The 56976-nt window shown below is 70.1% G+C and carries 50 protein-coding genes and 1 tRNA gene (1 of these 51 only partly in view); 24 read left to right on the top strand and 27 right to left on the bottom strand.

The features are described from left to right. The 8 genes from CAP_RS55145 to CAP_RS25765 form a co-directional block, all read right to left on the bottom strand. A protein-coding gene (locus CAP_RS55145; RefSeq protein WP_081865254.1) for a response regulator crosses the window boundary here: on the bottom strand, positions 1-333 show its 5' end (the start). It extends 3366 nt beyond the left edge of the window; 333 of the gene's 3699 nt are visible here — the first part of the coding sequence; the start codon lies at positions 331-333; the stop codon falls past the left edge of the window. 196 nt (positions 334-529) lie between these two features. Continuing rightward, entirely contained in the window at positions 530-1627 is a 1098-nt protein-coding gene (locus CAP_RS25795) for an isocitrate/isopropylmalate dehydrogenase family protein (RefSeq protein ID WP_044245712.1), read from the bottom strand. A 15-nt stretch (positions 1628-1642) separates the two neighbouring features. Next, positions 1643-2755, bottom strand: coding sequence for an alanine dehydrogenase (ald, locus tag CAP_RS25790; RefSeq protein ID WP_044245710.1), 1113 nt, complete (start codon positions 2753-2755; stop codon positions 1643-1645). A 299-nt stretch (positions 2756-3054) separates the two neighbouring features. Then, on the bottom strand, positions 3055-4701 hold the full coding sequence (locus tag CAP_RS25785) for a DUF4388 domain-containing protein (protein WP_044245709.1): 1647 nt from the start codon (positions 4699-4701) through the stop codon (positions 3055-3057). A 26-nt stretch (positions 4702-4727) separates the two neighbouring features. Then, the gene (locus tag CAP_RS25780) at positions 4728-5978 is read right to left on the bottom strand and encodes a GGDEF domain-containing protein (RefSeq protein WP_052375941.1); all 1251 of its coding nucleotides are present in this window, start codon (positions 5976-5978) and stop codon (positions 4728-4730) included. After that, complete coding sequence (locus CAP_RS25775; protein WP_052375939.1) at positions 5909-6934, bottom strand: response regulator; 1026 nt, start codon at positions 6932-6934, stop codon at positions 5909-5911. The genes CAP_RS25780 and CAP_RS25775 overlap by 70 nt, the downstream gene beginning before the upstream one ends. Beyond that, a complete protein-coding gene (gene dapF, locus CAP_RS25770; RefSeq protein ID WP_044245707.1) occupies positions 6931-7749 on the bottom strand; it encodes a diaminopimelate epimerase in 819 nt (272 codons plus the stop codon). The genes CAP_RS25775 and dapF overlap by 4 nt, the downstream gene beginning before the upstream one ends. Next, positions 7746-8090 carry a DUF167 domain-containing protein gene (locus CAP_RS25765; protein ID WP_044245706.1) on the bottom strand — a complete coding sequence of 115 codons (345 nt, stop codon included), beginning with the start codon at positions 8088-8090 and terminating at the stop codon, positions 7746-7748. Before CAP_RS25765 ends, dapF begins: the two co-directional genes overlap by 4 nt. A gap of 148 nt (positions 8091-8238) precedes the next feature. On the opposite strand from CAP_RS25765, the gene CAP_RS25760 reads away from it, so the two are divergent. Beyond that, positions 8239-9063 (top strand): hypothetical protein, encoded by an 825-nt coding sequence (locus tag CAP_RS25760; protein WP_052375937.1) that lies wholly within the window; start codon positions 8239-8241, stop codon positions 9061-9063. Between the two features lie 75 nt (positions 9064-9138). Here the strand turns inward: CAP_RS25760 and CAP_RS25755 are convergent, their stop codons facing one another. Next, entirely contained in the window at positions 9139-9735 is a 597-nt protein-coding gene (locus CAP_RS25755; RefSeq protein WP_044245704.1) for a hypothetical protein, read from the bottom strand. Between the two features lie 114 nt (positions 9736-9849). Here CAP_RS25755 and CAP_RS25750 point away from each other — a divergent pair, with 114 nt between their 5' ends. From CAP_RS25750 to bioD, 4 genes are all read left to right on the top strand, one after another. Next, the gene (locus CAP_RS25750) at positions 9850-10185 is read left to right on the top strand and encodes a cell division protein ZapA (protein ID WP_044245804.1); all 336 of its coding nucleotides are present in this window, start codon (positions 9850-9852) and stop codon (positions 10183-10185) included. Continuing rightward, complete coding sequence (locus CAP_RS25745) at positions 10185-11297, top strand: aminotransferase class I/II-fold pyridoxal phosphate-dependent enzyme (protein ID WP_044245702.1); 1113 nt, start codon at positions 10185-10187, stop codon at positions 11295-11297. Before CAP_RS25750 ends, CAP_RS25745 begins: the two co-directional genes overlap by 1 nt. A gap of 985 nt (positions 11298-12282) precedes the next feature. Beyond that, positions 12283-12453 (top strand): hypothetical protein, encoded by a 171-nt coding sequence (locus tag CAP_RS50895; RefSeq protein WP_156041142.1) that lies wholly within the window; start codon positions 12283-12285, stop codon positions 12451-12453. Between the two features lie 676 nt (positions 12454-13129). Next, a complete protein-coding gene (gene bioD / locus CAP_RS25740) occupies positions 13130-13888 on the top strand; it encodes an ATP-dependent dethiobiotin synthetase BioD (protein ID WP_081865253.1) in 759 nt (252 codons plus the stop codon). Between the two features lie 170 nt (positions 13889-14058). On the opposite strand, the gene CAP_RS25735 is transcribed toward bioD, so the two are convergent. Both CAP_RS25735 and CAP_RS55140 read right to left on the bottom strand, forming a co-directional pair. Continuing rightward, positions 14059-14745, bottom strand: a complete 687-nt coding sequence (locus CAP_RS25735; protein ID WP_044245701.1) for an ABC transporter ATP-binding protein — start codon at positions 14743-14745, stop codon at positions 14059-14061. Positions 14746-14751: 6 nt separating this feature from the next. Next, entirely contained in the window at positions 14752-16533 is a 1782-nt protein-coding gene (locus CAP_RS55140) for a serine/threonine-protein kinase (protein ID WP_269324618.1), read from the bottom strand. Between the two features lie 1249 nt (positions 16534-17782). Here CAP_RS55140 and dnaN point away from each other — a divergent pair. From dnaN to clpB, 4 genes are all read left to right on the top strand, one after another. Further along, positions 17783-18913, top strand: a complete 1131-nt coding sequence (gene dnaN, locus CAP_RS25725) for a DNA polymerase III subunit beta (protein WP_044245698.1) — start codon at positions 17783-17785, stop codon at positions 18911-18913. Further along, entirely contained in the window at positions 18910-20121 is a 1212-nt protein-coding gene (recF, locus tag CAP_RS25720) for a DNA replication/repair protein RecF (protein ID WP_231511694.1), read from the top strand. The genes dnaN and recF overlap by 4 nt, the downstream gene beginning before the upstream one ends. A 305-nt stretch (positions 20122-20426) precedes the next feature. Continuing rightward, positions 20427-22916, top strand: coding sequence for a DNA topoisomerase (ATP-hydrolyzing) subunit B (gyrB, locus tag CAP_RS25715; RefSeq protein ID WP_231511693.1), 2490 nt, complete (start codon positions 20427-20429; stop codon positions 22914-22916). A gap of 181 nt (positions 22917-23097) precedes the next feature. Next, a complete protein-coding gene (gene clpB, locus CAP_RS25710) occupies positions 23098-25707 on the top strand; it encodes an ATP-dependent chaperone ClpB (protein WP_044245695.1) in 2610 nt (869 codons plus the stop codon). A 3-nt stretch (positions 25708-25710) separates the two neighbouring features. On the opposite strand, the gene CAP_RS25705 is transcribed toward clpB, so the two are convergent. The 6 genes from CAP_RS25705 to CAP_RS25680 are packed head-to-tail and all read right to left on the bottom strand — an operon-like array spanning position 25711 to position 33223. After that, the gene (locus CAP_RS25705) at positions 25711-26979 is read right to left on the bottom strand and encodes a CinA family nicotinamide mononucleotide deamidase-related protein (RefSeq protein ID WP_044245693.1); all 1269 of its coding nucleotides are present in this window, start codon (positions 26977-26979) and stop codon (positions 25711-25713) included. Between the two features lie 46 nt (positions 26980-27025). Beyond that, complete coding sequence (locus CAP_RS25700; RefSeq protein ID WP_044245692.1) at positions 27026-27889, bottom strand: formylglycine-generating enzyme family protein; 864 nt, start codon at positions 27887-27889, stop codon at positions 27026-27028. Between the two features lie 36 nt (positions 27890-27925). Next, positions 27926-29503 (bottom strand): carboxypeptidase-like regulatory domain-containing protein, encoded by a 1578-nt coding sequence (locus tag CAP_RS25695; protein ID WP_156041141.1) that lies wholly within the window; start codon positions 29501-29503, stop codon positions 27926-27928. Beyond that, the gene (locus CAP_RS25690) at positions 29500-30405 is read right to left on the bottom strand and encodes a zinc ribbon domain-containing protein (RefSeq protein WP_044245687.1); all 906 of its coding nucleotides are present in this window, start codon (positions 30403-30405) and stop codon (positions 29500-29502) included. Before CAP_RS25690 ends, CAP_RS25695 begins: the two co-directional genes overlap by 4 nt. After that, on the bottom strand, positions 30402-30956 hold the full coding sequence (locus CAP_RS25685) for a cytochrome c-type biogenesis protein (protein WP_044245686.1): 555 nt from the start codon (positions 30954-30956) through the stop codon (positions 30402-30404). The genes CAP_RS25690 and CAP_RS25685 overlap by 4 nt, the downstream gene beginning before the upstream one ends. After that, positions 30953-33223: a heme lyase CcmF/NrfE family subunit gene (locus CAP_RS25680; protein ID WP_044245684.1), complete on the bottom strand. Its 2271-nt coding sequence runs from the start codon at positions 33221-33223 to the stop codon at positions 30953-30955. Before CAP_RS25680 ends, CAP_RS25685 begins: the two co-directional genes overlap by 4 nt. Positions 33224-33511: 288 nt before the next feature. On the opposite strand from CAP_RS25680, the gene CAP_RS25675 reads away from it, so the two are divergent. The 3 genes from CAP_RS25675 (at position 33512) to CAP_RS25665 (ending at position 39221) form a co-directional block, all read left to right on the top strand. After that, the gene (locus tag CAP_RS25675; RefSeq protein WP_081865252.1) at positions 33512-34768 is read left to right on the top strand and encodes a LeuA family protein; all 1257 of its coding nucleotides are present in this window, start codon (positions 33512-33514) and stop codon (positions 34766-34768) included. Between the two features lie 95 nt (positions 34769-34863). After that, positions 34864-36063: an acetyl-CoA C-acetyltransferase gene (locus CAP_RS25670; protein ID WP_044245682.1), complete on the top strand. Its 1200-nt coding sequence runs from the start codon at positions 34864-34866 to the stop codon at positions 36061-36063. 167 nt (positions 36064-36230) lie between these two features. Further along, positions 36231-39221 (top strand): carboxypeptidase regulatory-like domain-containing protein, encoded by a 2991-nt coding sequence (locus CAP_RS25665; protein WP_044245680.1) that lies wholly within the window; start codon positions 36231-36233, stop codon positions 39219-39221. An 88-nt stretch (positions 39222-39309) separates the two neighbouring features. Here CAP_RS25665 and CAP_RS25660 read toward each other — a convergent pair whose 3' ends face one another. Beyond that, a complete protein-coding gene (locus CAP_RS25660; RefSeq protein ID WP_044245676.1) occupies positions 39310-39705 on the bottom strand; it encodes a hypothetical protein in 396 nt (131 codons plus the stop codon). Between the two features lie 180 nt (positions 39706-39885). Between CAP_RS25660 and CAP_RS25655 the strand changes: the two genes are divergently transcribed. Together CAP_RS25655 and CAP_RS25650 are read left to right on the top strand one after the other, a co-directional pair. After that, positions 39886-40641 (top strand): HAD family hydrolase, encoded by a 756-nt coding sequence (locus tag CAP_RS25655; protein ID WP_044245675.1) that lies wholly within the window; start codon positions 39886-39888, stop codon positions 40639-40641. Then, positions 40638-42008: a nucleotide exchange factor GrpE gene (locus CAP_RS25650; protein WP_231511692.1), complete on the top strand. Its 1371-nt coding sequence runs from the start codon at positions 40638-40640 to the stop codon at positions 42006-42008. The genes CAP_RS25655 and CAP_RS25650 overlap by 4 nt, the downstream gene beginning before the upstream one ends. An 83-nt stretch (positions 42009-42091) precedes the next feature. On the opposite strand, the gene CAP_RS25645 is transcribed toward CAP_RS25650, so the two are convergent. After that, complete coding sequence (locus CAP_RS25645; protein ID WP_052375934.1) at positions 42092-42535, bottom strand: acyl-CoA thioesterase; 444 nt, start codon at positions 42533-42535, stop codon at positions 42092-42094. A 224-nt stretch (positions 42536-42759) separates the two neighbouring features. Here CAP_RS25645 and hpt point away from each other — a divergent pair, with 224 nt between their 5' ends. Both hpt and CAP_RS25635 read left to right on the top strand, forming a co-directional pair. Next, positions 42760-43287, top strand: coding sequence for a hypoxanthine phosphoribosyltransferase (gene hpt, locus CAP_RS25640; RefSeq protein WP_044245672.1), 528 nt, complete (start codon positions 42760-42762; stop codon positions 43285-43287). Further along, on the top strand, positions 43284-43610 hold the full coding sequence (locus CAP_RS25635) for a tetratricopeptide repeat protein (RefSeq protein ID WP_044245671.1): 327 nt from the start codon (positions 43284-43286) through the stop codon (positions 43608-43610). The genes hpt and CAP_RS25635 overlap by 4 nt, the downstream gene beginning before the upstream one ends. Positions 43611-43834: 224 nt before the next feature. Here CAP_RS25635 and CAP_RS25630 read toward each other — a convergent pair whose 3' ends face one another. The 3 genes from CAP_RS25630 to CAP_RS25620 are packed head-to-tail and all read right to left on the bottom strand — an operon-like array spanning position 43835 to position 46482. Beyond that, positions 43835-45211, bottom strand: coding sequence for a replication-associated recombination protein A (locus CAP_RS25630; protein ID WP_044245669.1), 1377 nt, complete (start codon positions 45209-45211; stop codon positions 43835-43837). Next, positions 45208-45747 carry a peroxiredoxin family protein gene (locus tag CAP_RS25625; RefSeq protein ID WP_052375933.1) on the bottom strand — a complete coding sequence of 180 codons (540 nt, stop codon included), beginning with the start codon at positions 45745-45747 and terminating at the stop codon, positions 45208-45210. The genes CAP_RS25630 and CAP_RS25625 overlap by 4 nt, the downstream gene beginning before the upstream one ends. 9 nt (positions 45748-45756) lie before the next feature. After that, complete coding sequence (locus CAP_RS25620) at positions 45757-46482, bottom strand: YggS family pyridoxal phosphate-dependent enzyme (protein WP_044245667.1); 726 nt, start codon at positions 46480-46482, stop codon at positions 45757-45759. Between the two features lie 373 nt (positions 46483-46855). Between CAP_RS25620 and CAP_RS25615 the strand changes: the two genes are divergently transcribed. Together CAP_RS25615 and CAP_RS54000 are read left to right on the top strand one after the other, a co-directional pair. Next, on the top strand, positions 46856-47035 hold the full coding sequence (locus CAP_RS25615; RefSeq protein WP_044245666.1) for a hypothetical protein: 180 nt from the start codon (positions 46856-46858) through the stop codon (positions 47033-47035). A 13-nt stretch (positions 47036-47048) separates the two neighbouring features. Continuing rightward, positions 47049-47372, top strand: a complete 324-nt coding sequence (locus tag CAP_RS54000; protein ID WP_156041140.1) for a hypothetical protein — start codon at positions 47049-47051, stop codon at positions 47370-47372. Between the two features lie 109 nt (positions 47373-47481). Here CAP_RS54000 and CAP_RS25605 read toward each other — a convergent pair whose 3' ends face one another. Further along, positions 47482-47997 (bottom strand): cyclic nucleotide-binding domain-containing protein, encoded by a 516-nt coding sequence (locus CAP_RS25605; RefSeq protein WP_044245665.1) that lies wholly within the window; start codon positions 47995-47997, stop codon positions 47482-47484. Between the two features lie 10 nt (positions 47998-48007). After that, the gene (locus CAP_RS25600) at positions 48008-48466 is read right to left on the bottom strand and encodes a GNAT family N-acetyltransferase (protein WP_044245663.1); all 459 of its coding nucleotides are present in this window, start codon (positions 48464-48466) and stop codon (positions 48008-48010) included. A 76-nt stretch (positions 48467-48542) separates the two neighbouring features. Between CAP_RS25600 and rpe the strand changes: the two genes are divergently transcribed. The 4 genes from rpe (at position 48543) to CAP_RS25580 (ending at position 51346) form a co-directional block, all read left to right on the top strand. Beyond that, positions 48543-49250, top strand: a complete 708-nt coding sequence (rpe, locus tag CAP_RS25595) for a ribulose-phosphate 3-epimerase (protein ID WP_044245662.1) — start codon at positions 48543-48545, stop codon at positions 49248-49250. Next, positions 49247-50797, top strand: coding sequence for a hypothetical protein (locus CAP_RS25590; protein ID WP_052375929.1), 1551 nt, complete (start codon positions 49247-49249; stop codon positions 50795-50797). The genes rpe and CAP_RS25590 overlap by 4 nt, the downstream gene beginning before the upstream one ends. A gap of 123 nt (positions 50798-50920) precedes the next feature. Beyond that, a complete protein-coding gene (locus CAP_RS25585) occupies positions 50921-51148 on the top strand; it encodes an MbtH family protein (protein WP_044245661.1) in 228 nt (75 codons plus the stop codon). A gap of 108 nt (positions 51149-51256) precedes the next feature. Further along, positions 51257-51346: transfer RNA gene (locus CAP_RS25580), tRNA-Ser, on the top strand. Positions 51347-51404: 58 nt separating this feature from the next. Here CAP_RS25580 and CAP_RS25575 read toward each other — a convergent pair. The 3 genes from CAP_RS25575 to CAP_RS25565 form a co-directional block, all read right to left on the bottom strand. Then, complete coding sequence (locus tag CAP_RS25575) at positions 51405-52406, bottom strand: glycoside hydrolase family protein (RefSeq protein ID WP_156041139.1); 1002 nt, start codon at positions 52404-52406, stop codon at positions 51405-51407. 23 nt (positions 52407-52429) lie between these two features. After that, entirely contained in the window at positions 52430-53707 is a 1278-nt protein-coding gene (locus CAP_RS25570; protein ID WP_052375924.1) for a DUF2403 domain-containing lipoprotein, read from the bottom strand. A gap of 78 nt (positions 53708-53785) precedes the next feature. Then, the gene (locus CAP_RS25565; protein WP_044245660.1) at positions 53786-55063 is read right to left on the bottom strand and encodes a hypothetical protein; all 1278 of its coding nucleotides are present in this window, start codon (positions 55061-55063) and stop codon (positions 53786-53788) included. A gap of 133 nt (positions 55064-55196) precedes the next feature. Here CAP_RS25565 and CAP_RS25560 point away from each other — a divergent pair, with 133 nt between their 5' ends. Both CAP_RS25560 and CAP_RS25555 read left to right on the top strand, forming a co-directional pair. After that, positions 55197-55802, top strand: coding sequence for an AAC(3) family N-acetyltransferase (locus CAP_RS25560; RefSeq protein ID WP_044245657.1), 606 nt, complete (start codon positions 55197-55199; stop codon positions 55800-55802). A 375-nt stretch (positions 55803-56177) separates the two neighbouring features. Further along, positions 56178-56976: hypothetical protein (locus CAP_RS25555; protein ID WP_044245653.1), on the top strand; the 799-nt coding region annotated here is incomplete at its 3' end.

The following is a 56976-nucleotide window of genomic DNA, read 5'->3' as shown; positions in this document are numbered from 1 at the left end:
CCTGAGGGTAAGAAGCTCAGGCTCGGAGAGGGTGGCGCCCACGGCCACGGCATCGAGGAGGAGCTGAGCCTCGCCCACGCGGTCGGCAAGCTTGACGAAGCGGAGGAGGCGAGACGCCGCGCCCAAGGCATGGAGTCTGCGACCCAGCTCTTCGCGGAGAGAAGCCACCTCGGGCTCGGCCTCGACCCTGGCCAGGGAAGCGCGAAGCTCCGCTGCCCTGCGGCCGAGGTTGGCGACAAACTCAGCCCGTGCCCCGCCAAGGCGCTCATGCCGCGCCTCCGCCGGTGCGCCGTGCTGACTCTCCTTGGGATCCACCGCGGTCACTGCGCCCATTGACGGTGCCGTATCACAAGCCCCCCACCCGTCTGAATTTTCGGCGGTACTGCGGTACTGCGTACCCTGGATCAGGGCCCTGCGGGCCCTACGGTACTGCGTACCCTGGATCAGGGCCCTGCGGGCCCTACGCTCCCGTTGGTCGCTACCCCGGCACCAGAAGTTGGCCCGTCGCAGAGATCGCCGTAGGAAGTGCTTACAGCTCGGATGTGACGCGGTCGCGGAGCCAGGAGGAGGCGGCCTGGGTGCCGAGGGTGCCGCCGACATCGACGGTGCACTGACCCTCGTCGATGGCGCGGGTCACCCAGCGCTCGATGCGCTTCTCTTCGTCGGGCCAGCCGAGGTGGGCCAGCATCATGCCCACGGTGAGGAGGGCCGCGAAGGGGTTGGCGATGTCCTTGCCGGCCAGAGGTGGGGCAGAGCCGTGGACGGGCTCGAAGAGGGCGACGCGGCCTGGCTCGGAGGAGTGCACGTTGGCGCTCGCGGCCATGCCGAGGCCTCCCTGGAAGGCGGCGCCGAGGTCGGTCACGATGTCGCCGAAGAGGTTGTTCGTGACGATGACCTGGAACTTCGAAGGGTCCTGGATGAGGTAGAGGCAGAGGGCGTCGACGTAGACGTGATCGGAGCTGATCTCGCTGTACTGGGCGCGCACCTCGTGGAAGACACGGAGCCACAGCTCGTGTGCGTGGCGCATGGCGTTCGACTTGTCGGCCATGGTCACGCGCGTGTGGCCGTGGCTGCGCGCGTACTCGAAGGCGGCACGGATGATCCGCTCGACGCCCTTGCGGGTGTTGACGTCCTCGTTGATGGCCACCTCGTCGGGGGTGCCGCGCTTGAACTGGCCGCCCATACCCACGTAGATGCCTTCGGTGTTCTCGCGGAACACGACGAAGTCGACGTCCTTGGCGGCGCGGCCCTTGAGGGGCACGAGCTTGTCGCTGAGCGCCTTGACGGGCCTGACGTTCGCGTAGAGGTCGTAGCCGAAGCGCATCCCGAAGAGGATGTCGCGGGCGTGCTCCAGGCCGGGGACGCGCGGGTCACCGAGGGCGCCGAGCAGCACCGCGGAGCACTCGCGCTGGATGGCGATCTGGATCTCCTTGGGGAACGTCGTACCGTCGCGCAGGTAGCGGTCGGCACCGAGATCGAGCTCCCAGAGGTCGATGGGTAGTCCCGCCTTCTCGCGGTACACATCGAGCAGGAGCTTGGCTTCGCGGGTCACGGAGGGGCCGATGCCGTCCCCGCCGATGATCGCGATCTTCTTGCGCTTCTTACGGTCGCTCGCCTCGGGTGCCACGCGCGCCAGCTCCGCTCAGCCCAGGGCCTTGTCGACGGGGACGTGCTCGAGCCGGTGGGCCGTCGCCACCGGGCCGTAAGTCACGCCGCCACCGTAGGTGTTGATGCCGAGGAGCACCGCCCGGTCCGCCTTGGCGGCGGTCTCGAGGCCCTTGTTCGCGATGGCGATCGCGTAGGGGACGGTGACGTTGGTGAGCGCCCACGTGCTGGTGTGCGAGACCGCGCCGGGCATGTTGGCGACGCAGTAGTGAACGACGCCGTCGACCTCGTAGGTGGGGTTGTCGTGCGTGGTGGGGCGGCAGGTCTCGATGCAGCCACCCTGGTCGACGGCGACGTCGACGACGACGCTGCCCTTCTCCATGCGGCCGATGAGCTCGCGGGTGACGAGGCGCGGGGCCTTGGCGCCCGGGAGGAGCACGGCGCCGACGACGAGGTCGGCGCGCTCGACGGCGGCCTCGATGTTCGCGGCGTTCGAGTAGAGCGTCTCGATGGCGCCCCCGAAGACGTCCTCGAGATAGGCCATGGTCTCGGCGCGGACGTCGAGGACCGTGACCTGGGCGCCCATGCCGATGGCGATGGTGGCCGCGTTCCTGCCGACGACACCGCCGCCGAGGATGACGACGCGGCCGCGGCGGGTGCCAGGGACGCCGCCGAGGAGCACGCCCTTGCCGCCACGCTCCTTTTCGAGGCAGGAGGCGCCGACCTGCACGCTCATCTTGCCGGCGACCTCGCTCATGGGACGGAGGAGCGGGAGGGAGCCGTCGTCGAGCTGGATGGTCTCGTAGGCGACGCCGTGCACACCGGTGCGCGCAAGCTCGCGGGTCAGCTCCGGCTCGGCGGCGAGGTGAAGGTAGGTGTAGAGGACGAGGCCCTTGCGGAAGTACGGGTACTCCGCGGCAAGCGGCTCCTTGACCTTGACGACCATCTCCGCGCCCCAGGCGTCGGCGGCGCTGCCGACGATGGTGGCGCCAGCGCGCACGTAAACGTCATCCTGGAGGCCGCTGCCCTCTCCCGCTCCGGTCTCGACGAGCACGCGGTGGCCGTGGTCCACGAGCGCGCGCACGCCCGCAGGCGTCATGCCGACGCGGTATTCGCGAGTCTTGATCTCCCTGGGCACTCCGATGAGCACGTGTCGAACTCCTCTCTGCCAGTCTCCTGGCGGCGGCGCCCCCGCGCCGCGGGGCCGGACCATAGCAGAAGAGATGCACAGCAAATCTGCGGATTCCGACGACGCAGTGCGGCGACATGGACGACATGCGCGCTCCCGTGAGATGAAGCCGCGACCGCGTGGCGACGCGATGACATCGCGAGAGGATGGCGCGATGACATCGCGAGAAGATGGCGCGATGACTCAAGGCGAGGTGAGGGGACGCGAGTCTCCTCGTGAAGACGCAAGAGCTGACCGGAAAAGCGTCGCGAGCGCCCCGTTCAGACCCCGGCGGCGGTTTCGAGAGCGGCGCGCACCAGGGCGGCGATGTGGCCGGGGGCTGCGATGTCGAACGAGCCCATGAGGCTCTCGGCGTCGAGGAGGAGAAGTTCGAGGGCCTGACAGTGCGCGGCGAGGGCCTCGTCGCTGGCGTCGCTGAGGCGCACCACGGCGGCGGCGCCGTGCAGGGCGAGGGGCCAGGTGGGGGAGAAGGTGTCCTCGGCAGGGAGACCCATGAGCGACAGCTCGATGCCGTCTCCGAGGCGAAGGACGCCGAGGGGTCGGGGGAGCGAGGCGCGCGGCGGGGGCTCGGCAGGCACGGTGGCGTCGGCGATGCGGCGGACGGCGTGGGCCAGGGTGGGGATGCGCCGGGTGCTGGTGGCGATCATCAGGGTAGGGGGAGGGACGAAGCCAGGGCGGGTGAGGCGGGAGACAAGGGAGCGGAGGACGGGGAGCTGCTCGGGAGGGGCGAAGGGGGTGGTGAGGTCGGCGAGGGAGACGCGCCGGACCCGGCCCTCTTCGAGCAAGGAGCGGAGGACGTCGAGGATGGTGACGTCGGAGGCGTTGACCTCGTCGAGCAGCTCGTCGAGGTGGTGGGGCATCTGGAGGAGGGTGGTCACCTGGGCGGCGACGGCGTCGCGCTCCTCCTGGGAAGGGGCGGGGGGACTGGGGCTCGACCCGAAGCCGAAGCGGGCGAGGAGTTCGGGGTCGGCGGCGCGGAGGGTGGGGGGAACGGAGCTGGGACGCCGCGGGGGGATGTCTTCGAGGGTGGGGGGCGTGGGGGAGGCGAGCTGCGCGATGTGGAGGGCGGTGGCGCCCGAGTCGGGGCGGGCGGTGGGGAAGCTCGAGGGGCGGGAATCGACGCCGCGGCGGGTGGGGGCGCCGGCGGTGATGGAGGGGGCGCCGGTCTCGCCGCTCCAGCCTTCGTCGTCCTGGGGCTCGTCGAGGAAGAAGGCTTCGCCGGCAGGGGCGAGCTCGCTCCGGCGGCGGCGGGTCTCGTCGACCTGGCGCATGGCTTCGAGGAGGAGGCTCGAGGTCTGGCCGAGGATGCGGCGTACGGTGGAGGGCTCGCCAGGGGTGAAGGCGAAGTGGCCGTCGCGCTCGCCGAGGAGGCGGAAGAGGGCCTTCTCGCCTTCGAGGCGGCGGTAGACGGCGTCGATGATCTCGCCGGCCGCGAGGCGCACCTCTCCGGCGCCGCTCGGGGTGGTGAGGCTGAGCATGCCGCTGCGGCGGTTGATGGAGAGGAGCTGGAGGAGGTCGATGAGGGGGACCTGCTGCAGGTCGCCGCGCGTCTCCTGGGCGCTCGGGTTGCGGGAGGGGCGGGGGGAAACCTCGGCGAGGCGGGAGACGATGCGGTCGACGTCGCTGCGGGGGAGCTCGTCGGCGCTCGGCTCGGCGGCGCTGTCGACGAGGTAGAGGATGGGCATGTCCGCGAGTTCGGGGATCGCGGCGAAGGCGCCAGTCAGGGAGCCCTGGTCGTCGTCGCCCTTGAAGGCGAGGATGGCGTCGGGGCGGCGCTTGAAGGCCAGCTCGACGGCCTCGAAGGCGTCGTTGGCGTTGGCGACGGTGACGCCGCGCGCACGGAGGGCGGAGGCGAGCTCACCGAGCGCTTCCACGTCCGAGTCGACCAAGAGCACCCTGCGCGACATAGATCCTCGTTCGGTGAGCCAGTCGTTCAGCCAAAGACGCGGAGGCCAGCCGCGCGGCCGATGCGCTCGGCGAGGAAGTCGGCGAGCAGCGGGTCGGCGGCGTGGACACCCCGTACGAGGCCGCCCTGGCTGCGGCCGATGAAGGCGTAGGCGCCGTGCTCGGCGAGGATGCAGAGCGCTTCCACGTCGTCGCAGCCCGGGACGGTGCGGATGTCGAGGGCATGGAGGATGACGTCGTCGCGGGGGGTGCCGAGGGCTCCCCGCACGGCGGCGCCGAGGCTGAGGCCGGGGTGGTGGGCCACCACGACGAAGGCGTTACCCCCGCGCATGGCGCTGCGGAGGACGGAGACGGCGAGGGCGACGGCCTCGGGGAGGGCGAGCTCGAGCAAGCGGGGGGCGGAGAGCGCGAAGGGGCGGGTGGGGGCCGGGCCGGCCTGCGAGAGGCCGGCGGTGCTCGGAGGTGGCTCGGTCCTGCGGGCGTCGGCGGCGACGAGGTCGACGAGGGTGTCGACGACCTGGCCGAGGCTGCGGACGTCGTGGGGGAGCCGGTGGATGAGGGAGTCCTTGGTGGCCTCGGCGCGGCGGCGGGCGATGCGGAGGAGCTGGGCGAGGCCCTGGCCGTCGTGGGGGAAGGTGGTGATGCCCATGAGGAGGCCGCGGGGGAGGCGGCTCTCGTGCTTCTCGCTGGCGGCGAGGCGGGCGATGACGCGGCGGTAACAGGCGTGGGCGTCGAGGCCGGTGGTCTCCGGCATGAGCAGGTGGAACTCATTCTCGTCGACGCGGGCGAGGATGTCGGTGTCGCGCGCGGCGTCGAGGAGGATCTCGGCGAGCTCGGCGGGGTCCATGGCGAAGGGGCCATGCTTGGGGTGGTGGCCGTTGCTCGCGGGCGGGGGCTCGGCCCAGGGGGCGCGCTGTCCGGAGGCGGTGCCCCAGCCGGTGTCGACGTCGGCGCTGACAGGCAGATCGGTGGGGGGGAACCGAGGCTGGCGGGGAGGGATGTCGGGCGCGGCGGGCTCGATGAGGATGGTGGCGATGCTGAAGCGGCGGCCGTAACGGCGGGCCTTGTCGATCTCGCGGCCCGCCACGTCGACGTAGTAGGCGAAGGAGTAGGCGCTCGAGGTGGGGTCCTTCATGGCAGCGCCGCCCGAAGCGCGGTCGCGCTCGCCGAGGAGCGCGAGGGCGGTGGTCGACTGCATGGCGAGCAGCTTCAGAAGGCCGCCGAGGAGAGGGGCGCGCCCCGAGGCGGGGGCGGCGATATCCCCGGCGAGCGCGGGCATCCTGGAGGAGGGGCTGTCGCCGGCGGGAGGGGTGTCGGAGGGGGGTACGCGGGAGGGGGGATGCGGGAGGAGAGGTCGAGGTCTCCTGGAGGGGCGCCGCCGGAACCGTCGCCGCCTTCGCTCCCGGAAGAGGTCCAGGGGGAGCGGCCGCGCAGGTTGCTCAGGGCGCCACCCGACAGGCTCCTGGCAGGCGCCGAGGTCTGGAGCACGACGTGGCCGGCGGCGACCTTGCGCAGGGCGAGCGGCACCACGGCGAGGCGCTCGCGGCGGGCGTAGTCGAGGAGGTCCACCTCGGTGCCGAAGGAGGGCGCGCGCTCCAGGGAGCCGACGGCCGCGCTGCGCATCAGCTCCGTGGTGCGTTCTCCCACGACCAGGTAGACGGCCACGCCGAGGGCTCCCGTGGACTCGGAGAAGATCTCCGCCACCTGCTGCGCGGCCGCGCTCCTGTCGCGGGCGTCGGAGAGCTCGGCGAGGCGGGCGATCCAGCCTGCGGCGCGGGTGGTGATGGCGGAGTGCCGTTCGAGGCGGGCCCGCAAGCCACGCTCGGCGAGGCGGGTGCGCACGGAGCTGAGGGCGTTCAGGATCTCGTCGCCGCCGAGGGGTGTCAGGAACAGGCCGGCGCCGCCGAGGGCCAGCGCGTGCGCGCCCGCCTCCAGGGCGTCGTAGCCCGCGAGGGCGAAGATGGTGGCGTCGGGGACGAGGGCCTTGAGGTGGTGCACCATGGCGAGCCCGGCGCCGTCGTTGAGGCCGACGTCCACGAAGGCGATGTCGGGGATCTCGGTCTCCGCGAGCGCGATGCCTTCCGAGAGGTCGCTGGCGAGGACGAGGCGGTCGGCGGTGATCACCCGGGGCAGGAAGGCGCGCGTCGCCTCGTCGCCGACGACAGCGAGCACGGTCAGGCGCAGCTCGTCGGCGAGGCCCGCCCCGATGTTCCAGTCCGTCTCGGCAGCGATCACGCGGTCACCACCTCGCCCACGAAGACCCGGCGGGCCGGACCACGCATGGTCAGGGCCCTCGTCCCCGCCGCGACCTGGATGGTCAGCGCGCCTCCGGGGAGCACGACGTCGAGGGGCTCACCGTAGGGTGTGAGCCCCTGGTCGCAGGCAACGGCAGCCACAGCGCACGCGCCGGTACCGCAGGCGAGGGTGCGCCCCACCCCGCGCTCCCAGACCAGCACCTCGATGCGACGGGGACCCGTCATCCGGCACAGCTCCACGTTGGTGCCCTCCGGAGGCAGGGTCGCGACGCGGGGGGCCAGGGTATCGATGGCCTTGGGCGGGTGAGGGGCGAAGGTGACGGCGTGGGGGTTGCCCATGTCCACGCAGGTGAAGCGGTGTTCTTGCACCTCCGCACCCTTCGCACCCTCCGCAGGGATCACCAGGGGCCCGGTCAGGCGGGCGCGCCCCATGTCGACGGTGACCTGGTAGAGGTCGGGCCCGGCGGCCACGATGTCGCAGCGGCGCTCGCCCGCGTCGGTCTGGATGCGCAGGCCGTCCCCGGTGGCGACGCGGCCGTGGTCGACGAGCCATGCGGCCACACAGCGCAGGCCGTTGCCGCACATCTCGGGACGGCTGCCGTCCGCGTTCCATACCTGCATTCGCGGCGCTGCCTCGGGGTCGACGCGCACGACGAGCACGCCGTCCGCGCCGATGCCGAAGCGCCTGTCGCAGAGGGTACGCGCCAGCTCCACGCTCATCGGAAGGCCCTCGACGACGATGAAATCGTTGCCGAGCCCTTCCCATTTCTCGAAGGGCCAAGCCTTCCCGCTCATCGACGCGCCCTCCCCAGGCGGCTGCGCGCTTCTGCGGCGGAGAGGCCGTGCACGGCGATGACCTTGCTGCGGCTGCTCGCGCCCACGGCGATCTCCAGGTCACGCACCCGCACCGAGAGGGCGCGGGCAAGGAGTCGGATGAGCTCCGCGTTGGCGGCGCCGTCCGCGGGGGGGGCGGTGAGGGCCACCTCGAGGGCCTTGTCCCTTACCCCGAGGATGGCGGAGCGAGACGCTTTCGGGCGCACGTGAACCGACATCCGAAAGCCTTCCGGCCGATCGGTGATCGAGAGCTGTTCCCAGGCATCGATCCTGCCGCTGGCGTCCTCCTCCACCCTGCTCATGGCGTGGCGACATCATACCTACTTTCGACTCCGGGCGTGACGGTGGTGGTGTTCGTGCTGCACCTCCGTGAATTTGGCGCCCGCGGGGGAGACCCGGTACTCTCTCACGGTGCTGGCCGGGAGCCCGGTCTGTCTCGGAGGTCCACGGATGAGTTTCCAGGCGAACAGGCCTGCCAAGGCGACGCCCCATACCTTGATCCAGCGCGGCTTTGCGGCTGCAGTGATCGCCGCGTCTGCAGCGCTGCTGATGCCTGCCTGTGCCGACAATGAGAGTTCCCTCTTCATCCGCGACTGCGTCCCCGCAGAGCCGCAGGACGCGGGGTGCATCACTCCGGAGCCGAACGACGCGGAGCTGTTCCTCTTCGACGGGCGCCTCGACCTGGCTTTCCAGTCCGCGTACTCGTGCGCGCTCCGGGTGGGGAACCAGCTCGTGCAGCGGGGGACGACCGAGCAGGTTCGCACCGAGACGTCGCGCGTCAGCCTCTACGCGGCCGATGTCCGGCTCACGGACGTTGCGGGCAACAGCATCGGCTACGCCGACGGGAGCGCGGTGGCGTTCTCCGTTCCCCTGTCGGGCTTCGTCGATCCCGGGTCCGGCAGCGAGGCTGGCTACGGCTACGCGAACGTCCTGATGATCGACCAGGCCGCAGGGCAGGCCATCGGGCGCGCCATGGCCACCGCGAACCTGACCACGACCGACGTGCTCGCGGGGATCATCGTTTACGGGCGGACGCTGGGTGGGCAGGAGCTGGAGACGCCCGAGTGGTTCTTCCCCATCAAGGTCTGCATCGGTTGTGCGTGCGTCCAGACCGCGGAGGGGTGCTCGTCGGACGACAGCAGCAGCGACATCTCCGTTCCCTGCTCCACGGACAGCGGCATCGATTGTCGCCTCGGCATCGCTATTCCGGGCGGCTCCGAGCCGGAGTGCGGGGCGCGCCGCCAGTCGGCGATCGAGTACTACGCAGACCTTTGAGTCTCCACGAGGGGACTCGCGTCCCCTCGCCCCGCCGGGAGTGAATCCCGACGGAGCGCGGCGGAGGACGTGCCTTCACTCGACGCGTTGCACTTCGGGCGATGGCTTCAGCGCGTTGACGAGGAGCACGACGGGCATGGTCAGGATGGCCAGGTCGAGCTGCGCGCCGATCACCACGGCGCTCTCTCCGGAGCTGCCGAGACCCACGCGGCCCTGCACGAGCAAGCCTCCCGCCATGCCGTAGCTGCTGTGGAAGTTGTAGCTGCGGCTCCCCCAGAAGATAGATGCGGCGAGGCCGGGCTCGAATCCGTAGCGCGCCTCGCCCGAGCGGCCGTAGGCGCCCGCCGAGAGGACGAGGGGCATGGTCTCGGAGACCGGCAGGAGGAGCGAGGCCCCGCCCCCGAGCTGTAGCTCGTCGAAGGCATGGGTGAGGACCTCTGCGTAGGGACCGAGGCCGATGTCCCGGGGGCCGTCGCGCAGGAAGAGGACATCGCCGCGCACGCCGAGGTGGAAGACGGTCGTGTCCCAGAGAGCGCGCTCGGCGCCCACGCCGGCGAGCCCCACGGTCAGGGCCGCAGTGCCTTGAGGGTCGGCGCGCGCAGCCGTGCTCGCGGTGAACGCGACGAGGCACGTCGTGGTGAAGAGGGCGGCGATGCGGCGCGCCTGAGACATCGCGGGCCGATGCTACCCGTCACGCAGAGACCCGCGCCGTGAATTTGGCGGCGGGTGGAGATCGACCTGGACACGCATCCGCGCGCCTGCGTTCGTGATACGGTCGATCGCGTCATGGGCCGTCGCACGGTGCAGCTTCGCCTTGGAGGTACGACCTACCGGGTGGTGACGTCTGCGAGTGACGAGGAGCTGCAGCGGCTCGCGGCGATGGTCGATCAGAAGCTGGCGGCGATCGCCGGGCCGGGGCGCCCTCTCAGTCCGCAATCCATGCTGCTCGCCGCGATGGCGCTCGCCCACGATCTGGAAGAAGAACGCGCGCGCTCAGCGCGGCTCCTCGGGCGCGCACGCGAGGCGTTCGGCCGCATCCTCGCCCGCGTCGACTCCACGCTGGCCACCCTTCCCGCAGCGGCTGCTCAGGGCAGCGACACGCCCGCTCCCGGAAACTCGTGATGGCGCTCGACCCGCTCCGGCATCTCGTCGAGGAGATTGCCGCGCTGGAGGCGCAAGGCCTGCTGCGCGACCCTGCGGTGGCTCTTCCACCACCCGAGGCGCTGGTGCTCTGCTCCAACGACTACCTCGGCTACGCCTCTCTTCCCGGGCCGGCGCTGACGGCGGGCGGTGCCGGGGCGTCTCGTCTCGTCAGTGGCAATCACCCCGCTCACCTTGCTGCGGAGGAGGCCATTGCTCGCTGGCTCGGGGCCGAGGCAGCGCTTCTCTTCTCCTCCGGGTACGCGGCCAATGTGGGGACCCTGGCCGCGCTGGCGGGCCCGGGTGATGTCATCTTCTCGGATGCCCTGAACCACGCTTCGCTCATCGATGGGTGCCGGCTCTCCCGTGCTTCTCTGGTCATCGTCCCGCACCTCGACACGGTCGCTCTCGAACATGCCCTGGGAGAAGCCCGCACGTACCGGCGCCGCTGGGTGGTGACCGAGGCCGTGTTCAGCATGGATGGCGACCGACCCGATCTCCCTCGGTTGCGCGCGCTCTGCGATGCGCAGGATGCGGCCCTGGTCGTGGACGAGGCCCATGCGCTGGGTGTCCTGGGTCCTCAGGGTGCTGGGCTCTGCGCGCAGCTCGGAGTTCGCGCCGATGTGCGGATTGGCACGCTCGGCAAGTCGCTCGGCCTTCATGGCGCCTTCGTGGTGGGGTCCACCGCGCTGCGTACGTGGCTCTGGAACCGGGCCCGCAGCTTCGTCTTCAGCACGGGGATCAGTCCGGCCCTCGCGGTCGCTGCCACGGAGCGCGTCGGCCGGGCCTCCCGGGACGAGGCAGGTCGGCAGCGCCTCCTGGCTTCCTTTGAGCGGCTCCGCGCTGGTCTCCTGGCGCTGGGGGCACGGATCCCGCCCACGGCTCAGGCGCCCGTGCTTCCGTGGATCCTAGACACCCCTTCCGCTGCGGTCTCGCTCTCTCGCCGCCTCGCGGCGCAGGGGGTGATGGTGCAGGCCATCCGTCCTCCCACGGTACCGGCTGGTACCTCGCGGCTGCGCATCACGGCCACGGCCACCCTCTCTGCGGCGGATGTCGAACGCGCTCTGGTAGCCTTCCGGGAAGCCCTGGGCTGAGGGGCGGAGACGGAGACGGAGACGGCGGCAGGGTGGGTGTTTCACGTGAAACACCCAGGGGAGGTTCTGACGGCGGCGGGGCAGGTGTTTCACGTGAAACATGGAGGAGAGGGCTCCAGGCTTCAGGGGGAGGGTCAGAAGTCAGAAGCCTGTCCGGAGGGCTGGCCGCCGCTGCTGAGGTGACCTTCGCTTCCCCTGCGGACCTCTTCGGTGCTGCTCACCAGGGGCGCTGACAGCCAGCCAGCTCAGCGGCCACCTGATACCCACGCTGATCCCGGAGTGTCGGGTGCTGGTCGCGAAGCATGGCTTTCGACAGCAGGAGGTGCTGGTCGCGGAGATGGGTCATGCCCACGCGGGTTCGGGTGCCGTGCTGCTCGGCTGGAGGTGGTGCTCGCGCCAGCCCCCTGAAGGCCTCTCTCAGCAGGGTGGTCGAGGTGGTCGGTCGAGCTGCACGCAACACGGGGCATGATGAGGGGGCCTGCCGGAGCAGGTTGATGAGGTGCAACGAGGGGTGGGATGACAGAGGGGTGGGGCGACAGAGGGAGCACGGGGGAGGTTTGGGCGGCAAGAGGTGCACTGGGGAGAGGGCTCCAGGCGTGCCGAACCAGACCGGAACGAGCTGACCGATAGGAGAGACGAGGCCACCAGGTCGAGAGGGCGACAGCGTGCAGAAGCACGGGGGAGGTGAGCAGCTCAGGTGGGCGCGACGTCCCTGCAAGGCTGAAGGCGAGGGTCGGTGAGGCACGTCGAGCTTCTGACGGACTGCTCCTCCCCCCTGGAGCTACGTCCAAGTCTGGGTGCTCGGGCGTCGCTGGCAGGCTGAGAGCGCGGCGAGGAGCGGTGGCGGTGAAAAGGCGGGAAGGCGCGGAGAGGGAGGAAGAAGGAGGGACAGGGGCGAGGCGGTAGGGGGAGGCTTGGAAGGGTGAAAAGCGCAGGAAGGGTGGGAGGCAGAGTTTGGGCGCGTCCACCCTGGAGCTTGGACGCTTTGGACAAGAGCTGGGGTGCGTCGGGCAAGAGCGGGGGCGCATCGGACAAGAGCTGGACGCTGGGCGCCACGCTGCCCGGCGTCGTCCCCTCGTCGGGCAAGAGCGGGGGCGCATCGGACAAGAGCTGGGGTCCGTTCACCAAGAGCTGGGGTCCGTTCACCAAGAGCTAGGGTCCGTTCACCAAGAGCTGGGGCTCGTCGGACGAGAGCTTGGGGGCGACGGACAGGAGCTTGGGAACGTTCTCGTGGAGGGCAGAGGCGGTCGCCAGGAGGCAGGGAGAGGCTCCCACGCATTTGGGAGCGTGGACCGGAGCGGAACCCGCGTCGTGGGGGGACCGGCAGCCCCCGGACCGGCAGCGGCCACGCCCGTCGCGGAGGTCCCCAAGATCGCTGCGGCCGTGGAAAGGGGTGCGTCGGAGGCCGATCGGTCTTGTTCCGGGATGGACCCTGCCTTGGTCGGAGGCCGACCGGTCTTGTTCCAGCCCGGACAGCGCCGGTGGGCGACCGACCGGCGTTGTTCCAGGCCGACCCACGCCTGGAGAGGCTGGCGAGAGGAGGGTGGCGGTCCGGGAAGCGGGGAAAACACAAAGTAGACGGGGGATCGCGAAGCAGACAGGACGCGGGTGGGCCACTGGAGGGCGCTCTCCTGAGGCAAAAGGGCGGACCATGGGAGCCAGCAAGGGGTCGTTCTCCCTCGTCCCAGGTCCTTGTCTTGGCGGACATGCAACGCCACGGGGGTAGCGACCAACGGGAGCGCAGGGGCCGCGATGCCCCTGATTCAGGGTACGCAGTACCGACCAGCGGGAGCGGAGGGACTGAAGGGCCCTGAGTAGGGTACGCAGGACGCATGTCTTCTGCACAGATTCGAGGGCCTCGTCGCATCACGGTGGTCGGCACAGGGACGGGCATCGGCAAGACCCACGTGGGGGTTGCGCTCGTGTCTGCGCTGGCGGCGCGCGGCTGCCGCGTGTGTGGGATGAAGCCCATCGAGTCTGGCGTGACCGAGGGCGTGCGGACCGATGGAGTGCAGCTCGCTGAGGTGAGTGCGGTGCCTCCGGGGCGGGCACCCTTTGGCTTCGAGCCTCCGGTGTCACCCCACCTGGCGGCGCGACAGGCAGGGGTGGACATCGCGCTCGGGGCTGTGAAGAGCTGGGTCGAGGCCCAGGAGGCTGAGGTGCAGGTGGTGGAGACGGCAGGTGCCCTCCTCTCGCCGCTCGGGGCGCGCACCACGAACCTTGACCTGACGCGGGCGCTCCAGGGGCAGGGGCTGGTTCTGGTGGGGGTCGATCGGCTGGGGGTTCTCCATGAGGTGGCAGCCTGTCGCCTTGCATTGCGCGTGCTCGCTCCCGAGCTACCGGCGCCCGTGGTGGTTCTGAATGCGCCTGAGGTCGAGGACGCGTCGACGGGCTCCAATGCCGGTGAGCTGCAGGTGCTGGGGATCGCGGAGGTGGTGGTGGAGATGCCTCGCGGGGATGCGCGCGGAGCAGGGGCGCGCGCGGCGGCTGAAGCCGTGCTGGCCAGGCTGGAGGGACGTGGGGGTAAGAGCGTGGACGGGTCGGCTCCTGGAGCTGGTCCGCTGCGCTTCAGGCGGGGAAGCGAGGGTTGAGGAGGTCTCCAGGAGGGGACGCCCAGCATCACGGGGGTGAAGCTTCGGGGCGGGGGGTCCAGGCACCGGAGGGATGATGTGGGGACTGAGTTCGGCACACGGACCGGTTCGGTCGCGCCGGAGGACGCCGGGGGGGGCCCCTCGGTGTTTCACGTGAAACATCGGGCGCGTCAGGTGGTGCTTGCTTCAGGAGCTGACACTGCGTTCCGACCGCGCTCCAGGACGATGCGGGCGGTGGCCAGGTCGCGGAAGAGGTCAGGCTCGTGGGAGACCACCACCACGCCGGCGCCCCGTTTCACCTCGGCGACCACCAGGTCCAGGAGGCGGGCGACGCTGGGACGGTCGAGGCCCGTCGTGGGTTCATCGAGCAGGACGAGGGAGGGGCGGTGGACGAGGGCTCGGGCCAGGGCGATGCGCTGGCGCTGGCCTCGGGAGCAGGTGCGCAGTGGCCGGGTGGCGAAGTTACCAAGCTCGAAGCGCTCTTCGGCCTCGCGCCACGCGGTCTGGGCGGAGAGGCCGTGGAGGCGGGCGGCGAGCTCGATGTTCTGTCGACCGGTGAGGTCAGGGTAGGCCAGGGATTCGTGCGAGAGCCAGCCGATGGAGCGCCGAGCCAGCGCGCGGTCGTCGGCGTGAGGTGCGTAGGTGACCGTGCCGGAGGTGGGACGGATGACGGTCCCGAGGATGCCGAGGAAGGTGGACTTGCCGGACCCGTTGGCGCCCTCGATGAGGGTGAGGCGGGCGGTGTCGATGGTGGCGTGGACGCCGCGGAGGGCGACGGTGCTGCCGAAGGTCTTGACGAGACCCCGGGCGACCACTCGCTCGATCCGGTGTCCCTCGGCCTGCTGCTCGGAGGTCATGTGGCGTCAGCGGCGCGAAGGAGGGTCGCGCCGAACCATGGTGACGCTGTCCTCCTGGAAGCTGGGTACGTCCACCATGGTCGACTCTTCCTCAAGACCCGAGGTCGGGGGGATGGGTGGGCCGTCCGCCGGAACGGTGGTGGGGTCGTCGACGATGAAGCGGGAGCTCTGGGGTCTGCCCGAGGGAGGGCCCGCAGGGCGAGGCACCAGGCGAGAGGAAGGGGGGGCAGCGTCCGGGCGTGGTGGGGCTGGGGCCGGACGGGGCGCTGGAGGCGCAGGGGGCACGACCGGAGGCGGTGCGACAGCCTTGCGGGGAGCTGGCGCGGGCGGGGGGGGACGGGGCGGGACGGCCGGGGACGGGGCGGCCGGGGCAGGGCGCGGAGAGGAGGCCCTCGGAGGGGACGCCTGGGAGGAGGTTGGCGTCTGGGGTTGGAGGGAGATGGGGCGCCCGGAAGAGTCCCGGTCGGTGACGACGATCCCCTGGCCGTCCTGCACCCGAGCGAAGACGATGGTGCCGTCGTCGGTGTTCTCGTCGGCGATCTCGTGGACCCGGATCTTGGGGTCGGGGCGGGAGGTGGGCTTGGCGGCAGGGATGCTGGAGGAGAGACGCCGCTTGAACTTGCGCAGACCGTCGAGGAACTCGGTGGCGTTCTGGAAGCGCTCCTCGCGGTTCTTGGCGAGGGCCTTGTCCACGAGCTTGGAGAGACGCTGGTGGACGCTCGGGTTGAGCTCGTGCACCGGGCGTTGCCAGGCGGTGAGGATCTGCACGAGCAGGGCGTTATAGTTGCGCGCGACGAAGGGACGCTGGCCCGTCAGGCACTCGTAGAGGATCACGCCGCCAGCCCAGAGGTCGACACGCTGGTCGATCTGGCGGTCGCCGCGCGCTTGCTCCGGGGCCATGTAGTAGGGGGTGCCCATCACCATGCCGGGCTGGGTGAGGTTGAGGCCGGTGTCCTCGACGCCGACCAGCTTGGAGATGCCAAAATCGAGGATCTTGGCGAGGGGGAGCATGCCAGCGCGCTGGGAGAGGAAAATGTTCTCGGGCTTGAGGTCGCGGTGCACCACGTCGCGCTGGTGGGCTGCAACGAGGGCCGAGAGCACCTGGAGCATGATGTCCACGGCTTCGTAGGCGCCCACGGGGCCGCTGTTCTGGATGCGCTCGGCGAGGGTCTCACCGTGGAGGCGCTCCATGACGAGGTAGGGGCTCTCGTCGGGGAGGAGTCCGATGTCGTAGACCTCGCAGATGTTGGGGTGGCCGATGCGGCCGGCGATGCGCGCCTCGTGCTGGAGGCGAGAGACGGCTTCCTGCTTCTGGGCTTCCTTGGGCTGGAGCACCTTCACCGCGACGAGGCGGCCAATCTGGAGGTGCTCGGCTTCGAAGACGGCGCCCATGCCGCCCTCTCCGATGATGGCGCGAACCCGGTACTTGTCGCCGATGATCTGGCCGATGAGGTCGCGCCGCTTTCCGGGGTCCAGGGTACCGCCAGGTCGGAGCAGCGGGTCGTGCGCCGCGGCAGCGGTGGCAGCGGGTGCCGCATGTGGTCCTGGTGGTGCCGCGGGCGGTGACGGCGGCACGGGAGCCTTGGTGTCAGTGGCAGGCTGACCCGGCCTGGCCGTGGGAGGAGGGGGCGAGGGGTAGCTGGGCGCGGAGTCGCGGTAGGAACCAGGCCGAGCGGTGGAGGGAGCGGCGTCGCCTGCCGAAGCAGGCGCGCCACGCGCCGAGGCGGGAGCGTTCGGGCCAGCGCCAGGGGGCAGCTCCGCACGCGGCGCACCGGCAGGGTGGTTCACGGCGTGCGAGGCATGCGGGGAGGGAGCGCCACGGGTGGAGCCGGGCATGCTCATGGGAGGGATGACCGGCGGTGAACCCTGCAGTGGACCTCTGTCGGAGACAGGGAGCGCGGGGCGGGTGGAAGAGGGACCTGCTCCGCTCCGGTGCTCGGGACGGCCTGCGCCAGGGCCGAGATCAGGGCTGGAGCCGGGGCGGGCCCAGGCAGGGCCAGGGGGCGGCGGGGCTGGAGGGCCCGGCGGAGGCGCGGCGCGGGGTGAGGGGTTGAGGTTCAGGTGGCGGGCGAGGGTGGCACCGCGGACCGAGCTGGGTCCCCCTGCATCCTCCTGGCCCTGCGGAGGGGCGAGGCCGGGGCGGGGAAACGGAGCGCCTTGGGGAGCGGGAAGGCGGGGCAGGGCAGGGATGGAGGTGGGTGCGCTCTGGGGTGAGGGCTGAGATCGGTAAGGGGGAGGGGCTCCAGCTTCGGGGAGGCCGGCGCGTATGGCTCCGGGGGGCGGTGGAGGCGCTGGGGGAGCTGGACGAGGCGTGGCGACAAGACCGGGGCGCGGGGTGGAGGCGGGTCCTGGTCGAGGGACGACGGAGGCGGAGGGAGCGTTCTGGAGGGAGCCGGGTCCGGTGGGAGCACGGGGGGGTCCGGCAGTCGTCACGACAGGGCCCGCAGTTCGGGAGGCACCTGACGTGTTGAGGGAGGCGATGGGCTGGCCGGTGATCGGGCACACGTGCGCCTCGGTATCGTGCAAGCGGCCGCAGTGGAGGCACCGAACCAAGCCCAAGGGGTTGTTACCTTCTGCCATAAGGCGAACGAAGGCCACTGAAAATACAGCGCCGGATCGCCAGAGGAAGCGCAGGTGCACACGGTTTGACGGGTGAAAACATCCGTGCTCACGAGCCACGGTTTTCAGGGATTCCCCCAGACGATCCCTAGGGGGGATCCTGGGGATAACCACTGGGACAGTCCTGGGGGCTGTCTGGGGGGAGTTGCGGGATCGAGCACCCTGGCCGGTTCACCCCGGTATCCCCAGGCCTTGAGCCGAAGGTTATCCCCAGGGGTGAACGTGGCAAGTGCTGGATCCGACTGGGGAATGATGAGTTATCCCCGTCATCCCCAGGGCCTACTACAAAGACCTAGATCGATCTTATCCATATCCAGAGAAGAGAGGGAGAGCCTCGCGCAATGCCCTGAGAACGTTGCATTTCGACCGCACCGCCGGGCGGTAACCCTGCTAAAGGGTCCGGGCTCCGGAGCCACCCATGGACCTCGAGATCCCCAAGAAAGACCTCCTTCGCCTCGTCAGCCGTTGCCAGGGTGTCGCGGACAAGAAGAGCGCGATGCCGGCGCTCGCCAACGTCCTGCTCGCCGCCGATGGCAGTACGTTGCGGGTCTCCGCGACCGACCTGTACCTGGGTGTGACGGGGCAGGTGAACGCCCAGGTGAAGACGCCCGGTTCGGTGGCGGTGCCCGCGCGTGACCTGCTGGAACGCATCAAGGCCATGCCGGACGGGCCGCTTCACGTGACGACCTCCGAGGGGGCCCAGACCACCATCAAGGCGGTGGGGTCGCCGCGGCGCTACACGCTGCCCGGTATTCCGGGGGCCGAGTTTCCGCAGCTCCCGATGCCCACGCCCGATGCGCCACGGCTCGAGCTTCCCGTGGACCTGCTCGCGCTGCTCATCGCGCGGACGCACTTCTCGATCTCCACGGACGAGACGCGGGCGCACGTGAACAGCGCGCTGTTCGAGTGGTCCGGGGATCGGGTGCGGATGGTGAGCACCGACGGGCACCGGCTCTCCAAGATGGAGGCCACGGTGGCGGGCAGCGCCGCGACGGCGACGATGCTCATCCCGCTCAAGGCGATCCACGAGCTGCGGCGGCTCGCCGACGAGGCACGCGCCGAGAAGGACGCGCCCGTGGTGACCATCACCCAGAGCGGGCCGAGCGCCTTCTTCACCATCGCGGGGACGCAGTTCTCCGTGAAGCTCGTCGACGCCCAGTTCCCGCCCTACCAGCAGGTTATCCCGGCGATGACGGAGCGGTCCATCCGCGCGCCGCGCTCGGCGCTCGCCGATGCCCTCAAGGCGATTTCGCTCGCGGCGAGCGATCGCACCGGTGGCGTGAAGATCTCGGTCACGTCGGGCTCGCTCAGGATCACGAGCGAGAGCCCGGACACGGGCAATGCCTTCGACGAGCTGACCATCGACTACGACGGCCCGGAGCTGACCATCGGCTTCAACGCGAAGTACTTCCTCGACGTGCTCAACGGGATCGACGACGAAGAGATCATCTTCGGCATCTCCGGAGAACTCGATCCCGCCGTGCTCAAGGCGGGCAATGAGTCGAGTGAGCGGAGCTACGTCGCGGTCATCATGCCGATGCGGATTTGAGCGCTTCCCCGATCGCGCTCAGCCTCACGACCCCGCAGGCGCCAGGAGGTCCGGGGGGCGCAACGCCGCCGAGCTTGCTCCTCGAACGGCTGCTGGTGCGCGGCGTGCGCAACGTCGCGCACGCCGACGTTCAACCGGCGCCGCGGGTGAACGTGATCTGGGGGAACAACGGTCACGGCAAGACGAGCCTGCTCGAGGCGATCTACTTCGCCGCGACCTCGCGGAGCTTCAGGGCACACCGCATGGGGGAGCTGGTGCAGCACGGGGAGAAGGTCGCCAGCGTGCGCGCGAGGTTCGTGGAGCGGTGGGGAGATCTGCCGCCGCTCGCGCGAGAGCAGGTCGCTTCGATCGAGGGGCGGCGGTGCGCCGTGCTGATCGACGGCAACCGGCCTCCGAGTCTGGCGAGCTTCGCGACGCGCTCGCCCGTGGTGGCGTTCCACCCGAACGAGCTCTCGCTCACGACCGGGCCTGCCAGCGGTCGTCGCACGCTGCTCGACAGGCTGGCGCTGTTCATGGACCCGAGGAGCGCGGATCACCGGGCGAGGTACGATCGGGCGCTGCGGGCGAGGCACGAGGTCCTGCGGCGCGCGGAGCGGGCGGAGGCCGTGGGCGATGCGGAGATCGAGGCGTTCGAGGAGCTGTGCGCGGTGCACGGCGCGGCAGTGACCCGGGCTCGGGCGGCAGCGGTGACGGCTCTGGGACCGGAACTGGAGCACGCCTTCGCACACATCGCGGCGCCCGGACTGTCGCTTTCGGCGCGCTATGCACCCGGGGGTTCGGCGGACGTCCAGGCGGCGCGCGAGGCGCTCGCCGGGCAGCGGAGGCGGGACGCACACCGGCCGTCGGCGGGCTTCGGGCCGCACCGGGATGACCTCGAGCTGTCGATCGATGGCCACCCGGTGCGGGTCGTGGCCTCCCAGGGGCAGCACCGGGCGCTGACGCTCGCGCTCAAGGCAGCCGAGACGGCAACGATCCGCGCGGCCCGAGGGGTAGAGCCGATTCTCCTGCTCGACGATGTTTCGAGCGAGCTGGACCCGGACAGGACCGAGGCATTGCTGACGTTCCTGGGGACGGCACGAGGGCAGGTATTTCTGACGACCACGCGCCGCGAGCTCATCGTCACTCCGGGCGTGGATGCGGCCGATAGACGTGATTTCCGGGTGCAGGACGGGGCGGTGACCCCGCTATCGCCAGGCGAGCGGCCGTAGGGACGGCGGAGGCGGAATTCACGCCTGGAAAAGAGGTCCTGGAGCGCGTTGCGGAGCAGGGGATAGCCTTGCCCGAACAGGGCATTTCGGCTAGATTTTCGCGTCTCTTGCGGGGCTCAAGGAGCCGCCTGCACGCGAATGATCAAGCGCTCAAGCGCTCAAGCGCTTCAGCGCTGAGAGGCTGGGCGGCCAGCCCACGGGTGAACCCGTGCAGCGGCCGCGGTTGTTGCTCGATCAGTCCGTGGGGTGTGCTCCGTCGGCCTCAGCGGATCGCGGGGCCGCGATACCGGTGCCCCCACAGGACCATGATGATCGAATCCACGTCGCAAGTTCAGCCGTCCACGCCTCCCGTGCCCACCTCGTACGATGCCCACAGCATCACGGCGCTCGAGGGCCTCGAGGCGGTGCGCAAGCGCCCCGGGATGTACATCGGGGATGTTCACGATGGGTCGGGCCTCCACCACCTGGTGTGGGAGGTGATCGACAACGCCGTCGACGAGCACCTGGCAGGCGCTTGCTCGGAGATTCATATCACCGTCCATTTCGATGGGTCCGTCTCCTGCGAGGACAATGGCCGGGGCATCCCCGTGGGGATGCACGCGAAGGGCGTGAGCGCGGCCGAGGTCGTGATGACCGTTCTGCACGCGGGCGGGAAGTTCGACAACGCGAGCTACAAGGTCTCGGCCGGGCTGCACGGCGTCGGGGTGAGCGCCGTCAACGCGGTGTCGGAGACGCTCAAGCTAGAAATCAAGCGCGAGGGGAAGGTCTGGTTCCAGGAGTACTCGCGCGGTGCGCCGGTCGACAGGCTCCAGGTCATCGGCGAGACCGACAAGACGGGGACCAAGATCACCTTCAAGCCCGATACGCAGATCTTCAGCACCACGGACTTCAGCTTCGACATCCTGGCGAGCCGGCTGCGGGAGCTGGCGTTTCTGAATGCAGGGCTGCGCATTCACCTGGAAGACCAGCGTCCCGAGGGGAAGAGCGAGGTCTACGAGTACCGGGGCGGGATCGGCGAGTTTGTGGCGCTGCTCAACAAGACCAAGGAGCCCATCCACGAGCAGGTGGTGGAGTTCGTGGCGCAGCAGGAGAGTTCGGGCGAGGGAGGACGCCCGGGGCCGCCCATCTCCGTGGAGGTCGCGCTGCAGTGGAACGCGTCGTACCAGGAGGCGATCTTCTGTTACACGAACAACGTCCACAACAAGGACGGCGGCACCCACCTGACGGGGCTGCGCGCAGCGCTGACGAAGACGATCAATGCCTACGGCACTGCCCAGAACCACTTCAAGGACCTGAAGCAGGGCCTGCAGGGCGAGGACGTGCGCGAGGGGCTCACCTGCGTGCTCAGCGTGAAGCACCCCGACCCCTCCTTCGATTCACAGACGAAATCGAAGCTGGTCTCGAGCGAGGTGAAGGGGATCGTCGAGGGAATCGTCAACGAGAAGCTGGCGCAGTACTTCGAGGAGAACCCCCAGAACGCCCGCAAGATCATCGAGAAGGCGGTGGTGGCCGCCAAGGCGCGCGAGGCGGCGCGCAAAGCGCGGGAGGTGATCCGCAAGGGGACCCTCGACGTGACGTCCCTCTCGGGCAAGCTTGCCGACTGTCAGTCGAAGGATCCGGAGAAGAGCGAACTCTACATCGTCGAGGGTGAGAGCGCCGGCGGGAGCGCGAAGCAGGGGCGAGACCGGCACTTCCAGGCAATCCTCCCGCTCCGCGGGAAGATCCTCAACGTGGAGCGGGCACGCCTCGACAAGATGCTGAGCTCCGCGGAGGTGGGGACGCTGATCACCGCGCTCGGGTGCGGGATCAACGAAGCCGGCGGCTTCGAGATCGACAAGCTGCGCTACCACAAGATCATCCTGATGACCGATGCCGACGTCGACGGCTCGCACATCCGCACGCTGCTGCTCACGTTCTTCTTCCGCCAGATGCGGGACGTGATGTCGAACGGCTACCTGTACATCGCACAGCCGCCGCTCTACCGGGTGCGCAAGGGCAAGCGCGACCTGTACCTGAAGGATCAGGCGGCGCTCGACGAATTCCTCGTGAATAACGCGGTCGAGGGCCTGGAGCTGATCTCCGCGGATGGGCGGCTGACCACCGGTCAACCCCTCTACCGGCTGGCGCAGGGGATGAAGCGCTTCAAGGTGGTGCTCTCCAACCTGGACAAGCGCTGCGACGCGCGCGTGGTGGCCGCGGTGCTCCGGTCGAGCCGGCCAACCCCGCTGTCGCGCGACGATCTGCGCGATCCGCAGAAAGTGGAGGCGGCGCGGGCGCGGCTCCACGAGTACCTGAACAAGAGGTACCCGGACATGTTCAGGACCCCCATCCTCCATCACGACTCCGAGCACGGGACGAGCCGGATCGAGGTCCCCTCGCGCCCGGGCGCGAACGCGCGGACCAGCGTGATCGACTGGAACCTGCTCGACTCCCCCGAGTACAAGGACGCACTCGAGATCGAGAACGATCTGCTCTCCGTGGGCGACGCGCCCTACAAGAGCAGCGGGGGCGGTGCCGAGCAGGAGATCGCCGACGGGGAGGCGCTCTCCGACTTCCTGGAGGAGCGCGGCCGCAAGGGGATCAGCATCAGCCGCTACAAAGGCCTCGGCGAGATGAACGCCGACGAGCTGTGGGAGACGACGATGAACCCCGATGCCCGCACGCTGCTCCAGGTGCGCATCGACGACGCCGTGAAGACGGATGAGCTGTTCACCATTCTCATGGGCGATCAGGTCGAGCCGCGGCGGCAGTTCATCGAGCAGAACGCGCTCCAGGTGAAGAACCTCGACATTTAGTCTCCACGGCAGGGGCACGCGCCCCCGCCGCCCCACCCCCCCCGCGATCCACCCGAGCCTTTCGTCGCGTCTTGCCCCTGCGGGCCTGGATCCGGCGCTCAGGCCGGCAGGCGTCGCTGGCAGGAGGTTTGCTTGGGCGGACCCTTGCAAGGCAGGCTCACTGCCTTAGCTTGGGGGTGCCATGCGAATCGACCGAATGACGACCAAGGCCCAGGAAGCTGTACGCGCTGCGGTGGACCTCGCCAGTCGGCGCGGCAACCCAGAGCTTTACCCCGAGCACCTGCTCCGTGTGCTCGTCGATCAAGAAGGCGGTGTGGTGGGGCCGCTGGTGCAGAAGGCGGGAGCGGATCCCGCCGCGCTCCAGCGCCAGCTCGACGCCAGGATCGAGAGCTACCCTCAGGTGAGCGGTGGCGCAGAGCCGAACCTGTCGCGGCGTTCCCTCGCCGTCCTGCAGAAGGCCGAGGACGAGGCGAAGGCGCTGAAGGACGATTTCATCTCGACGGAGCACGTCCTCCTGGCGGCCGTGAAGACCGACAAGGACGTGCAGAGCCTGCTGGAGCGGGTGGGCGTCGGGTACGACAAGATCCTCGCGGCGCTCGCGTCGGTGCGCGGCAACCAGCGGGTGACCGACCGGGATCCCGAGGGGAAGTTCCAGGCGCTCGAGAAGTACACGAAGGATCTCACCAAGCTCGCGCGTCAGGGGAAGATCGATCCGGTCATCGGCCGTGACGAGGAGATCCGTCGGGTGATGCAGGTGCTCTCGCGGCGGACCAAGAACAACCCGGTGCTCATCGGGGAACCCGGCGTGGGCAAGACGGCCATCGTGGAGGGGCTGGCGCAGCGGATCATCGCGGGTGACGTGCCCGAGGGCTTGAAGGACAAGCAGCTCGCGGCCTTGGACCTGGCGGCGATGGTCGCCGGGTCAAAGTTCCGCGGGGAGTTCGAGGACCGCCTCAAGGCCGTGCTGAAGGAGATCGAGGCGGCTCAGGGCAAGATCATCCTGTTCATCGACGAACTGCACACGCTGGTGGGCGCGGGTGCGGCCGAGGGGGCGATGGATGCGGCGAACATGCTGAAGCCGGCGCTGGCGCGCGGGGAGCTGCGCTGCATCGGCGCGACCACGCTCGACGAGTACCGGAAGCGCATCGAGAAGGACGCTGCGCTGGAGCGGCGGTTCCAGCAGGTCTACGTGTCGCAGCCGACGGTGGAGGACACCATCGCCATCCTGCGCGGGTTGAAGGAGCGCTACGAGGTTCACCACGGCATCCGCATCCAGGATGCAGCGCTGGTGGCGGCTGCGGTGCTGTCGAACCGGTACATCACCGAGCGGTTCCTGCCGGACAAGGCGATCGATCTCGTGGACGAGGCGGCGTCGCGCATCCGCATGGAGATCGACAGCCTGCCGACGCCCATCGATCAGGTGGAGCGCAACCTGCTGAAGCTGCAGATGGAGGAGCAAGCGCTCACCCGGGAGAAGGACAAGGGGAGCAAGGCGCGGCTGGAGGAGGTGAAGCGCGAGATCGCCGACCTGCAGGCCCAGCGCGACGCCATGCGGGCGCAGTGGATGCGCGAGAAGGAGGTGATCGGGGAGATCCGCTCGCTACAGCCGCAGATCGAGGAGATGCGGATGGAGGAGGAGCGCTACAAGCGGGTGGGTGATCTGGGGAAGGCGGCGGAGATCCATTACGGCCGCATCCCGGAGACGGAGCGGAAGCTCGCCACGCTGCGGGAGACCCTGGGGCAGGTGCAGGGGAAGCAGAGCTACCTGAAGGAGGAGGTCAACGACGAGGACATCGCCGCTGTCGTCTCCAAGTGGACAGGGATCCCGATCTCCAAGATGCTCGAGAGCGAGATGCAGAAGCTCCTGCGTCTGGAGGAGGAGCTGCGCAAGCGGGTGGTGGGACAGGAGGATGCGCTCCGGGCGGTGTCGAATGCCATCCGGCGGAGCCGCGCCGGGCTCGGCGATGAGCGGCGGCCCATCGGATCATTCGTGTTCCTGGGGCCGACGGGGGTAGGCAAGACAGAACTCGCCAAGGCGCTGGCGGAGTTCCTGTTCGACGACGAGCGGGCCATGGTGAGGCTCGACATGAGCGAGTACGGCGAACGCCATGCGGTGGCTCGCCTGATCGGCGCGCCTCCAGGCTACGTGGGGTACGAGGAGGGAGGTCAGCTCACCGAGCCGGTGCGGAGGCGACCTTACACGGTGGTGCTCTTCGATGAGATCGAGAAGGCCCACGCCGACGTGTGGAACGTGCTGCTTCAGGTGCTCGACGACGGGAGGCTCACGGATGGCCAGGGCAACACGGTCGACTTCAAGAACACGATCTTGATCCTGACCTCGAACCTGGGGACGCCGGCGGCGGCTGCGGTCGAGGAGCAGGTCCACCTCGATCCGGTGGCGAAGGCGGAGATGGTGCGTCGCGCGGTGCTCGACGAGGTGCGCAAGCACTTCAGGCCGGAGTTCCTGAACCGCCTCGACGAGCTGATCGTCTTCCGGCGGCTTGGCCACGACCAGATTGGGACCATCGTGGACATCCAGCTCAACCTGCTCCGGAAGCGGCTCGCGCGGCGGGGGTTGTCGCTCGAGGTGACCGGGCCGGCGAAGGACTTCCTCATCGAGGAAGGGTGGGATCCTCAGTACGGTGCTCGGCCGCTCAAGCGCGCCATCCAGCGGCACATCGAGGACGAGCTGGCCAGGCGCGTGCTCGGCGGCGAGCTGCGCCAGGGAGATGCGGTGACGATCGGTCGCGAGGGGGACAAGCTCACCTTCACGCGGCAAGCGCCCAACTGAGCCTCACCGCGCCGCCGGGGCCTCCTGAGCCGACAGCTCCGGGAGGTTCCCGGCGATGCGGCGGAGGAGGTCCAGCACGGCGTAGGCCGCAGCGATGCGGATCTCCTGACGATCACCAGGGAAGACGCTGCTCCGCACCACCGTGCCCCCGGGGTGGGCGACCGCCCAGTACACGAGCCCGACAGGCTTGGTGGCAGTGCCGCCCGTGGGCCCGGCGATGCCGGTCACGGACAAGGCCACGTCGACCTCGCAGAGACGCCGGGCTCCCTCGGCCATCTCGGCGGCGACCTCGGCGGAGACCGCGCCGTGCCCGCGCAGGGTGTCTTCCGAGACGCCGAGGAGGCGGGTCTTCGCGCTGTTCGCATAGGTGACGGCGCCACCGACGAAGTAGTCGCTGGCGGGGTAACTGGTGAGCAGGTGCGCGATCATGCCGCCCGTGCAGGACTCGGAGAGCGCCAGCCGCCAGCCGCGGGCGCGGACCGTGCGACCCACGACGTCGGGAAAGGCGTCGTCGCCTTCCCCGTACAACACGCTCGCGAGGCGCTCACGCACCTTGGCGGTGGCCTGGGCGGCCAGGTCCCGGGCGATGGACTGCGTCGCCCCCCGCGCGTGGACCTTCACGTCCACCTCCGGGAAGTGCACGCGATAGCCGAGGGTGATGCCTGGGTAGGCCTCCTCGATGCCTTCGAGGCGTCCGCCGATCACCGATTCGCCGAGGCCGTAGGTGCGCAGGCGGAACTGGTGGGTGTTGTTGGGCGCGCTGCTGCGGATGCGCGGGAGCACCTGCTCGGCGAACATGGTCTTCATCTCGCGCGGGACGCCCGGGAGAAAGTAGACGGTGGCGTTGCGGAGACGGATGGCGAAGCCAGGGGCCGTCCCGGCGCTGTTCGGGAGGATCTCCGAGTTGGCAGGGACGTCGGCCTGCTTCTCGTGGCCCGCGTTCATGGTCTTGCCCCGGGCCTCGACGCGGCGCCGGATGGCGAGGAGCGTGCTCTCGTCGCGCACCAGCTCGACACCCCCGGCGCGCGCGGCGGCGAGCGCGGTGAGGTCGTCGGTGGTGGGTCCGAGCCCGCCGGTGGAGATGACCAGGGGGTGCGTCTCGGCGAGCCGGTGAAGCGCAGCGACGATGCGATCGAGGTCATCGTCGACGGTATCTGACGTGTTGACGGTGAACCCGACGGCGGTGAGCTCGCTGGCGAGCCACGAGGCGTTGGTGTTCACGATCTCGCCTCGCGTGAGCTCGGTGCCGATCGAGAGGAGCGCGACGGTCATAAGGAAGAGGGACTGTAGCGCAAGGGAGCGGGAGCCAGGGGCGGGTTCAGCGAAGGGGGTATGCGCAGCGGAAGCCGATATCGCGCGCCCGGGTCGTCACCGGGAGGCGACGGACGCTCCACGTGCGCAGTGCCGGAGCACCTGCATCCATCCAGGAGCCACCCACCACGTCGCTCGTGGGCGCCGCAGGATCGGGGGGAGACGTCCATTCGGCGACGTTGCCTGCGAGGTCGAGGACACCTTGCGGCGAGGCACCTGCAGGGCGGCTGCCTGCGAGGTCCGGGCCGCTGGCGTCTTCGCCGCAGGGGCCATCCAGCAGACCGAACGCGGCGCGCCGGCACACGGCGCCGGTATCGCCCCACGGGTAACGGCGACCCGCGGTCCCGGCGGCAGCCAGGGCGAGCTGGTCGCGCGAGGGGACCATGCCTCCCGCGAAGGCGCAGCAACGGGAAGCCTCGGCGAGGGTGACGCCGGTCACGGGCAGGCCCTGCTCGCCGCGCATGGGGACGGGCGCGCACGCGGCCGCGGTGACGCAAGCGGTGTACCTCGCCTCGGTCACCTCGAATCGATCGAGGGCGAACGGCGGGAGCGAGGCCTCGTGGGGCTCGACGATGCCCTGAGCCTCCCAGTCGCCCGGGCCGAGGCGAAGCGTGCCCCCTGGAATCGTCACGGGGTCGCTGTCGCTCACGCAGCCTTCGGGCGTGGGACGCAGCGCGGCAGCGCAGCGGGTGGGGGTTCCCTGGCACCGGTTCTCCGTGTCGAGGTGCTGGCCTTCTCCGCAGCAGCGTGGACCGAAGGGGAGCATGCCGTCAGGACAGCGTGCGACAGGGCCCGCGCGTGACGCCGCGATCCAGGTGACGGCGCCGATCAGGCAGAGGGCAACAAGGGCTGTGGCGATCGCAGTCCGCATGCGGGGCGTCATGCTTCCTGGATGCGGAGCGACGCCTCAGGGAGAGCTCTCCGGGTCGCGCCCGGAGCGAGGCCGGGTGCTGCCTTTGTCGTCTCGACGGGGGCGCCTGGCGCGCGGCGCAGGCTCGGGCGACAGCGCGGCCTGAGGCTCGGGCGATTCGGGGATCTTGGCCGTCTCTTCGAGCCTGGTCACGATCCGCGCGAGCGCGTCGAGCAAGGCTTCGCGTACCCGGGCGTAGGTGCGGGGCCCGATGTCCTCTCGCTTCCGGGCCCGCTCGAGTTCCACGAACTCGTTCAGCAGGGCGTCATGCGCTTCCAGGAGATCACGCTGGGCGTTGTCATCGGGCGTGTCCGAGCCTTCCTTTTTCTGGACGACGAACGCCAGCGACCCGAGCACGGCAATGGCGGCGAGGCCAATCGCCACCCAGCGACCGGGAGGCGGGGTGGGCAGGCCGCTCAGGGTGATCACCAGCGTCTTGAGCCCGCCGCTCTGTCGCTGGGCGCGCTGCTCGCTGAACAGCACCTTCATCCCGTTGCGCAGCTCCGTCCTCTGGGCGTCAGGAAAGCCGATGACCTCGAGGCCCATGTTCTTCGCGGCTTCGGCGATGACCTGGGTCTGGGCGAGGCGCGGCGAAGGCTCGATGCGGATGGTCTGCCGCGCGCTCCGCTCGAGAGGGACGTTGTAGCGGAAGCGGAGGTCGTGGCGCCCGGGCGCAACCGTTCCGCGCAGCGCCACGCCCACCTGGTGCACCTCGTCGAGCCGGACGTCGGTGGTGGGGTCTTCCCGGTTGAGTGCCTTGAAGCCCTCGGGCAGCTTGATGGTGAAGTCGGCCATCCAGGCGGTGGCGTCCAGGTTGCCGAGGGTGACGGACTGCTCGACGACGATCGCGTCATCGCGGAGGGCGAGGAACACCGAGCCCTGCGAGAGGACGAAGACTTGATCGAGGTTCTCGGTGGCGTCGTAGGCGTGCACCACGGCGCGCTTCCCGGCCTGATCGCCGAGGGGGAAGGGCGGCGCCGAGAAGGTGGCAGGGCCGCGGGTCGTCGACACCCGGTAGGTGATCGCCGAGCCAGCCCCCAGACCGTCGAAGCGTGCGGATCCGGTATCGTCACCGACGGCGTTCTTGCGCTCGCGCGAGTCGCCGCGAGCGACCGAGCTATGAAGGATGTCGAGGCGGATCGGAGCACCCGGGATGGGGCGATCCTGCGCGTCCCGGATGGTGACCACGAGGGAGCCGCGAGGGAGTGAGGGATCCTCTTCGGCGCCGTTGGGCGGAGGGGTGAAGAAGTCCTGCATCCCCGGCCGTGCCTGAGCTGCGCCTCCGGTGGGAGGGTGGCCTGGAGGGGGGGCGCCCACAGGGGGATGCCCGGCCGGAGTCTCGCCGACGGGCGGGTGACCCGCGGGGAGCGCGTCTGTGGCAGCAGCGGCAGCAGCGGGTGCGCTCGCGTCGGGAGCGTTGCCCGTCGTAGCGGCGCGGCTGCTCGAGGTGGCAGCAGCGGAGGGGCTCGCCTTCGGGGTCCCGGCGTTGGAGGGCTGGGCGTGAACACCGACCGGTGCGGCCACGAAGAGCCCGAGGAGCGCTGCCGTGCACCCTGTCCGTAGCTTCCAGATCACGGCGACTCCTCGGGTGAAGGCGACGCGCCCGCCGCGCCAGTGCTACGCGGGGCATCCTCCCCGGCTTCGAGGGTGCCAGAGTCCGTCGCCTGCTGCCTGGCACCGCACTTCTTGCAGAAGACCGCGTCCTCGTCGTTCATCGTGCCGCATGCCGCACAGGCGTGCCCGCGGGGGGGCACCGCAGCCCGGGCAGCTTGCGGTTCCGTGCCGTCGCGTGTTCCGGCGTGCTCCGCGGCGTCGGGACGGCGCTCCGTGTCCGCGCCTCCCAGGCCCGCGCGACGCAGATGCTCGGAGACCAGCGCCTCGACGTGCCTGCGCCGCGGCTGGGCGTCTTCGTCGAGGATGCGCAGGAGGCGCTTGGCCTCGGCGCGGTACTTGGCGACGAGCTCCGCATAGTCCTCGTCGCTGATCTTGCCCACGCTGCGCTCGAACTCGAGGTCCTTGAGCGCGCGCAGGACGGCCTGCTTCTGTTCTTCCTCGGCACGGGGTACGCCGATCGCATAGGCGTCGGCGCCGCTGAGCGCTGTCTCGCCCAGCAGCGTGCGCAAGCTCGACCAGAAGAGCACGATGACGCCGAGGAGCACGCCGCTCGCCAGCACCAGGATCGCCAGCGCAGGCCCGACGAAAGTACCCGCCAGGACGCAGCCCCCGAGCACCACGATGGGGTAGATGAGCTTCGCGTACTCGGTCACGCGGTCATCGAGCGAGGTGCCGCGCGCGGGTGACGCGGGTGACGCGGGTGACGCGGGTGACGCTGGCGGCGAGGCCTCCTGGGCAGACCTGGCGTCGTCGGTACCGGTGGGAGCGGTGCCGGCGGCGTCGCTGCCAGCGGTATCCTCGCTGTCGTCGTCGTCTTCGGTGTCAGAGGGAGCGGGCTCCACGGCGGGCTTCTTGGGGCTCATTCGCGGTTGAGCTTCTCCAGCTCCTGGTCGAGGCGGTCGTCGTACTCGTCGCGCCTGTCCGTCGCAACGGCGTTGGTGTCGGTGGGAGGCGCGGCGGCGCGTTCCTCGTCGCTGCGTCGCCGCCAGCGCCTGAGTGTCACCACGAGGAGCGCGGCTCCCAGGCCTATCGCGGCGAGCGGGACGAGGTAGAGCGCGCGCGAGGCCCCCTGGTTGCGCGGCACGGAGAGGGCCTGGGGTCCGAAGCGCCCGATGTAAGCATCCTGGATCTGGGAGATCGTCTTGCCTGCGCCGAGATCGGCGCGCAGCTCGTCGCGGATGGCGTGGGCCGTGCCGCAGGTGCAGGTCCCCAGCGTCTCCCGGGGGCAACCACACATGCACAGCAAGCTCCAGAAGAGCTGCCGCTCTTCCTCGGTCTCGATGCCCACCGTCCCCCAGCGCGCCATGATCCCCTGACCATGCGCGGGCTCCGGGGAGCGCAGCATCACGAAGAACCCGATCACTCCTGCGAGGAGGAGGGTTGCTGCCTGGAAGAGGCGTCGTCGGGTGTTCATGGAGACGTGTGTACCGCCGGTGCAGCAGCAGGCGGCAGGATGTCGCCGGCACCCGGCAAGCCCGCGGCCGAGGAACCAGCCTCCCATGGTGCTTCGCGCATCTGTTCGGCGCGTGGCCCCCAGCGCTCGGTGATCGTCCCTCCGCCGTAGGCCATGGCTGGCCCTCCGGCGAGGAGCAACCCGAACAGGAGCGAGGTCCCCACGGACGCTGCGGCCCGCACGTAGGCAAAGGCTCCCGCTTCCTCGAAGGTGATCTCGGGCCACATCGCCACGATGGCTCCGAGCGCGAGGACGACGGCGCCTACCCACATGAACGAGATCAGGCTGTTCACGTGGAGCTGGAACGAGGCGCGCTTGTCCTGCGGGTTCGCCATCCCGAGGACCACGTACAGGTCGTTGCGGAGGGTGACGTGGAGCGCCACCTCGCTGGAGGGCATGTCGCCGGCCTTGTAGATGAACTTCGCCGGGCTGATACGGCCGACAGGCTTGCCGTGCCGCTCCACGTCGAGGTCCGCGAAGAGCATCCGCTTCTCGGTGTCCAGCTCCATGCGGGTGCCCTGGTAGGAGAGCTTGTACTCCTCGATGGTGACCGTCTCCCCTGGCTTGAGCGTCACCTCCTTGTCGACGCCCCAGGCGCGCCCTGCGAAGCCGACGAACATGATCGCGATGCCCACGTGGACGATGTAGCCGCCGTAGCGGCGCCGCGACTTCGCGACCAGGTTGAAGAGCGAGGCGAAGACCGACTCACCGCCGCGCTTCTGCCGCGCCGCGATCCCGCGCGCGAACTCCTGCACGACGACGGTGACGTTGAAGGCGGCGAAGGCGATGGTGAAGAAGGGGTAGGTGGAAGCCATGCCGGCCAGGGCGCGTCCGAGCGTGCCTTCATAGATGGGATCCACGGCCACGAACGCGGGGAAGCCGACCCGGCGCCCGAGGAGCAGGTGGGCTCCGGCGACGAGCACCATGACGGCCACCGGCCACCGGAAGCTCTTGCGGAACAGCTCCGGCGACGTCTTGCGCCACCCGAGGAGCGGGGCGATGCCCATGAGCAGGAACACGGTGAGCGCGATCGGCGGTATCCAGGCGTTGTAGAAGGTCGGTCCGAGCGCCGACTTCTGATCGAGCAGCCACTCGCTGATGCGCGGCCACACGGTGGCCGCCGCGATGAACACCATCAGGCTGAACAGGCCCCAGTTGTTGAGGAGGAAGGCCGTCTCGCGCGAGAGGACGGACTCGAACTGCCCCTGGCTGCGCAGCCTGGGGAGCCGGTAGACGATGAGGGCCGCGCAGGTCGCGATGATCAGGCCCATGAAGTAGACGAAGAAGATCCCGATGCCGGACTGCGCGAAGGAGTGCACGCTGGCGATCAGGCCGGAGCGGGTGAGCCAGGTGCCGAAGATGGTGAGGAAGAACGTCATGCAGATCAGGAAGACGTTCCAGACCTTGAGCATGCCCCGGCGCTCCTGGATCATCGTCGAGTGCACGTAGGCGCTCGCGGTGAGCCACGGGAGGAACGCCGCGTTCTCCACGGGATCCCAGGCCCAGGGGCCACCCCAGCCGAGTTCCTCGTAGGCCCAGAGCATGCCGAGCACGTTCCCGATGGAGAGGAACAGCCAGGAGAAGAGCATCCACTTGCGCGTGGCCACGATCCACTCGCTGTCGAGCCTTCCCGTGGCCAGCGCGGCGACGGCGAAGGCGAAGGGCACCGCCGCGCTCGTGAACCCGATGTAGAGGCTCGGCGGGTGGATGATCATGTAGAAGTTGCGGAGCTGGTAGTTCAGGCCGCTGCCGTCCACCGGCGCGCCCGCGACGTTCGTGGAGAACGGGTTCGCGGCGAAGATCATCAGGATCGCGAAGAACATGAGGATGCTCATGAGCGTCGCGATCACGTAGGGCTGAAGCTCCAGATACCGCCGCTTGAGCCAGATCACGCAGCCGGCGGAGAAGATGCCGGTCAGGAACAGCCACCAGAGCAGCGACCCATCCTGACCGCCCCAGAGCGCCGCGATCAGGTAGGGCGTGCTCATCGAGCGATCGCTGTACCGCGAGACGTACGAGAGCCGGAAATCGTGGCTCACGAACGCATACGCCAGCACCAGCACCCCGAGGCCGATGAGCGCCACGGTCCCGTAGGCACCGAGCCGCGCGGCTTGCAGGAGCCGCGGGCGACCCTGGCCTGCCGCAAGCGCGACCGCGAAGGTGTAAGCGGCCGCCACGAGGATGGCGTAGAGGACACCCGTGCCGAACTCAGGTAGGGACTGCCACATTGAAGTGGGCGCAGCTTAGGCGGGGAAGGGGCGGGGGGCTAGCGGAGGCGAGGGGGCACGGGGGGGCTGAGCGGGCGGGGATGAGCGGGCGGGGATGAGCGGGGAAGAACGCGCGTGACCGCGGGGTGAGGTCGCGACGTTCGCGACGCCCTGAATGCTCCGGGGAAGGCACGCCGCGTGAGGCACCGCGCCGCGTCAATCGACCGCGCTGACCGTGCATCACGCCGCGTCGCCTGCATGCACGGCCATCCGCGAGGCAGCCGCGGATCGCTGTATTATAATGAACCTATGGGTCAGCACGCTGAAAGCCTTCGCTCCGACGAACTCATCTATGACTGGAACGAAGTCGGTCGGAAGGGTCGTCTGATCCCGCCGGGTATCACCTTCTTCGACGAGACCCTGCGCGATGGACTGCAGAACCCCTCCGTCGCCGATCCGAACATCGAGCAGAAGCTCAAGCTCCTGCACCTCATGGCTGCGATCGGCATTCACGTCGCCGACATCGGCTTGCCGGGTAGCTCGCAACGCGCGTTCAACGACGTGCTGCGGATGTGCCGCGAGATCACCGATCATCGCTTGCCTCTCCGCGTGGCGTGCGCGGGGCGCACCGTGGTCGCGGACATCACCCCGATGATCGAGATCTCGCAGCGCGCGGGCATCCCGGTCGAGGTCTATGCCTTCATCGGCTCGAGCCCCATCCGCCAGCTCGCGGAGGAGTGGGACGTGGACCTCATCGCGAAGCGGAGCGCCGAGGCGATCGACGTGGCGGTCAAGGCAGGCCTGGAGGTCGCTTACGTCACCGAGGACACGACGCGCTCGCGGCCGGAGGTGCTGGCGACGCTGTTCAAGATGGCCATCGATCATGGCGCCTCGAGGCTCTGCCTCTGCGACACGGTGGGGCATGCGACGCCCGACGGCGTGCGCAACCTGGTCAACTTCACCCAGGCCATCGTGGCGGGCTCCGGGGCGAAGGTCGGCATCGACTGGCACGGCCACAACGATCGTGGCCTGGCGCTCGAGAACGCACTCTGGGCCCTCGAGTTCGGCGCAGACCGCGTCCATGGCACGGCGCTCGGGATCGGCGAGCGGGTGGGGAATGCAGCGATGGAGCTCATCCTCCTCAACCTGAAGCTCCTCGGTCAGCTCGAGCAACAGGATCTCACCCGCTTGCTCGACTACTGCCAGACGGCTGCCGAGGGCGTGGGGTGGGACATCCCGATCAACTATCCCCTCGTCGGGCGTGATGCCTTCCGCACCGCGACCGGGGTGCACGCAGCAGCCATCATCAAGGCCAAGCAGAAGGGCGACGACTGGCTGGCGGACCGCATTTACTCGGGGGTCCCCGCCGGGATGTTCGGCCGCAAGCAGGAGATCTGCGTGGGGTACATGTCCGGCGCCTCCAACGTGAACTACTGGCTGCGTCAGCGAAACATCGAGCCTTCCAAGGAGCTCTGTGACGCCATCCTCGCCAGAGCGAAGACTTCCGATCACATCCTCAGTGACGAGGAGATCCTCGCGGTCGTCGCCCAGCACTCCGGGCGCTGAGCCAGGAGCGCCGAGGGCTCGGCATTGCAAGACGCGGCGGGGCATCGCAAACTCCGCGCCCACCAAACCTCCAGCAGCAAGCACAGGACACAGACATGGCCAAGCTCAGCAAAGAAATCGTGATCGTCGGCGCCAAGCGTACTGCCTTCGGGACCATGGGCGGCGCCCTCAAGGGACTGTCAGCCAACGATCTCGCCGTGCACGCTGCCAAGGCTGCCGTCGCCCAGAGCGGAGCCGCGCCGGGTGACTTCGGTCACGTCATCGTGGGCAACGTCATGCAGACCAGCTCGGATGCCATCTACTGCGCGCGTCACGTGGGGCTCAAGGCGGGGCTGCCCATCGAGGTCCCCGCGCTCACGGTGAACCGCCTCTGCGGCTCTGGCTTCGAAGCGGTCATCCTGGGCGCCGAGCGGTTGCTGCTCGGCGATGCAGAGGTGGTCCTGGCAGGCGGGACCGAGAACATGACCCAGGCGCCGCACATCCTCCGAGGGGGCCGGGAGGGCTACGCCTTCGGCAAGCCCCCGGCCCTGGAAGACTCGCTCTGGAGCGCGCTCACGGACAGCTACTGCAACGCGCCCATGGCGATCACGGCCGAGAACCTGGCGACCAAGTACGGGGTGAGCCGGGACGACTGCGACGAGTACGCCATCCGTAGCCAGAAGATGTGGGCCGCGGCGAACGAGGCAGGGGCGTTCAAGGACGAGATCGCGCCCATCGAGCTCCCGGGCAAGAAGGGAGCGCCTCCCGTGCAGTTCGCCACGGATGAACACCCCCGCCCTCAGACGACGAAGGAGGCTCTCGCCAAGCTCAACCCCGTCTTCAAGAAGGACGGCGTGGTCACCGCCGGCAACGCCAGCGGCATCTGTGACGGGGCCGCCATGCTGGTGCTCACCACCGCCGAGACCGCGCGTGCCCGCGGGTTCCAGCCGCTGGCACGCGTGCTGAACTGGGGTGTCGCCGGCGTGGAGCCCTCGCTCATGGGCATCGGCCCCGCCTACGCGATCCCCAAGGCTCTCGATCGCGCGGGCATTGCCCTCGGCGACGTGGATCTCTTCGACATCAACGAAGCGTTCGCGCCGCAGTGGCTCGCCGTTCAGAAGCACCTCGAGCTGCCTGCCGAGAAGTGCAACGTCAACGGCGGAGCGATCGCGCTCGGTCACCCCCTCGGCGCGTCGGGGGCGCGGATCACGGCGAACCTCGTGTACTCCCTCCGACGCACGGGTAAGCGCATCGGTGTGGGCAGTGCTTGCATCGGCGGCGGTCAGGGCATCGCCATCGTGCTGGAACGCCTCTGAGTCTCCACGAGGGGACTCGCGTCCCCTCGCCCCGTCGGGAGTGAATCCCGTCGGGTCCCCACTCCCCTCGAACCGCTCTCACCAGCCGCCTCGCCATGCAGGCCCCGTCCCTCGCGGCCATGTGAGCGCTCGCCTTCGCGGCGATCCGGGGTACACAGACGGTACTCGTGGCTTCTCCGCCCTCCTCCGCATCCTGGCGTTCCCAGCGCTCTCGGGTCGACACCGCGCTCGTCTGGGTCGCCGCGTTCTTCTGCTTTCTGATCATCACCACGCTCCAGGACGTGGTGCTGCGGGTGCTGCCGCTGCCTCCCATCCCGGCGCCTCCCTTGCCCGAAGAGGTTGCGGTCAGGGACGCGGCGCTCACCGCGACGGTGCGCGACGAACAGGGTCGATCTCTGCCGGGTGCCAGTGTCCGTGTCTTTGCCATCCATGACGACCGCGCCTGGTTCGTCGGCGAGCAGCGCGTGGATCAGGAGGGAAGGGCCCAGTTCGACGGTCTTCCACGCGGTGAGGTCTGGGTCATGGCCTACGGTGAGGCCCGCGCCCGCGCCTCAGCGCGTCTCATCCTCACCTCAGGGCCGCGTTCGTTGGACCTCACCTTGCTGCCCGGGAAGGTGCTCGATGTCGTGGTCGTCGACGACGCCGACAGGCCAGTCCCCGACGCCGAGATCACCCTCACTGCAGCCGATCCCCTGCCCTTTGTGGCGGTGACCGGGGCCGACGGTCGGGTGCGGTTCGATCGACTCGGACCCGCGCCTTATGGCGTGCGGGGTGCTGCGGCAGGCTTCGAAGAGACCGTGCGTACCGGCATCATGCCAGGACCGTTTCCTCTCCGCCTCAAGCTCGACCGCCTCGGGGCGCTGACCGTCCGGGTGATCGACGGTGCGGGAGTGCCGGCCGAGGGCGCCGAGGTCCTCGCGGCCGGCACGGGCCTCTGGCCAGCACGGCGGACGACCACCGATGCCAGCGGTAGGGTGCACATCGCTGGGCTGCGCACAGGCGTGTACGACCTCAAAGCGCAGCGCGGGGATAATGTGAGCACCACCGCGTTCGCGGTCCCGGTCGAGCAGGGCGCGGGCAAGGAGGTGGAGCTCGTCCTCATGCCGGGGCGACGCGTGCGGGTGCTGGTCACGGACGGTGAGGGCACAAACGCCTCCACCGTGAAGAACGCCAGCGTCGTGCTCGCGGAGAACGGCCTCTCCTCGTTCCCGCTCCACGGGCGCACGGGCGACGATGGATCGGTCTCCCTCGGTCCGATCGCTGAAGGCCCGGCGAGCGTCTCGGCGTGGGCGCCGGGGTTCGTGCAGCGCAGTGCGGTCCCCATCGAGGATACCGCCCTCGAGGTGCGCATCCCGCTGCTCCGTGGGGCTGCCCTCGTGGGCGACGTGGTCGACGATCGCGGCTACCCGATCGCTGGCGCGACCATCGAGATCATCGGCGCCGACCCTGACGGCATGCCCATCGACGAGACCATGGCCATGACCGAGTTCCGGGAGGGCCACTTCCTGCGCGCTTTGCAAGGACCGGTCTCGCTCATCCCGGTGGGAGAGCTCGGGGTCATGGCGGGCCCGATTCCCGACATTCCCCGGGGTGATCTCGCCTCCCCTGTCGCGGCTGGCGCAGGAGACCCCCTCGCCGCGACCACCCCTGCGGCTGGCGAGCCGTGGGTCACCCGCCGTGATGGCACGTTCCGCGCCGAGCCGGTCACTCCTGGCCGGGTTCATGCGATCGTGCGCCACCCCGATCACGTGGAGGCCCTCAGCGAGGCGGTCACCCTCAAGCCGGGCGGCGAGGCCCGCGTGCACATCGTCCTGCGTCAGGGTGGGCTGCTCGAAGGCCGCGTGATCGAGGAGGACCGCTCGCCCGTCGCCGGCGCCCGCATCGAGCTCGCGGCCACCCAGGGCTCGCTGGAGCGCGTGACCTACTCTGCGGACGACGGCACCTTCGCCTTCGCGGCCGTCCCTGACGAGGTCTTGCTCTCGGTTTCCCGCCCCGAGTCCCCGGGCGACATCGTGGTGCGCGTCCTCGTCACGGTCCCGGACCGCGACCGCAAGCAAGTGGAGATCCTCCTGCCCCGTCGCCGCGACGCGGTGGCGATCCACATCGACGATGACCGCGGCTACCCCCTCGACCGCGTCGAGGTGCGGGTCGTCTCGCTCGACGTCGCCGTGCCGCTGCGCAGGACCCTGTTCACGGATGATGACGGCAACACCACCCTCCCCGATGCCGTCGGCCTTCCCCTCAGGGTCACCTTGCTCCGCCCTGGCAGCGCGCCTCTGGTCGAACCCATCGCGGCAGCGCCCGCGGAGATGCGCTTCGCCCTGCGCCCCGGCGTCCGGGCCTCCGGCGAGGTGACCGGTGGAGGTGGCCGCGATCGCCTGGAAGGCGCGGAGGTGACGGCGTACACCCTCGCCGGTGTCCGCCGCACCGTCACCAGCGACCAGGGCACGTACACGCTCGCGGATCTGGCGCCCGGGCGAATCCGCCTCGTCGTCCGCCACGAGGAGTACGCCCAGACGGAGGTGATCCTCTCGGTGGAAGGCGACAAGGATCGCCCAGCCGACCTCGGAACCATCGACCTCCCGGCGGCGGGCGAGGTCGAAGGCGAGGTGCTCGATCCCGACGGCGAGCCCGTGGCTGGCGCGCGCGTCGCCCGGGACCGGGTGCCGAGCTACCTGCCCCTCGGCCCCCTGCCGGCGGGTGTGGTCACCACGGACCGCGAGGGCCGCTTCATCCTGCGTGGTGTCCCTGCAGGCGATGCCACGATCGAGGCCTACACCGCGGATCTCGGCCGTGTGAGCGAGGTGACGCCGGTGAGAGCAGGGCAGACCACGACCCGGGTGCGCCTCACGCTGCCCGGCGACACCCCCCGCCCGGAGGCCCGGGGTGCCGGGAGCGTGGCGCTCACGCTGGGTGTGGTCCGGGGCGCCGTGGTGGCGCTGCTGGTGCCTCCAGGGGGCGAGGCAGAACTCGCGGGTGTCGAGCCCGGCGACCGGCTCCTCTCCGTGAACGGCCGTGATGTGCGCTCGATCAATGAAGCGCGCCGCCGTCTGACCGGCCCCCTCGCGGAGGATGTGGTCGTTCAGCTCAGCCGAGACGAGGGGGGCACCACCTCCCGCTGGATGACCCGTATCCGGCGCGAGCGGGTGCGGCGCTGAGCCTCGGGTCAGCGCGCCGGATGCGCCGGATGCGCCGGATGCGCCGGATCACGACCGCTTTCGCCGTGGTCCGGGGCGGCCAGCCCGTTCAGTTCTGGGCCTTCGCCAGCACGATCTCCTGGCCACCCCCGATGGCCCAGCGGAGCGTGCGGTCCTCCTGCCCGAGCGTGAACTGAGCCTCGTCACGGGTGCCCTCGGGCCTCATGAAGGCGACGGTCACCTGATCCCCCTCGGTCTTGGTGACCTTGAACGTGCCGCTCCGCGGGCTCTCCGCGGGGATGGTCACCGTCACCTTGCTCCCACTGAAGTCGATCGCCGTCCCGGTGACCCACCCCGTGGCGCGGGCCGACTGGTCCTGCGGAGCATTGGCGATCGATTCGCCGAGCCAGCGGCCTTGCAGCCGATCACGAGGACTCTTCGAGCAGCCGGCAACAGCCAGCAGGGTGGTCGCGAGGGCAAGTGTGGTCGGAACGCGGGTGCGCATGGGCCCAGACTCCAGGTGGGTTGTAGTGGGCAAAATCGTAGTGACACTGGAACGTGGGGCCAAACAAATGTAGGACAGTTGGATACACCGGCGCGCTCTGCCGAGCGCTCCAACCTTCTGTGCCCCCCTGGTTTCGCGCTAGGGTCGCCCCAACCCTCGACCCGAGCCTCCTGCGGCACCTTGAGCAACGAGTTCAGCCACCTTCGCCTCCCCAGCGACGCCCGCGCGCGCCTCCTCGACGACATCGTTGCCCGGTCCGGTGACCGCTCCAGCGGACCGCCCGTGGTCGTCTTCGACCTGGATGGCACGCTGATGGACAACCGCCCCCGGGTGGTCGCCATCCTCCAGGAGCTCGCCGAGGAGTGGCGCCGCAAGCACCCCGAGGCCGCGGCGCTCATCGCTTCCGCGCGTCCCGAGCACATCGGCTACGGCTTCCAGGACAACCTGCGGCGCCTCGGTGTCGTCGACGACGCCCTCCACGCCTTTGGCCTCGAGTTCTGGAAGACGCGCTTCTTCAACGATCCCCACATGCGCCACGACGTCGAGGTCCCCGGCGCCCGCGACTTCGCGTGCGCCTGCTACGACGCGGGCGCCACCCTCGTCTACCTCACCGGCCGCGACCTGCCGAACATGGCCCTCGGCTCCTTCGCCAGCCTGCGTGATCTCGGCTTTCCCATCGGCGTGGTCGGCACGGAGCTCGTCGTCAAGCCAGCGTTCGACATCCCCGACCACGAGTTCAAGCGCAACGTCGCCCCCGCCCTCGCGCGGCTCGGCCGCGTGATCGCGGCCTTCGACAACGAGGCAGCGAACTGCAACCTCTTCGTCGAGTTCCACGCCGCCAGCACCGTCGTGTTCCTCGACACCCAGTACGCCCCGAACCCCCCGAAGCTCGACACCTCCGTGCGTGTCATCGACACCTTCGAGCGCTCGTCGTGAGCGTACGGAGGAGGTCCGCGCCCACGCTCCTCTGCGCGACTTGCCTGGTGGGCGCGCTGGCCCTCACGGGCCTCACGACCACCTCCGGCTGCGACGTCACCAGGCCTCCTGACCCAGGCGCGCCCGAGGCGGGCACGAGCCCCAACGCCAGCATCTTCCCCGCCCCCCTCGCCAGCGAAGTCCCCGAGCTGCCCGACGCCGGGGCTCCTGCCGACGCTTCCACGGACGCCGATGCCGGAGGGCGGACGTCCTCCGCCGACGAGCGCCGCCGCGCGTCGCTCACCGACAGCGGTGCTCCGTCTCCTGTTTCCCTCGCCCCCGACGCGGAGCTGCCGGCTGAAGCGCCCTCCACGCGCGATGTCGCTGGTGTCACCCTCGAAGCCTTCTGGCGCTGGCGCGACATCCCTCCCGCTCCGCGCGGCCCCGAGGTCTCCCTGGAGGGCATCAAGACCGCGCAGCGGCTGACCGCGCTCACGTGGTCGATGGACCTCGCCGACACGGGCCGGCTGCGGATCCGCTTCACCTCACGCGCGCTCCCGCTCCCGGCCGGCGCTGAGCTTCGCGCCCGCTCCGACCGCTACGGCGCCATCGTGCTGTGGCCGAACAGCTCTGACTACCGGGTCATCGCCCCTGGCGCGCTGCGCACCACCCTCGGCGAGCGCCGCGTCGACGTGACCCCCCTCGCCGCGGGCACGGTCAAGGCCGAGGGCGAGGGCCGCCGCCTCGGCGTTCCCGTACGGCGGATCGAGATCGCCTCCGGGCTCGGGTCACTGCGCCTCGAGCTCGGCAAGGTGCCGGAAGCGGGTGAGGGAGGCGCCGTCCTGTGCCGCTCCCTCGTGGAGATCGCGGGCATCGACCCTCACACCACCGAGTGCCAGTCCGGCGAGGTGCCGCTGCTCGCCGCCTACACCTGGCAGGAGGGGGGTGGCATCACCCTGGAGGTCACGACCCTCGCGAAGCGCACCGACCTCGCCTCCAGCGAGATGCTCGTCCCACCTCCTGGCGCCCGGTGGAACCCCTCGGGTTTGCCCACCGCGCCTGGCGGCGTGTTCCTCACCCGCGACGAGATCGCCGCTTTCCGCTCGGCCCCGCTCCAGCTCCCGCCGCCCAGCGCCCCTGGTGCTCCTGGCGAGGGTTTCCTCGCGGTCAACCAGCTCGACACGCTCCATTACCTGCTCGTGGATGGTGTCGCCGTCGTCGCCGTCCCGCCGCTCAGTGAACGCTACGTGATCGGCACCACGCGCGGTCGCTACGCCGTCCAGTGGCGCACCTTCCTCGGCGAGTCGATCGGACCCGTGCTCCAGACCGAGATGCCAGCGCGCCTCGTCCTCGGCGAAGTGGACGCCGGCGCGCCGGACGGCGGCTGACGTCCGGGTCTCGTCGCCCGAGCAGCCCGCGCCCGCGCTCCGCGTCAGCGATCCGCATCAGCGATTCGCGCCTCCCAGCCAGCTCAAGCCCTCAGCTCATGACGCGCGAACAGCTCCCGCAGCGGCTCGGGGAGGCGCTTCAACGCGAGGTCGTGGTTGACCGTCGCCAGCAGGGTCTCCCCCTCGCAGACCAGCTCCGCGCCGCGCAAGATCCGGTAGGTGAAGCGGATCGTGGCGCGCTTGACGTCGTGGCAGGTCGTCTCCACGACGAGCTGATCATCGAAGCGCGCCGCCTTCCGGTAGCGCACCCGCGCCTCCACCACGGGAAGGTGCACGCCCGCGCGCACGAAGTCGTCGTAGGAGACCCCGCGCCGGTGGAGCCAGTCCACCCGACCCGCCTCGAAGTACGTCAGGTAGTTGGCGTGGTGAACGACGCCCATCAGGTCGGTCTCGCAGAAGCGCACCTGCAGGTGCATGCGCGACGTGCGGTGGTCACGGGCGTCGGTCGGCGGAGGCGCATCACTCATGTGCCGTGAGCCTACCGACGCGGCGCAGAGACCGACAGGACCCTGATTCGGGTACGCGGTACCAGTCACCAGTCCCCCGTCCCCCAAGGTCGTCCCGGGCCCTCGGCGCGGCGTTCGAGCGAAGTCACGGGGGTAGCGACCATCGGGAGCGTAGAGACCGAAGGTCCCTGAATTGCCGTACGCAGTACCTAGGCGCGGCGACGTTGAGGTGTTAGCTCGCGACCATGGTGCATACCAACGTCCGGACGCTGCTCTCTGCCGAGGACATCGCTGCCCGCGTGCGCGAACTCGGGGCCGAGATCACCCGTGAGTACGCCGGCAGGAGGCTGGTCCTCGTCTGCGTCCTCAAGGGCAGCTTCGTCTTCACCGCCGATCTCCTGCGCCAGATCGACCTCCCCCTCAGGGTCGAGTTCCTCGGCGTGCGGAGCTACGGAGAGGGCACGAGCTCCACCGGGGTCGTGCAGATCACCCAGGATCTCACCCAGCCCATCGAAGGAGACGACGTGCTCATCGTCGAGGACATCGTCGACACCGGGCTGACCATCTCCCACCTCCTCCAGCTCCTCCGCACCCGCATGCCGAGCAGCGTCAAGGTCTGCTCGCTGCTCCACAAGCCGGCGCGCGCCCGCGTCGAGGTCCCCATCCATTACCTCGGCTTCACCATCGAGGATAAGTTCGTCGTCGGCTACGGCCTCGACTGGGCCGAGCGCTACCGGAACCTCCCCTTCATCGGCGTCGTGGAGGCGCAGTGAGCAAGCGCCTCCTGATGCTCGAGAAGATGACCCAGGGTGGCTCGAAGGACCCGTTCCACTGGTACGCCCTCGCCCTCGAGTATGCCGGCCAGGGCCGCCACGACGACGCGCTCGCCACGTTCAAGGCCCTGCGCGCCGCCGACGAAGGCTACGTGCCGATGTACCTCATGTGCGGCACCATGCTGGCCAAAGCCGGCCGCGCCCTGGACGCGGAAGAGTGGCTCACCACCGGCCTCGACATCGCCCAGCGCAAGGGCGACGCCCACGCCCTCTCCGAGCTCCGCGAAGCGCTGAGCGGCGTCCGCGACATCACCGAACACTGAGGTACTGCGTACGGCAACTCAGGGGCCTCGCGGCCCCTACGCTCCCGATGGTCGGTACTGCGTACGGCAACTCAGGGACCTCGCGGCCCCTACGCTCCCGATGGTCGGTACTGCGTACGGCAACTCAGGGGCCTCGCGGCCCCTACGCTCCCGATGGTCGCTACCCCTCGCGCGCCACACCGCACGGAGCGGTGGCCAGGCGACGGACGCCGGCTCTCCCGGGCTCACCCCTCCTGCCCACCGCGCTGGCGGCGCAGGCGCTCGCCGATGGAGCGCTCGTAGCCCCGGTCCGTGGGCTCGTAGAACCGCGCGCCCAGAAGCCCCTCGGGCAGGTACGTCTCTCCCTCCGCCACCCCCCCTGCCTCGTCGTGCGCGTACCGGTAGTCCTTGCCGTATCCCTCCGTCTTCATCAGCGCCGTCACCGCGTTGCGCAGCTTGAGCGGCACCGGCAGCGCCCCGTGCGCCTGGACCGCCGCCTGGGCCGCGTGCCAGGCCATGTTGCAGGCGTTCGACTTCGGCGCCGTGGCCAGGTAGAGCGCCGCCTGCGCCAGCGGATACATCCCCTCCGGCATCCCCAGCCGCCGGAACGCCGCGTCGGCCGCGACCACCACCTCGAGCGCGCGCGGATCCGCGTTCCCCACGTCCTCGCTCGCGAAGATGATCATCCGCCGGAGCAGGAACAGCGGATCGTCGCCAGCTTCGATCATCCGCATCAACCAGTAGATCGCCGCGTCTGGATCCGAGCCGCGCATCGACTTGATGAAGGCGCTGATCACGTTGTAGTGCTCCTCGCCGGACTTGTCGTAGAGCAGCGTCTTCTGCTCGCTCGTCCCCGCCACGAGTTCCCGCGTGATCCGGGGCATCCCGGCGCGTGCCGCCTCGTCGGCGACGATCTCCAGCGTCGTCAGCGCCCGCCGCGCATCGCCCTGCGCGAGCGCAGCGATCGCCGCGAGGGCGTCCTCGTCGGCCTCGATCCTCTCCGCGAGCCCCTCGGGTGACACCAGCGCCCGCGCCAGCAAGGCCTCGATCTGGGGCGCGCCGAGCGGCTGCAACCTGAACACCTTGCACCGCGACAGGAGCGGCGCGTTCACCGCGAACGACGGGTTCTCCGTGGTCGCCCCGATGAGGGTGATCGTCCCGTCCTCCACGTGCGGCAAGAACGCATCCTGCTGCGCCCGGTTGAACCGGTGGATCTCGTCCACGAACAGGATGGTGCGCTTCCCCTCCATGGCCCGCACCTCGCGCGCCTCGTCGAGGATCCCGCGCAGCTCCGGGATGCCCCCGAGGACCGCGTTGAACGGCACGAACCGCGCCTTCGTCGCCCCCGCCACGACGCGCGCCAGCGTCGTCTTCCCGGAGCCTGGCGGCCCCCACAGGATCATCGACGGCACCCGGTCGGCGGCGATGGCCCGCGAGAGCAGCCGCCCCTCGCCGAGCAGGTGCTCCTGACCCAGCATGTCTCCCAGCGCCTTCGGGCGCGCCCGCTCCGCCAGGGGCATCGTCGCCTTGAGCGCCGGGTCCCGCTGCGCCGCCGCCTCGAACAGCGTCGGCCCTTGCCTGCCTGCGCCCCCCGCCGCGCGCCGACCTCGCGGGGCGCTCATTGCAGCACTGGCATCCGCCCCTCCGACAGCAAGATCTCCGCCGCGCGCCGCGCCTGCCCCGGATCGTTCCCCACCCACCGCACCGTACCGTTGCCGTCGATCACGAACGTCAGCGGCACCTGGGAGACCCCGTACTCGCTCGCGAGGCGCTGGTCCGGATCCATCACGATCGGGAACGTCGTCCCCGTCTGCCGCGCCATCCTCATGGCGGCTCCCGCCGAGTCGTCCACGCTGACCCCGATCACCATCACCCCATCCGCCTGACGCTCACGGAACAGCGCATCCAGCGCGGGCATCGACACAGTGCACGCTGCACACCACGAGGCCCAGAAGTCCACCACGATGACCCGCGTCAGGTAGTCCCCTGGCACTCCCACCTCGCGCGTCCCCATCGCCTCGGCCTCGAACACCGGCGCTGCGGTGTTCATCAGCGGGTGCCTCACCGAGGACGGCATCTTCGGCCCCCCGCACCCCGCCAGCAGCGCCCCTGCTGCGGCGGCCAGCACCACCCCCTGCCACGACCGCTTGCCTCGCATGGACCGAGCCTACTGCGCGCCCTGGCTGCGCGACCCGAAGATTGCCGTCCCCACCCGCACCCAGGTCGCCCCCTCCGCGATCGCCCCCTCGAAGTCGTGCGACATCCCCATCGACAGCTCGGGCAGCACCTCCGCGCCCCCGTGCCGATCGCGCAGCGCCCGCAGCGCCGCGAAGTAGGGCCGCACCGCCGCGGGATCCTCCAGGTAGGGCGCGATGGCCATCAGCCCCACGCTCCTGAGGTGCGCACAGCGCTGCGCCGCGCCGAGCACCGCCTCCACCCCCTCGGGCGTACATCCCCCCTTCGTCGCCTCACCGCCCACGTTCACCTCGACGAGCACCCGCAACACCCGCCCGCCCGCAGCCGCGCGCCGGTCCAGCTCCGTCACCAGCTCCACGCGATCGACCGCGTGCACCACGTCCGCCACCTGCGCCACCACCTTCGCCTTGTTGCGCTGGAGCTGCCCGATCGCGTGCCACACGATCCCGGGAAGATCCGAGAGCCGCGCCGCCTTCTCGGCGAGCTCCTGCGCGTAGTTCTCCCCGAAGTCGCGCTGACCCGCTGCATACGCCGCGCGGATCGCCTCCTCGGGCTTGCCCTTCGAGACCGCGATGAGCCGCACCTCGCCCTCGGCGCGCCCTGCCTGACGCGCCGCACTGGAGATGCGGCCCTGCACCTCCGCGAGCCGCGCCGCGATGTCCCCTGGTCTGTGGTCGTCCTGGTCTGCAGAGATCACGCCGCACCATAGCGTGCGGGCTACGGCCTGGGCGACCCACCCAGACCGGATCGTCGTGCCCCACCCTTGCCAAGGTGTGCCGACCTCCCGGAAGGCCTGAGGCCCATTCCATGGGCATTCTCGCGTTCGAGGTCCGGCATGAACCTTGCGATGGCACAGAGTGCCATGCGTATCCCCCCGACCTTCCTTCTGATGTCTGCGGTGCTCGCCTGCGTCATTGCGGTCGGCTGTCTGTTCAACCCTCAGCCTGAACCGCCGCTCACCGACAACTCCACGGGTACCGGCTTGGGCGGCGCCGGGGGTGACGGCGGCACCACCGTTCCCTCGACCTCCACCGAGGACGCCGGGTCTGGCGGCGCCGCTCAGGGTGGCCATGGGGGTGGCTCGGAGCACGCAGGGGGCGGAGGTGGAGCCGGTGGCTCTGGCGGCGAAGGCGGCGAAGGCGGCGCGGGCGGTGGCGCCGGTGGCGCCGGTGGCGCTGGTGGTGCAGGGGGTGGGGGCGGCTCGGTGGGTGGCGACTGAAGCCCCGCGCGTCGATCCCGGCTGGATGTAGAATGGGGAACCTCATGCGCACGAAGCTCCTTTGTTTCCTTGGCGCCCTGCTGGTGGCCGGTTGTGTCTTCAACCCGCAACCCGAGCCGCCCGCGACCCCTGAGGGCGGCGCCGACGCGGAGAACCCCCCCGGTGAGACGAGCACGGGAGACCCGACTGCTGGCGTGGGAGGCAACCCTGGCACCGGCGGCGGTGGGGGCGCGATGGACGGAGCAGGCGGCGGTGGTGGTGTGGGTGACGCAGGCGGCGGCGGCGGCGAAGGCGGCGCGGGCGGCGAGGGTGGTGCCGGTGGCGAGGGCGGCCAGGGCGGCGCCGGTGGCGAGGGCGGCAGCGACTGATCGCGTGAAGGGCGCAGCCTGGGGTTCGCTCCGAAACCTCAGGCGATGTGGTTCAGGTCCGAAGCAGTCGGCCACAGTCCCGAAGCCGCAAGGCGCCCTGGCGGTGCGGTCAGGCGCGCCGCGGCGGCATCCGCGGCCGCATGTACTCGTCGAGCATGTTGGCCACGAAGTCGGCCAGGAGCCCGTCGGCGACGCGCAGGCGGCGCGACATCTCTCGCGCGATGTTCAGCACGAGGAGCGAGTACGCCTTGAGGTCGCGCCGGTAGAGCGTGTCGAGGTCGTGCGCGCTGATCCGCAGCACCCGTGACGGAGAGATCGCCTGCACCGTCGCCGACCTGGGCATCACGTCGAGGATCGACATCTCGCCGAACCAATCGTTCGGACCGAGCACCGCGACACGCGCTTCCAGGTTGCGCTTCGAGCGCTTCAGCACCTCGATCTCTCCGTCGAGCAGCACGAACATGTCGCGCCCGCTCTCTCCTTCCCGGAAGATCACGTGCCCTGGCTCGAGATCCTGCACCTCGAGCGAGCCTGCGAGCATGCGCAGCACCTCGTCCGGCAGTCCTCCGAAGAGCCCGATGTCGCGCAACCGCGAGGCCAGATCGGTGTCGTGATTGGCAAGCATGCGAGCGATTCTACCTCGCCTCTTCGGCGACCGGGGCGAGCTCCTTGGTGAAGACGACCCGCGGACGATCGGGTCCGGCGTAGTCCGCCACCTCTTCCTGAGACCAGCCGAGCGCAGCGTGGAACCGCACCGAGCCCTCGTTGCCCAGGGTGGTGATCGCCTTCATCGACGCGCACCCCTCGCGCTGGCAGTCCTGCTCGAACGACTCGTAGAGGAGCCGCGCCACCCCGCGCCTCCGGTATCCGGGGTGAATCCCCACGAGGTGCACGTAGCCGACCGCCTCGTCCGGGCAGCGGAAGCCGAGCAGGAACCCCACCATCTGCCCTTCGTCCTCGACGACGCGCGCGAGCCTGCCGAGCTGGTAGAAGAACATGGGGTGCGCGAGCGCGCTGGTAGGCCCTCCCCACCAGTGGTCGATCACGCGAACGATCTGCGCGAAATCCAGCTTTGTAATCGGACGGGTATTCATCCAGCTCCTGCTTCTCGACGCCAGCCTAGTACACCCTCCCCTGGCCGCGGAAGGCGCCCCCTGCTAGCCAGAGCGCGTGAGCCCTCCCCACGTCCTGATCGCCCCGTCGATCCTCTCTGCCGACTTTGGCCACCTCGCCGCCGAGGTGCAAGCCGTCGAGTCCGCCGGCGCCGACTGGATCCATGTCGACGTGATGGACGGTCGCTTCGTTCCCAACATCACCCTCGGCCCGGTCATCGTCCGCGCCGTCCGGGCCGCCACCCGCCTGCCGATCGACGTTCACCTGATGATCGTCGAGCCTGAGCGCTACGTCGCCGAGTTCGCCGAGGCCGGCGCCGACCGCATCACCGTCCACGTGGAAGCGTCACCCCACCTCCACCGCACCGTCCAGCAGATCCGCGCCGCTGGCGCCCTCCCTGGCGTCACCCTGAACCCCCACACCTCCGAGGAGGCCTTGCGCCACATCCTCCCCGACGTCGACCTCGTCCTCGTGATGAGCGTCAACCCTGGCTTCGGAGGCCAGCGCTTCATCCCTGGCGCCCTCGACAAGCTCCGCGCCCTCCGGCGCATGATCGACGCCACCGGCCGCGACATCGCCCTCGAGGTCGACGGCGGCATCGCCCCGGCCACGGCGCCAGACGTCATCGCCGCCGGCGCCCGCGTCCTCGTCGCCGGCTCCGCCGTCTTCGGCGCCGCCCGCCCTGGTGACACGCACGAAGCCCGCGTCGACAGCTACGCCAGAGCCATCCGCGCCCTCCGCTCCACGGCCGACGGAGCCGCATGATCCGCCGCGCCCTTGCCTTCACGCTCGCGCTCACGCTCGCACTCTCCGCCTGCGCTGGCCCCTCGCCGCACCCCCCCGGCCCTCCCGGTCCTCCCGGTCCTCCGGGCCCCCCCGCCACCGAACCCGCCTCCTCCGACTCCTCCGAAGCGTCCGCGCGCGCCGCAGCCTCCGCGGCTGCGGCGTCCGACGATCCCGACACCCGCGCCGCGCAGGAGGAAGTTCGCCGCATGCTGGCCGTCGTCGCCCGCACCCGCGGCCTCCCGGTCCGCCGCGACGTCCCTGGCCGCGTCCTCGACCGCGCCGCCATCCTCGCCCGCATCCGCGAGCACGTCGCCCGCGACATCCCCCCGGGCGTGCTCACCTTCCAGGGCGAGATCCTCGCCGCCCTCGACCTCATCCCGCCCGACTACGACTACCTCGCCGGCACCTACCGCCTCCTCCAGGGCCGCATCGCCGGCTTCTACGAGCCCGAGGACGCCACCATGTACCTCGTCGACGACCTCGACGACGCCGAGGCCCAGGAGACGCTCGCCCACGAGCTGGTCCACGCCCTGCAGGACCAGAGCTACGACCTCGGCAAGCTCCTCGACTACCGCCCCGGCGACACCGACCGCCTCACCGCCATCCACGCCCTCGCCGAGGGCGACGCCACCAGCGCCATGCTCGACGTCGCGGCCGGCTCCGCCTTCGCCATCGACGAAGCCCTCCTCCGCAAGCTCGTCGCCATGTCCACGGCCATCTCCAGCGTCGGCGACACCCCCCGCGTCCTGCAGGAGTCCCTCGCCGTCCCCTACACCGACGGCTTCGCCTTCGTGCAGCGCCTCCGCCGCGCGGGCGGCTGGCCTGCCGTCGACGCCATCTGGCGCGCGCTCCCTGACAGCACCGAGCAGCTCCTCCACCCCGACAAGCTCGCCTCCCGCGAGCCCCCCATCCCCATCCCCATCCCTCCCCTCGATGCCCTCGGCCCCGCCTTTCGCCCCGTCTTCGACGACGTGATGGGCGAGCAGGCCCTCCGCATCACCTTCGAGGAGTACATCCACCGCGACCCGGCCGCCGTCGCCGCCGCGGGCTGGGGAGGCGACCACATCGTCCTCGCCCGCCGCGAGATCCCCGCCCCCCCTGGCTCCGCCGTCACCCCTGGCGCGGTGGGTGTGCCGGGTGCGGCGGGTGCGGCGGGTGCGGCGGGTGCGACCGAGTACGCGCTCGCCTGGCGCCTCCGCTTCGACACCGCGGCCGACGCCCTCGAAGCCGCCAAGGCCTTCACCGCCCGCTTCGGCCGCACCTGCCGCCTCCGCCCTGCGCTCGGCCCGATCGCGTGGACCCACCGCGGCGCCGACATCGCCCTCGTCGCCGGCCCTTACCAGCGTGACCTCCCCCGGACCCCTCCGACCCCGGTTCCTGCCTCCACCGACGCCGCCGAGGGCGCCGACGCCCCCGTCTCCCCCGCCCCTCCCGCGCGCGGCACGGGCACCTGCGCTCAGGCCAGCACCTGGCTCAAAGCCGTGCTCGCTGCTCCCCCCGGCCCCGCTCCCCGTGGCGCCCACTGACTCCGCGCCACGGCCCGCGTGGTACAACCCTGTTCAGACCACGCGCCCAGGGACGGGCGCTTGCCACGTTCACCCTTGCACGACCGCGCCCCTCACCACGGCGCGGCCCCCACGAGAGCCGACATGAGCATCCTCGACGACGAAAACGCCACCTTCCACGTGGTCATGAACCACGAGGAGCAGTACTCGATCTGGCCCGAGGGCCGTGAGATCCCCGCCGGCTGGAAGGCCGTCGGCAAGACCGGCCCCAAGAAAGAGTGCCTCGCCTACATCGAGGAAGTCTGGACCGACATGCGCCCCCTGAGCCTCCGCAAGAAGATGGAGGAGGACGCCAAGAAGGCCTCGAGCTGAAGAGCCTTCCACCTGCCAGCTCGCGCCTCCCCGGAGACCGAGCTGGCCGGCGCCGACATTGACAGACGCGCCCGAAACGGGCACGAACCTGGCTTCGCGTCCTCTCCCGGAGGAGTGGCCGAGTGGTCGAAGGCAGCGGTTTTGAAAACCGCCGTTGGGGTAACTCAACCAGGGGTTCGAATCCCTTCTCCTCCGCCAGTTTCGTCGAGACAGCGCCGGGTCGCCGGGGCGAGATCCCGAGGCCTCTGCGGGCCCGTCACTCGCAGGACGTCTGGGGAGCGTCCACGTACGCCTCACCGAGCTCCGTCAGCGCCCCGTCGCCTCCGAGCAGGCTCGCGTTCGCCACGTTGTCGGCGCGGCCCGAGAACCACGCATACCGCGCGACGCGCGGCTCGTTCTCCAGGTACGTGAGCGCGTCGACCATGAAGGCCCTCTGCTCGGCGAGCGAGCCCGCGTTGTCGCAGGCGAACTCGGTCAGCCAGATTGGCTTGTCGAACCGCGTCTTGTAGGTCTCGATCTGGTTGATGAGCCACTGGGCCTTGTTGGTCCCGTCGCCCTGGCAGGCCGTGTAGATGTGGACGCCGAGGTAATCGACACGGCAACCCTCGCAGGCGGCGAAGAAGTCGTCGAGGTACGTGAAGGGATCCGTCTCCTGGCACGCGCCTCCGCAGTAGTTCACGGCGGGCGACACCAGCGCGAGGCCGCGCGCGTCGGCGATCGCCTCCACGTGGGGCCAGAGCGCTGCGGCTTCGGCGGCCGACAGGTTGGCCTGCGCGCCGAAGTTCGGCTCGTTGAAGCCGAGCAGGAAGCGCACCCCGTCGGGGATCTCGTCGGCGATCTGCGCAGCCCGCGCGCCGTCGAGGCCGTCGCCGCCCCACACCATCGGCACGTAGTCGACGCCGAGTGTCTCGTAGGCGTCGGGCCGGACGCCTTCGTCGGGAACGTGGGTCCAGTTGTACCACCACGACACCCCAGGCGAGAGCGCCTGCATGTCCGCGGTCGAGTGGTAGCCGTAGGCCACGCCGCGCTTGCAGCCGGTGGGATGGCTGCTCGGCGGCCCGCCCCCGGTCATGCCGGAGCTGCTGCTCCCGACCATCGACCCGCCGTTGCCGCCAGCGCCGCCGCTGCCGCCGCCATCGCCGCCATCGCCGCCAGCGCCTGCTGACGGATCGCTCGCGCCGCACGCGGCTGCCGAGACGATCGCCGCCATCGCTGCGCCACCCAACCACCGCGTCCGTGCGTCATGGAACCTGGTCATGGTCACCTCCACGTGGGTCTCGATCACTCTGGCAGGCGCATCGAGAGCAGCGCATCGACCGTCTCCCGGGACAGACCGCCGGGGAGTGATGGGAGCATCTCGGTGGCCGCCGCGGGGATCCTCTCCGGGTGGATCACCGCGACCTGGATCTCTCGCCGCTGCTCGTCGAGGAGGATCATGAAGTACCGATCGCCGACGGGGCGGCGCCACACGGGGCAGCCGTCCGCGTCGCCGCCGACCTCGATCTCGGGGCCGCTCGCGTAGGCGCTCTGCGCGCAGGCATCGACCACCTCGACGTCGTCTGCGAAGGCGTCGCGGTCACAGCCCTCCCCGCAGACGTTCCCGCCCACGTGACCGGCCTGGTATGCGCGGACGCCGGTGCTCATGAACTCGCGGTTGCTGTACGGGTTGTTGTCGAGCACCACCTCGAAGACGTTGATCTCGCCGCACCCGTCGCCGACCGAGCCTGTCTTCGAGTAGCAGTTGCAGAGCCCGTTCCACTTGCGGCCCCCGTCGCGGATCAGCTCGGACGCGACGAACGCGACCCAGGGGCCCGGGTGGCCTTGCCCGCCGCCGTCGCATTTCTGGACCTCCGCGTCCTCGAACATCATCGACCCGAGGAAGACGATGAGCTTCGAGCCCGACCAGCCGAGGTGGTTGATGCCCGGATCGTCGGGGCAGTAGTAGTCACTCCCGTCCCCGCACGGGAAAGACGCCTCCTGCATGAAGTAGTTCACGCAGTCCTTCTTCGTGAGGTCACCCGTGAAGTCGGCGGACGTCATCTGCCCCTCGGTGACCACGAGGTTCGACCCGTGCCCGCTCTGCGCGTCCCAGGAGGAGACCATCGACCAGGAAGCCGCGCTGGCGCCGGGCTGGTACACGGCGAGCTGCTTCAGGCGGATGGCCTTCATGACCAGGGTCATCTCCTCGTCGAAGGGCGCGAGCGTGGTGCTCGTCGTGTGCTGCTCCTTCATGCAGCAGTGCCCGCCCCAGGTGTCCGTCCCGTCCTTGTAGTCGCAGGCCGGATCGCCTGGCGCGCGGTCGATGCGCCGCGGCCACCACCCGGGCGCGCCCACGTTGGTGAAGGTCATGGTCCCGCCCCGCGTGGGCGTGCTCGGCTCCACGGGGTGCTCACCCAGCCCGCCGCCCGCGCCGCCGCCCACGCCCGTCGTCGTTGACGTTGTCGTGCCGCTCGTCCCGGCGCCCCCTTCGCCACCCGCTCCCTCGCTGCGCGCGCTCCCGCAGGCGCAGGCGAGGAGCGCGAGACCCGTGTGTGCGAACAGTCGCGAGAGCTTCGTCATGGGTGCAGTCTCCTCTTCAGGATCGACGCGACGCTGCCACGCGCTGGCGCGCGTGGAGCAGAGAGTGGAGAGCGGAGATCAGAGATCCTCGATCACGATGAAGGCACGCTGGCCGTCGCCCAGGTGCCCGCTGATCCGGTACGTCGACCGGGCCTGGTCGATCGTGATCAGCCCGTCGCCCGTGGCGCGCGGGAGCCACTCGTCGCCGTCCCACTCGTAGAACAGCTCCCCCTGGAGGACCGCGGCGCTGCCGGGGTCATCCTGCCGGTACAGCTTGATGCGGTAGAGGTGCTCCTGGGGAATCGCCTCGATGTTGCCGGCCAGGTACTCGTCGCGCATCTCCGCGCGCAGTTCCGGCCAGGTGAAGCCCTCGGCATGGCCGACGTTGTAGCCGTCGGCGCTGCAGCCCCAGATGAAGGGCTTGTCGAAGTTGCCGGGCAAGGTGCCGTCCCACTTCGCGACGTCGACCATCGGCTTTCCCTTGTGGCCCCAGTACAGGTGACCCGGTGAGCTGATGCTCGCGTACCCGGGCAAGAGGGTCTCGGCCATGTAGTAGGACTCGTCGCCGGGGAACTGGGTGCGCGTCACCGGCACGGGCTGCGTCGCCTTGTTGATGACCACGCAGCGCAACCCGTCGTCCCACCCCTGACGCCCGAGCGGCACGCCCTTCGGGACGTAGACCTTTCCATCGGTGTCGACGAGGAAGCCGAAGCCGATCTCCTGGTTGATCTCCTTCGGGTTCCACCCGCCGCGGTGGCGCGGCCACTCGGTGTCGGGCGGCGCGAAGAAGCGCAGGCTGACGTCGCTGCCGTTCTTGATGAACCGCCAGGTGGGCCGGAAAGCGCCGAAAATGTCGCCGAGATCGTCGTCGTACTCGGTGAAGTAGCCGTACTCGTACCCAGGCGTGACGTGGTAGAGCACGGGCAGCGCGCCGAGGTTCGCCACCTCGGCCTCGACATCCATGCCGGTCGCCCACCCCTTGTTCTTGTCGCCGGGCGTGTAGGCGACACTGTCCATGACGCCGGGGATGTACGGGATCTCGAAGTGGCTATCGACCACGTAGAACGTCTCGTGCTCCTCGATCGGGAAGTCCTTCTTCCCCTGCACGTGGGAGAGGACGTACGCACACGGCGTGGCGGTGACGACCTTGAACGTCTCTCCTTCGAGCGCGACCGTCCCGAGGGAGCGGAGCTCGAAGTCGCCGCTGTCGCAGTCGGTGCCGTCGGCGATGGGCGGCAACGGCTCGTTGTCGCCGTTCGACGGAGGCGGGGTCGTCGATCCGGAGGGGGTGTCCAGGTCCTCGCTGCTGGAGCAGCCGAGGAGCACGACGAAGAGCGCGAGGAAGCGCGGGGTCATGCGAGACTCTCCATCTTCTAGAGACGTGGACTGACCTGTGTGGATGGTCACGAGAATGGATGCGCGCGTCAAGGGGCGCCATGCCCACGCCGCCCCGCATCCATCCGGCTCACGCGGCTCACGGAGGCAGTCGATGAACGGTCAACCCGTCCCGGGAAACATCCGCCAGGCCGACGTCACCACCCAGCTCCGCGCGCTCGGCGTCGCGGAGGGTGGCGTCTTGCTCGTGCACACCTCCTTCCGCGCCACGCGCCCTGTCGAGGGTGGACCGCGCGGCCTGATCGCTGCGCTCCGTGAGGCGCTCGGTCCTCACGGGACGCTGGTGATGCCCTCGTGGTCGGGGGACGACCAGGTCCCCTTCGACCCGAGGACCGCGCCGACATCGCCGGACCTCGGCGTCGCCGCGGACACCACGCTGCACCTGGCGGAGCTGCTCGCGGGCGTTCCGTACCGCGTACCGAAGCAGTGCACGGTCCTCGCCGAGGGGCGTCCGGTCCGGATCGACTACGGCGAGAACGACCACTGCTGCGCGGGTTTTGTCGTTGCCGATGCCTGGCTGCGGGAGCGAGGTCTCCAGCGCGAGGGGCGGGTGGGTCACGCGCACGCACGGCTCGCGCGGGCCCGGGACATCGTGCAGGTCGCGCGCGAGCACCTCGCCGAAAACCCGCTCCTGTTCCTGCACCCGCCGGGCGCGGGCTGCGCCGACTGCGACGAGGCACGCACGAGCGTCGTCGCCTGAGACGCCTGTCTCGCCAGGGACCGCCGTCGAACCAGCGCCGAGGAGCGTTGTGCGCAGGGAACCGACGCCCGAACCGGTTCGGAGGTGCGTTGTGCGCAGGGAACCGACGCTCGAACCGGTTCGGAGGTGCGTTGTGCGCAGGGAATCGACGCTCGAACCGGTTCGGAGGTGCGTTGTGCTCGGGGAACGGACGTCGGAACCGGTTTGGAGGTGCGTTGTGCGCGAGAAATCTTCGGCGGCCCCTCTCTCACCTACACCCACCGCTCCAGCACTGCCCCCGGCGCGCCCCGGTCGCCTCACCCTTGTGGAGGGCGGGCGCCCTTTCTAGCGTTGCACTCCTGGCGGCCAGCGGATGGCCAGCCGAAGGAGACCCACGTGTCCCAACTCTCCTCCATCGCGCGTGCGGACAAACTCGCCATCGCACGCAGCCTCCATGACACCCTGAGCGCCCGGCAGAGCGCAGGCCCGCCGGAGGCCGCGCTCGACGACTTCATCCCCCTGCTCGCAGCCCTCGTGACGGAGCTCGCAGGGCACGTGGATGGCGCCACGGCTGCGGGTGCCGAGCGGCATACCCAGCGCGCCCTCGCGCAGATGGCCGACATCGAGGTCGACGCGGTCTACCGGCACCTCTTCAACTTTCTCCACGTCGAGGCCAGCCGGCCTGAAGGCGCCCACGTGGCCGCAGCGCGTGCCTTGCTCAGAGCCGCGTGTCCCGATGGCCTCGCCCACGTCAACGACCGCATCCCCGAGGAGAATGCGTACTGCCGCGTCATGCTCGACGTGCTCCGCAACCCGGTGAACACCGCCACGCTGGCGGCGATCCGGCTGCCGCTCTCGTGGCTCGACTGGCTCGAAGGCGCGCTCGACGCGAGCGAGGCCGCGCAGGCGCACCTCGCGGCCGCCTGTCGGGGGAAGAGGACGCACGTCACCCTCGGCAAGAACGCGGAGGTGGCCTGGGTCGACGTGATGCGCAGGCTCCGGCGCTACGTCGAGGCGCGCGCCAGCCGGCAGGACGTGGAGAAGCGCCTCGAAGGAGAGGGCCTGCTCGCGCCGCTGCGCGACGCGCTCCAGCGGCTGCGCACGGAGGAAGCGGCGCGCAGGACGCGGCGGCTCACCCAGCAGGAGGCCGCGGAGACCGCTGCATCGTCGTCCACCGCGTCGTCGTCCACCGCGT

The sequence above is a fragment of the Chondromyces apiculatus DSM 436 genome, assembly GCF_000601485.1.
GTDB lineage: Bacteria > Myxococcota_A > Polyangia > Polyangiales > Polyangiaceae > Chondromyces > Chondromyces apiculatus.
The sequence above is the reverse complement of the archived record's forward strand: the minus strand, read 5'-3'. Positions and strand labels throughout refer to the sequence as shown.

Coding starts and splice junctions, on each gene's coding strand:
- CAP_RS25785 (WP_044245709.1), bottom strand. CDS start 4,701: ATGTCGCGCAGGGTGCTCTTGGTCGACTCGGACGTGGAAGCGCTCGGT.
- CAP_RS25780 (WP_052375941.1), bottom strand. CDS start 5,978: ATGCCCGCGCTCGCCGGGGATATCGCCGCCCCCGCCTCGGGGCGCGCC.
- dapF (WP_044245707.1), bottom strand. CDS start 7,749: ATGAGCGGGAAGGCTTGGCCCTTCGAGAAATGGGAAGGGCTCGGCAAC.
- CAP_RS25765 (WP_044245706.1), bottom strand. CDS start 8,090: ATGAGCAGGGTGGAGGAGGACGCCAGCGGCAGGATCGATGCCTGGGAA.
- CAP_RS25760 (WP_052375937.1), top strand. CDS start 8,239: ATGAGTTTCCAGGCGAACAGGCCTGCCAAGGCGACGCCCCATACCTTG.
- CAP_RS25755 (WP_044245704.1), bottom strand. CDS start 9,735: ATGTCTCAGGCGCGCCGCATCGCCGCCCTCTTCACCACGACGTGCCTC.
- CAP_RS25750 (WP_044245804.1), top strand. CDS start 9,850: ATGGGCCGTCGCACGGTGCAGCTTCGCCTTGGAGGTACGACCTACCGG.
- CAP_RS25745 (WP_044245702.1), top strand. CDS start 10,185: ATGGCGCTCGACCCGCTCCGGCATCTCGTCGAGGAGATTGCCGCGCTG.
- bioD (WP_081865253.1), top strand. CDS start 13,130: ATGTCTTCTGCACAGATTCGAGGGCCTCGTCGCATCACGGTGGTCGGC.
- CAP_RS25735 (WP_044245701.1), bottom strand. CDS start 14,745: ATGACCTCCGAGCAGCAGGCCGAGGGACACCGGATCGAGCGAGTGGTC.
- dnaN (WP_044245698.1), top strand. CDS start 17,783: ATGGACCTCGAGATCCCCAAGAAAGACCTCCTTCGCCTCGTCAGCCGT.
- gyrB (WP_231511693.1), top strand. CDS start 20,427: ATGATGATCGAATCCACGTCGCAAGTTCAGCCGTCCACGCCTCCCGTG.
- clpB (WP_044245695.1), top strand. CDS start 23,098: ATGCGAATCGACCGAATGACGACCAAGGCCCAGGAAGCTGTACGCGCT.
- CAP_RS25705 (WP_044245693.1), bottom strand. CDS start 26,979: ATGACCGTCGCGCTCCTCTCGATCGGCACCGAGCTCACGCGAGGCGAG.
- CAP_RS25700 (WP_044245692.1), bottom strand. CDS start 27,889: ATGCGGACTGCGATCGCCACAGCCCTTGTTGCCCTCTGCCTGATCGGC.
- CAP_RS25690 (WP_044245687.1), bottom strand. CDS start 30,405: ATGAGCCCCAAGAAGCCCGCCGTGGAGCCCGCTCCCTCTGACACCGAA.
- CAP_RS25685 (WP_044245686.1), bottom strand. CDS start 30,956: ATGAACACCCGACGACGCCTCTTCCAGGCAGCAACCCTCCTCCTCGCA.
- CAP_RS25680 (WP_044245684.1), bottom strand. CDS start 33,223: ATGTGGCAGTCCCTACCTGAGTTCGGCACGGGTGTCCTCTACGCCATC.
- CAP_RS25675 (WP_081865252.1), top strand. CDS start 33,512: ATGGGTCAGCACGCTGAAAGCCTTCGCTCCGACGAACTCATCTATGAC.
- CAP_RS25670 (WP_044245682.1), top strand. CDS start 34,864: ATGGCCAAGCTCAGCAAAGAAATCGTGATCGTCGGCGCCAAGCGTACT.
- CAP_RS25660 (WP_044245676.1), bottom strand. CDS start 39,705: ATGCGCACCCGCGTTCCGACCACACTTGCCCTCGCGACCACCCTGCTG.
- CAP_RS25645 (WP_052375934.1), bottom strand. CDS start 42,535: ATGAGTGATGCGCCTCCGCCGACCGACGCCCGTGACCACCGCACGTCG.
- hpt (WP_044245672.1), top strand. CDS start 42,760: ATGGTGCATACCAACGTCCGGACGCTGCTCTCTGCCGAGGACATCGCT.
- CAP_RS25630 (WP_044245669.1), bottom strand. CDS start 45,211: ATGAGCGCCCCGCGAGGTCGGCGCGCGGCGGGGGGCGCAGGCAGGCAA.
- CAP_RS25625 (WP_052375933.1), bottom strand. CDS start 45,747: ATGCGAGGCAAGCGGTCGTGGCAGGGGGTGGTGCTGGCCGCCGCAGCA.
- CAP_RS25615 (WP_044245666.1), top strand. CDS start 46,856: ATGGGGGTGGCTCGGAGCACGCAGGGGGCGGAGGTGGAGCCGGTGGCT.
- CAP_RS54000 (WP_156041140.1), top strand. CDS start 47,049: ATGCGCACGAAGCTCCTTTGTTTCCTTGGCGCCCTGCTGGTGGCCGGT.
- CAP_RS25605 (WP_044245665.1), bottom strand. CDS start 47,997: ATGCTTGCCAATCACGACACCGATCTGGCCTCGCGGTTGCGCGACATC.
- CAP_RS25600 (WP_044245663.1), bottom strand. CDS start 48,466: ATGAATACCCGTCCGATTACAAAGCTGGATTTCGCGCAGATCGTTCGC.
- CAP_RS25590 (WP_052375929.1), top strand. CDS start 49,247: ATGATCCGCCGCGCCCTTGCCTTCACGCTCGCGCTCACGCTCGCACTC.
- CAP_RS25585 (WP_044245661.1), top strand. CDS start 50,921: ATGAGCATCCTCGACGACGAAAACGCCACCTTCCACGTGGTCATGAAC.
- CAP_RS25575 (WP_156041139.1), bottom strand. CDS start 52,406: ATGACCAGGTTCCATGACGCACGGACGCGGTGGTTGGGTGGCGCAGCG.
- CAP_RS25570 (WP_052375924.1), bottom strand. CDS start 53,707: ATGACGAAGCTCTCGCGACTGTTCGCACACACGGGTCTCGCGCTCCTC.
- CAP_RS25565 (WP_044245660.1), bottom strand. CDS start 55,063: ATGACCCCGCGCTTCCTCGCGCTCTTCGTCGTGCTCCTCGGCTGCTCC.
- CAP_RS25560 (WP_044245657.1), top strand. CDS start 55,197: ATGAACGGTCAACCCGTCCCGGGAAACATCCGCCAGGCCGACGTCACC.